Origin of the sequence: Zemynaea arenosa, from assembly GCF_004614185.1 — a bacterium.
Classification (GTDB): Bacteria; Pseudomonadota; Gammaproteobacteria; order Burkholderiales; family Burkholderiaceae_D; genus Telluria; species Telluria arenosa.
In genome coordinates, this window is record NZ_SPVF01000218.1 from 1 (window position 1) to 55,320 (window position 55,320).

The window sequence follows — 55,320 nt, forward strand, 5'->3', positions numbered from 1 at the left end:
GGCAGCATCCGGCGCGGCTGGCTGCGGGCGGCAGCGCGACGAATTCAGGTCAGGCATGGTGTGTTCCTCGATATCGTGTCCAGCCGGTGTGCGCATGGGCGCAGCGGGTGAAGCTGGAAAGTCAATCGGCGGTGCTTGGGGCCGAGGAAAGAAGGCGGCCGCAGGGAACAGGGCGGCAGGATGAGCGGCCCGACGTACGAGAGGTCAGGCCACGAAACGCGCAACGGGCGTCAGGAGGAAGTGTACCTGAACGTTGCGCGCAATGTGTTGCTTTATGGATAGAATTTTACAATCGGCCCGATTACTTCGTTGTTTTCAGGCGATTGTTGAAAGCGGAATGCAAGGCGTTGAGGGTCTCTTCCGCCGTCAGCAGCTGCTCCGCCACCTCATTGATCTTGCGGCGCGAAGAGCGGGCGTGGTCGCGCAGGACTTCGAAGGCGGTGTTGCGGTCGGTGTGGAACTTGCTCATCAGGAGGCCGACGGCGAGGCTGGTCTCGCGGCCCGCAGCCAGCGCGGCGTTGAGGTTCATCTCGGTGCGGCGCAGCTGGCGGATCTCGTCCGCGCGCGCCAGGGCCGCTTCAAAGGCCGGCATCAGGCGCTCGGCATCCACCGGCTTGACGATGAAGCCCACGGCACCGTGGGCCGCGGCCTGCTTGCTCGACTCGGCGGTGCCGCTCCCGGACAGGAACATGAAGGGTACGGAAGTCTTGCTGTGCAGGTGGCGCGCCAGCTCCAGGCCGGACATGCCGGGCATGGAAATGTCGAGCAGGGCGATGTCCGGCTCACGCACGGCGACGTGCTCCAGGGCTTCCTCGGCGGATTCGGCCTGGACCGTGTCGTAGCCATGATGACGCAGCACCTCGCCCAGGAAGGCGAGCAGCAGCTCATCGTCATCGACTATCAGGACCTGGCGCTTGGTGGCGGCGGTGGGCTGGTTCATGGCGCCGATTATACGGGGCAGTTGATCGATCGGCTACAGGGCACCGTTGTTGTTCGGCGTAGGTACGGGGAACAGCGCGGCCATCTCCGCGGCGGCCGCGCCGGGGTCGGCGGCGTCGTAGATGGCGGAGATGGCGGCGGCCATGTGGGCGCCTCTCTCTATCAGCGGAGCGGCGCGCTCCCTGGTCATGCCGCCGATGACCACCAGAGGGAGCGGGATGCTGTTTGCCGCTGCGCTGACGATGGCGGGGTCGGTGCGGAAGTCGTAGTGCTTTTTGGTGGACGGATAGAAGCCCCCGAAAGCCAGGTAGCTGGCGCCCTGCGCGTGGGCGTCGCGGGCACGCTGCAGGTCGCCGTAGCTGGACGCGCCGACGATCTTGTGCGGTCCCAGTTGTTGGCGGGCCTCGGCGACGCTGGCATCACGGCCACCGACGTGGACGCCGTCGGCGTCGAGCCGCTGGCAGAGGTCCATGTGGTCGTTGATGATCAAGGGGCACTGGTAGCCGCGGCACAGCGCCAGCAGGGCGGTGGCTTGTGCGAGCCGCAGATCCGCGGAAGCCGTCTTGTTGCGGTACTGGACCAAGGCGGCGCCATTTTGCAACGCGGCTGCGGTGGCGGCGAGCAGGCGGGCGGTGTCGGTCCAATCAGGGGTGACGAGGTAGAGGCCTTGCATGGGATGAGCTTTCATCATGTGTGAAGGGCGCGGCGTGGGATCAGCTGGCCGGCGCCGATGGCGTAGGCCTTGGACAGGGTGCGATGCGTGTAGGTTTGAGCCTGCATGAGAGCGTCCTCCAGCGGCAGTCCGCGCGCGAGGGCGGCGGCGATGCTGGCGGCGAGCGTGCATCCGCTGCCGTGAAAGCTCCCGGGCAGGCGCGGCCAGCTCCAGGTGCGCTTCGGCGCGCCCGGCGACGCAGGCACCGATGCCGGTACGCTGCCCAGCCTTGGCGCAGGCGCCCGCGCGGGCGCGTGGTCGCAGGCGTGCAAACGGGCGTGCCACTGGTTGAGAATTGTGGGGCCGTCGGAGTGGCCGCCGGTGACGAGCAGGTGCGGGACGGCGCTGTAATCGGCGGCCAGCGACTCGGGCTCGTTGGGCGTGGCGATGGTGGCCAGCGGGAGCAGAATATGCAACCATTTGGTTGCATATTCATCCTGCGAGAGTGCGTCGCCGGCGCCGCTGGCCAGCACCGGGTCCAGCACCACCGGCAGCTGCGGGTCGCGCTTGCGCAGGTGGGTGATCACACGCGCGATGGCGTGGGCGTTCGCGGCATTACCGGGAACGCCCAGCTTCACGGCGTGGATCGCAACGCCCCCATCGACCAGCGCGCGCGCCTGCCGTTCGATCAGCGCCGCGTCCACGCACTGCAGCCCGTGGACGCGATTCTGGTCCTGCACCGTCAGCGCCGTCACGATCGGCAGCGCATGCGCACCGTTGGCGGAAATAGCCTCGATATCCGCCGCGATGCCCGCGCCGCCCGACGGATCGAGCCCCGCAAACACCAGCACCGCCGGGCGCGCGTGGTGCGGGAACTGCCGCCCTGTGGGCGCGCCCATCCCGGCATTGTGGCGCGACTCGCCGCCACCCGCCGAGGCGCCGCCGCGCAGTGTCGCGGCACTGCTCACGTGGCGAGGCCCTCCAACGGGGACGAGGGACTGGCGGCGAAGCGGCGCGGCATGCGGCCGGCGAGAAAGGCCTGACGCCCGGCTGCCACGCCCAAGCGCATCGCATGCGCCATCCGCACCGGCTCGCGCGCCGCCGCGATGGCGGTGTTCATCAGTACCCCGTCGCAGCCCAGCTCCATCGCGATCGCCGCATCCGACGTCGTCCCCACACCGGCGTCCACGATCACCGGCACCCTCGCCTGCTCCACGATCAGCCGCAGATTCCACGGATTCAGAATCCCCATGCCGGACCCGATCAGCGACGCCAGCGGCATGATGGCGGCACACCCGATCTGCTCCAGCATGCGCGCCTGGATCGGATCGTCGCTGCAATAGACCATCACGTCGAACCCATCGCGCACCAGCCGCTCGGCCGCGGCCAAGGTCTCCGGCATGTTGGGGAACAGCGTGGTCTCATCCCCCAGCACCTCCAGCTTCACGAGCTTGTGCCCACCCAGCAGCTCGCGCGCCATCTGCAGCGTATAGACCGCGTCGTCCGCGCTGTAGCAGCCCGCCGTATTGGGCAGGATGGTGTAGCGCGATGGCGGCAGCACATCGAGCAGGTTGGGCTGGCCCAGATGCTGCCCCAGGTTCACGCGCCGGATCGCCACCGTGACGATTTGCGCACCAGACGCCTCCACTGCATCGCGCGTCTCGTTGAAGTCCTTGTACTTGCCGGTGCCGACCAGCAGCCGCGAGTCATATGCGCGCCCGGCGATGGTCAATTTGTCGTTCGTGTTATTCATCCTGATTCCCCTCAGCCGCCACCGATGGCGCGGACGATATCGACCCGGTCCCGATGGACCAGCGTATGTGCATGCCACTGCTGGCGCGGGACCACGTTGCGGTTGACCGCCAGCGCGATGCCCTGCTCCGCCAGCCCCAGCTCATGCACCAGTTCTGCCAGCGTCTGTGCGGCGGGCACGCGCCGCGTCTCGCCGTTGATCTCCACGTCGATCATGCGTGCTCCTTCATCATCACCACCGTCTTGGCGGACTCCGATGCCCGCACGTCCTGCGAGATCTTCATCGAACAGAAATGCGGCCCGCACATTGAGCAGAACTGCGCCACCTTGCTGGCCTCCTTCGGCAGGGTCTCGTCGTGATAGGCCCGCGCGCGGACCGGGTCCAGGCCCAGGTTGAACTGGTCCTCCCAGCGGAATTCGAAGCGCGCCTTGGACAGCGCGTTATCGCGGATCTGCGCACCCGGGTGGCCCTTGGCCAGGTCCGCCGCATGCGCCGCGATCTTGTAGGTAATGATGCCTTCCTTGACGTCGTCCTTGTTTGGCAGGCCGAGGTGCTCCTTGGGCGTCACGTAGCACAGCATAGCCGTGCCGTACCAGCCGATCTGCGCGGCGCCGATGCCGGAAGTGATGTGGTCATAGCCGGGCGCGATATCGGTCGTGAGCGGGCCGAGGGTGTAGAACGGCGCCTCGTCGCACTGGTCCAGCTGCAGGTCCATGTTCTCCTTGATGAGCTGCATGGGCACGTGGCCGGGGCCTTCGATCATGGTCTGCACGTCGTGCTTCCACGCGACCTGGGTGAGCTCGCCGAGGGTCTTGAGTTCCGCCAGCTGGGCCTCGTCGTTGGCGTCGTACACGCTGCCGGGACGCAGTCCGTCGCCAAGGCTGAACGACACATCGTAGGCCTTCATGATCGCGCAGATGTCCTCGAAGTGCGTGTAGAGGAAGGACTCGCGGTGATGCGCCAGGCACCACTTGGCCATGATGGAGCCGCCGCGCGAAACGATACCGGTCATGCGCTTGGCCGCCAGCGGCACATGGCGCAGCAGCACGCCCGCGTGGATGGTGAAGTAATCGACGCCCTGCTCCGCCTGTTCGATCAGGGTGTCGCGGTAGATTTCCCAGCTCAGGTCCTCGGCCTTGCCCCCGACTTTTTCCAGCGCCTGGTACAGCGGCACGGTGCCGATGGGGACGGGGCTGTTCCGCACGATCCATTCGCGCGTCTCGTGTATGTGCTTGCCGGTGGAGAGGTCCATCACCGTGTCCGCGCCCCAGCGGATGGCCCAGGTCATCTTTTCCACTTCCTCGCCGATGGACGAGGTCACTGCGGAGTTGCCGATGTTGGCGTTGACCTTGACCAGGAAATTGCGGCCGATGGCCATCGGCTCCACTTCCGGGTGGTTGATGTTGGCGGGGATGATCGCGCGGCCGCGCGCCACTTCGGCGCGCACGAATTCTGGCGTGATCTGCGCCGGCAGCGCGGCGCCGAACGCCTGGCCGCGGTGCTGGCGCAGCAGCAGTTCGCGGCCGCGCGCATCGAGCGAGTCCAGGTAGGCCTCGCGCTGCAGGTTCTCGCGCAGGGCCACGAACTCCATCTCGGGCGTGATGATGCCGCGGCGGGCGTAGTGCATCTGCGTGACGTTGGCACCGGCGCGCGCGCGGCGCGGCTGGCGCGTGAGCTGGAAGCGCAGCTGAGCAAGCGCCGGGTCCTCCAGCCGCGCGCGGCCGAAGGCGGAGGTGGGGCCGTCCAGCAGCTCCGTGTCCCCGCGTTCCGCGATCCATGGCGCGCGCGGTGTGGGCAGGCCGGCGCGGATGTCGATGCGGGCTTCGGGATCGGTGTACGGGCCCGAGGTGTCGTAGACGTAGATGGGCGGATTGGCCCCGCCGCCGAATGCGTCCGGCGTGTCGTGCTGCGCGATGGCGCGCATCGGCACGCGGATATCGGCGCGTGTACCGGGACCGGTGGCGTAGGTCTTGGTGGAGTGCGGGAATGGCGCGACTGCGGCGCTGTCCACCGTGGCGGTGGCGGAATCGAAGGTCATGTGGCTCCTTTGCGTGAGGAGCCAGCAAAGGAGGACGCGAACGAGGCGCGCACGCAGGGCGCGGGCGGCGGTGGTTCACAAGCTTCCCTTCGCTGGCATTATCCAGATCAGGTTCAGAGGGTGTTTCTCACCCGCGCCGCCCATCGCTGAGCATTGCAGGACCCCTAGCTGTGCCGCCTCGCGGCGACGGGCGCATTATACGCAGATTATGAAAAACGCAAAGGCCGGCGGCGCGGCGCGTCGAGATGAGTCAGGCCGCGCCGAGGCGGGACAGGGCGCGGTTGGCTTCGTCGATGCCGGGCCGGATGCCGCGCACTGCGTATAGATCCCGCGCTTCGCGCCAGGTGGCGATGCAGTCGGCGTCGCGGTGCAGAGCACCGTAGGCCAGCGCCAGCGGGCGCAGGGTATTGGCCAGTTCCAGCGGATCGACTGCGTCATCGGCGCGCCGCAGGTGCAGGGCTTCCTCCAGCGGCGCCAGCGCGGCTGCAGCGTCACCAGCGTCGAGCAGCACGTCGCCAAAATGGCGCAGCGTGTGTGCCAGCTGGTCCGCCTCGCCCGCGTGCCGGAGGCACTGCACGGCAGCACCATACAGCACCGCCGCCCGCGCCAAATCGCGCGCGGCGCGAGCGGCCTTGGCCTGCGCAATCAGCATGTCGCATTCGATCATGCGCCCCTCCCTAGCTGCGAGTCGTCCTGTTCGTTCGGCCCTTACTTTGGACCGAAACCGTTGATCTTGCCCTCCGCGTCCAGCCCAAAGTCCCAGGTCACCGCCTTCGACCCGTGCCGCGCGCGGTACTGGCGATGGATGCCACTCTCCTTCGGCTCGTCGATCACGAGCACGAACTCGTCAAAACCCTTGAGCGACCGGAAGAACGGCAGCAGGAAAGTCTTCATCGGCCCCACAAAGTCCTTGCGCCCACCCGCGCTGAAGCGGGACTCGTCCACCTTGCCCGCCAGTGCATCCGCGATCATCGCGCGCAGCTCCGCCGTCACCGCCGGACGCGTATCGGCAATCCCCGTCGGCATGACGATCGGCGGCGGCGGGAAGTACAGCTCGGACACGCCTTGCGCCAGGTACGGATACAGCGACTGCCCGTTGGTCAGCACGATGAAGGTCGCACGCTCCTTCGGAAAATGCAGGATGTCCGAGAGTGCCGGACCGCCCGAATGGCCGACCGTGCGGTGGCCGTTGATTTCGCGGACCGCCCAGCCGGCACCGAAATTGTTGACGCCTCCTTTGCCGAGCGGCTGCTGCCACCACATCGCATCCTTCGACTCCTGCCGCAGGAAGCGTGTGCCGTCCAGCGCCACCGCGACCTTGGCCAGGTCGGCGGCGGAGGTCAGCAGCCCGCCCGCGTCATAGCTCATCGGCCCGAAGAAGAAGCTGAAGTTCACGTGTCGCCCATCGCTCCAGTCGTACACGCTGGCGCGGCGTGGCAGCACGTCCACGCTGCGCCTGTTGGGTTCCCCGGTTGCGTTCTCGAAGGCGGTATCGCGCAGGCCGAGCGGCCCCACCACGTATTTCACTAGCGCCTCGGTGTACGGCATCCCCGCGGCTACTTCGATCACCTTGCTCAACACATTGTAGCCACCGATCCCGTATTCGGACGATTCGCCCGGCGCATGCGTCAACGGCAGCGCCGCCGCCGCGGCCACGTAGTCATCGAGCGTGGCCCCATCCTTGGTCTTGACCTGGTCCGGAATGCCGGACGAATGGTTGGCCAGTTCGCGCACCGTGACCGGCTTCCAGGCCTCCGGCGCGTCCTTGAGATAGAGCGCGATGCTGTCATCCAGCTTGAGCTTTCCCGCCTCGGCCAGCCGCGCCAGCAGCATGCCGGTGAACGGCTTGGTCGACGACGCGAGCTGGAAGCGCGTATCCGGCGTCACCTTCTGCTGCCACTCCAGGTTGGCCAGCCCGTAGGTCTGCAGCTTGACCACTTTCCCGTCCCGGACAATGGCCACCGCCGCTCCGGGAACGTGGTTGAGCGCCATCTGCGCGCGCAGATAGTCGTCCACCTTGTCGGCGTGCGCCGCCGCCGAAGCGGCAGCGGCCACGCAGGCCAGCAGCGTGCGAATCAACCGGTACTTCATGCATATCTCTCCTGGTGAGCCGGCCCCATTGGCAGGCAACGGCCCAAGTTAGCACGGAACCTGCGCGAAAACTTTCGCAAAGTTGTCAGCTCCCCCACCCGTGGGGACAGGCGTGCCGTCATCTATAATGTGCGATTCCGATATCACATACACTTCCCCCCAAGTCCCCGACCATGGAACTAGCCAAGTCTTTCGAGCCCGCCGACATAGAAGCGTTCTGGCGCACCGAGTGGGAAAAGCGCGGTTACTACACCGCCCACATCGACACCAACCGTCCCTCCTTCAGCATCCAGCTGCCGCCGCCGAACGTGACCGGCACCCTGCACATGGGCCACGCGTTCAACCAGACCATCATGGACGGCCTGACGCGCTACTACCGCATGCGCGGCTATAACACCGCCTGGGTGCCGGGCACCGACCACGCGGGCATCGCGACCCAGATCGTGGTCGAGCGCCAGTTGGACGCGCAGAAGATCTCGCGCCATGACCTCGGCCGCGAAGCCTTCGTCGAGAAGGTCTGGGAGTGGAAGGAAAAGTCGGGCAACACCATCACCGGCCAGATGCGCCGCCTTGGCACCTCGCCCGACTGGCAGCGCGAATACTTCACCATGGACGAGCCGCGCTCGAAGACCGTGACCGAAGTCTTCGTGCGCCTGTTCGAACAGGGCCTGATCTACCGCGGCAAGCGCCTGGTCAACTGGGACCCGAAACTGGGCACCGCCGTCTCCGACCTGGAAGTGGTGTCGGAAGAAGAAGACGGCTCGATGTGGTACATCCGCTATCCGCTGGCCGATGGCAGCGGCCACCTGACCGTGGCCACCACCCGCCCGGAAACCCTGCTGGGCGACGTGGCCGTGGCCGTGGACCCGACCGATGAGCGCTACCAGCACCTGGTCGGCAAAATGCTGGTGCTGCCGCTGGTCGGCCGCGAGATCCCCATCATCGCCGATTCCTATGTCGACAAGGCCTTCGGCACCGGCTGCGTGAAGATCACGCCCGCGCACGACTTCAACGACTACCAGGTGGGCCAGCGCCACAACCTGGCGATGCCGTCCATCCTCACGCTGGACGCGAAGATCAGCGACGAGGCGCCGGAAGCCTACCGCGGCATGGACCGTTTCGCGGCCCGCAAGCAGATCGTGGCGGACCTCGACACCGCCGGCCTGCTGCAGGAAGTGAAGCCGCACAAGCTGATGGTCCCGCGCGGCGACCGCACCGGCGTGGTGATCGAGCCGATGCTGACCGACCAGTGGTTCGTGGCCATGTCCAAGCCGGCGCCGGAAGGCACCTATAACCCGGGCAAGTCGATCGCCGACGTGGCGCTGGAAAAAGTGGCCAGCGGCGAGATCAAGTTCGTGCCGGAGAACTGGACCACCACCTACAACCAGTGGCTGAACAACATCCAGGACTGGTGCATCTCGCGCCAGCTGTGGTGGGGCCACCGCATCCCGGCGTGGTACGACGCCGCCGGCAACGTCTATGTCGCGCGCACCGAGGAAGAAGCGCAGGCGCAGGCCGCAGCCAAAGGCCAGGCAGGCCCGCTCACGCGCGACAACGACGTGCTGGACACCTGGTTCTCCTCCGCCCTGGTCCCCTTCTCGACCATGGGCTGGCCGGAGCAGACTCCGGACATGAGCGCCTTCCTGCCTTCGTCCGTGCTGGTGACAGGCTTCGACATCATCTTCTTCTGGGTGGCGCGGATGGTCATGATGACCGCTCACTTCACCGGCAAGATCCCGTTCCACACCGTGTACGTGCACGGGCTGGTGCGCGATGCGAATGGCCAGAAGATGTCCAAGTCCAAGGGCAACACGCTGGACCCGATCGACCTCATTGACGGCATCGCGGTGGAAGACCTGGTGGCCAAGCGCACCACGGGCCTCATGAACCCGCGCGACGCCGAGAAAATTGCCAAGGCCACCCGCAAGGAATTCGCGGCCGGCATTCCGGCCTTCGGCACGGACGCGGTGCGCTTCACGATGGCCAGCCTGGCTTCGCTCGGCCGCAACATCAACTTCGACCTGAATCGCTGCGAAGGCTACCGCAACTTCTGCAACAAGCTGTGGAACGCGACCCGCTTCGTGCTGATGAACACCGAAGGCCACGACTGCACCGCGAGCGAGGCCGACCTGTCGATGGCGGACAAGTGGATCATCTCGCTCCTGCAGCGCACCGAGGCCGCCGTGGCCGAAGGCTTCGAGGAATACCGCTTCGACAATATCGCCAACACGATCTACAAATTCGTGTGGGACGAGTACTGCGACTGGTACCTGGAGCTGGCCAAGGTGCAGATCCAGAATGGCACTCCAGGCCAGCAGAAGGCCACCCGCCACACGCTGCTGCGCGTGCTGGAAGTGGTGCTGCGCCTCGCGCACCCGGTGATCCCGTTCGTGACCGAAGCGCTGTGGCAGGCCGTCGCGCCGCTGGCCGGCAAGACACTCAACGCGGCGGGCGACTCCATCATGACCCAGCCCTACCCGATCGCGAACCTCTCCAAGATCGACGAACAGGCCGAGGGCTGGATGGCGCAGCTCAAGACCTTCATCGACTCCACCCGCAACCTGCGCGGCGAGATGAAACTGGCTCCGTCCCTGCGCGTGCCGCTGCTGATCGAAGCGGCGGGTACGGACAAGACGGCCGCCGGCGAATTCGCCCCGTACATCCAGGCGCTGGCCAAGCTGGCCGAAGTCCAGATCGTGGATGTGCTGCCGGAGTCCCCGGCCGCGGTCTCCGTGGTCGGCACCACGAAGCTGATGCTGAAAGTGGAGATCGACGTGGCTGCGGAGCGCGAGCGCCTGTCCAAGGAGATCGCGCGCCTGGAAGGCGAAGTCGCGAAGGCCAACGGCAAGCTGTCCAGCGAGAGCTTTGTCGCCCGTGCCCCGGCCGCCGTGGTGCAGCAGGAGCGCGAGCGCGTGGCCACCTTCTCCGCCACCCTGGAGAAGATGCGCGAGCAGTTTGCTAAGTTGCCGGTGGCCTGACCTGCGGGGCCGCCGAAATGGCCCCCAGGGACATGTGATTGACCCGTGCGCCCACCCTTTGCGGTGGGCGTTTTGCTACACTCGTCCCACCCAGCCTTAACCACATTCTTACGAACGGAGACACATCATGCGTACCTCGATCCTTGCCGCCTGCGCCGCCGCCGTGCTGGCCCTGCCCTCCGCCTGGGCGCAGGACACCCCGGTCGGCCTGTGGAAGAACATCGACGACCAGACCGGCCAGCCCAAGGCGCTGATCCGCATCAGCGATAACAACGGCGTGCTGGAAGGCCGCATCGAAAAGCTGTTCCGCCCCACGAACGAAGACCAGAACCCCAAGTGCGTGAAGTGCGAGGGCCAGCTCAAGGACCAGCCGATCATCGGCATGACCATCCTGAATAACCTGCGCAAGGACGGCAACGAGTACAACGGCGGCACCATTCTCGACCCGGGCAACGGCAAGACCTACAAGTCCAAGCTCAAGCTGGTCGACGGCGGCAAGAAGCTGGACGTGCGCGGCTACATCGGCATGCCGATGCTGGGCCGGACCCAGACGTGGGTGCGTCAGGAATAAGATTTGTGAAGGAAAACTGAAACAAACGATTGCTTGTTTCGCCAAAAAGCCGCCTGTTCATCAGGCGGTTTTTTTATTGGAAAAAGTGACGTAAAGATGCAACTTTTCCTTCGACTAAACATTTCATTTAGGAAAACGGTCGTTATACTTATTCCATCAGGCGGGTGATTTGACCTCACCCAATACACAGAGGTGCATACTGGATCAAAAGGGGCGCGCACACGTGTACTCACAACATCAGATCGATCCGGTCGTCAGTTTTCGGAACACGCAGGGCGAGGCCGTGCGCGGCACGATCGTCAACCTCCAGCGCACCTCGCTGGTCATGGAAATCTACAACCCCTACTCGATCGTCCAGGTCAGCGAAGTCCTGAACGAGCTGACCGTGCGCATGGGCGCGCGGCCGGCCTACGTCGGCAAGGCGGTCGTGATCAGCATGGTCAATACAGGGCTCACCGCAATCGTCTCGGTGACGCTGATCGACCAGTGGCGCGAGCTGGTCGAACTGCCGCTGGCGCCGGGCTCCGTGGGCAGCGAAGCGCGCACCTTCGTGAGCGGCTGGAGTGAGCGCTTCCGCATCCGCCGCGAATACCAGCTGCTGGTGAACGAGGCGCGCGCCTTCCTGGCCGACGTCTCGCGCTGGGTGGAGCAGGTGGACCTGTCGGACGCGCTGCCCAAAGCGGACGGGCGCCTGCGTTCGGACGTGTTCTACGAACTGGCCACGCCGCTGATGCAGAAGGCGCAGCACTACTTCGGCGCGCTGGAAGGCGAATGCGCGCACGTGGAGGACGAACTCGATTCGGCCCACCGCGCCTTCGCCCAGGCCGCGCTGCACCCGCTGATCATGCGCGCGCCCTTCGTGTTCCGCACCTTCACCAAGCCGCTCGGCTACGCGGGCGACTACCAGATGGTGAACCAGATGATCGACGACCCGCGCCAGGGGCCGACCACCTACTTCCAGATCGTGAATACGGCCTTCCTGCAGGCCGCCGCGGCGCAGGCGCACCGCAACCGCATCGACATCCTGGTCTCCTTCCTGAAGCGCCAGGCGGACCTCGCGCGCCAGCAGGGCCGCCCGTTCCGGGTACTGAACGTGGGCTGCGGGCCGGCGCTCGAGATCCAGCGCTTCATCCGCGACTACCCGGACCCGCAGTTCCTGTCCTTCGAGCTGGTGGACTTTTCGGAAGAGACGCTGGAGTACACCCGCCAGACCCTGACCGGCATCGCCGCCCGCCAGGGCAAGGAAGTGCACCTCAAGTTCACCCACGACTCGGTGCACAACCTGCTCAAGCGCCGCACCGGCACCGAAAGCGGCCCGCGCGACTTCGACGCGGCCTACTGCGCCGGCCTGTTCGACTATTTGAGCGACAAGGTGTGCAGCCGCCTGACCGAGCATTTCGCCAGCCGAACCCGCGCCGGAGGCACGGTGCTGGTCACGAATGTCCATGCGCGCAACCCGGAGCGCCTGTTCGTGATGGGCCACCTACTGGAGTGGTACCTGATCTACCGCGACGAGCAAGGGCTGGAACAGGTGCTGCCCAAGGAGTCCGCGGCCCGCCGCGTCTACGTGGACGACACCGGCGTGAATGTGTTTGCTGAAGCGACGGTGGCAGCATGACCGCGCGCGCGCTGCAGGCAGGCTACGAGGCGGAGATCGCCGAGCATCGCCTGGCCTTCAGCCGCGGCTGCGCCATCACGGCCATCGTCCTGATCCTGGCCGGCTGCCTGCTCGACTATGCACTCTACCCGTCCATGCAAAGCCTGTTCGGCATGGCGCGGCTGTTCTTCTCGGGCCTGATTTTGGCCATCATCCTGGTCATGCGCACGCCCTGGGGCGAGGCGCATGCGCGCGAGCTGACCTTCATCTGGCTGATGCTGCCGCAGGTGATGATCACCTGGATGATCGCGCGCACCGAGGGCGCCTCCTCGCTGTACTACGGCGGCCTGCACCTGGCGATCTTCGCCTCCGGCCTGGCGCTGCCCTTCACGGTGCTCGAGAACGCAGGCTTCGGCATCCTCACCTACACCGCCTACACCATCGCCTGCGTGGCGCATCCGGACGGGGTGCAACTGCGCGGGGCCTTCATGGTCAACTCGCTGTTTCTTCTGATGTCGACCACCATCGCCGCGGTCTGCACCTACTTCAACGAGCGCACCCGCTTCACGACCTTCAGGCTGAAGGAGGAGGTCGCGGCCAGCAACCAACAGCTGGAGCGCACCAACCGCGAACTCACCGAGATCAAGGGCCAGATGCTCCAGCAGGAGAAGATGGCCGCCCTCGGCACCCTGGCGGCGGGCCTGCTGCACGAGGTGAACAACCCGGTCAACTACAGCATGATGGCGATCGACATCGCCTTGGAGGAGCCGGCCGCGCAGGACAACGGCTCGCTGCGCGAATGCTTGCAGGACGCGCGCGGCGGCATGCAGCGCGTGCACCACATCGTCTCCGACCTCAAGACTTTCGCCTACCGCAAGAGCGGCACGGAGCTCACCACTTCGCACTTCCTGTTCGAAACCGCGCTCGATTCGGCGCTGCGGCTGGTGAGCCACGAAACGCGCGGCATGCGCATCAGCCGGGTGCTGCCGGAGGACACTTTGGTGCGGGGCGACGAAGCCGCGATCATCGGAGTCCTGATCAACCTCCTGAGCAATGCGGCCCACGCGGGCCGGGGCAGCGGCAGGACCGACCTGGCGATCGACATCGAAGCGCATTGGGAGCACGAGCGCCTGCGGGTGTCGGTGCGCGACAACGGGCCCGGCATCGCCCGCGAAAACCTGACCCGCGTGTTCGAGCCCTTCTTCACCACCCGCGAGGTGGGCAAGGGGCTCGGCCTGGGCCTGGCCATCAGCTACAGCGTGATCGAACGCCATGGCGGCGTTCTCACCGCCGACAGCGTCCTCGGAGAATGGACGCGCTTCCAGTTCGACCTCCCACGTGGAACTTGAGACGGAAAAACAGGACATGCCATGGTGACTGACAGCGCCCCGCCCACAGTGCTGTATGTGGACGATGAAGAGATGGCCCGCAAATACTTCGCCCGCTCCGCCGGCGAAGCCTTTCACGTGCTCACCGCCGCCAGTGTGGCGGACGCGGCGGAGCTGCTCGCGGACCCCGAGCATGAAATCCGCGTGGTGGTGTGCGACTACCGCATGCCGGGCGCGAATGGCACCGAACTGCTGCGGCGGATCTCGCTGAGCCATCCGCACATCGTGCGCATCGTGCTCACGGCGTATGCGGACAAGGACATGCTGATCGAGGCCGTGAACAGCGGCGAGGTATGGCGCATCCTGGAAAAGCCGCTCGACCAGCCTACCCTGCGCAGGACCCTGCAACTGGCCGCCCAGCGCGCGCGGGCCCGCATGGCACGGCGCGAGAGCTTCATCGCGATCGAGGAGACGCTGGCGTTCCTGGCGCACGAACTCACTACGCCGCTGGCCACCATCTCCAACTTCGCGCGCGGGTTGCGCCGCCGCGCCGACAGTGGCGGCATGCCGCCCGGGGAGCTGGCCAATGTAGCGACGACCATGCACGACAACGCGCGCTACAGCATGGGCGTGCTGTCCAGCTTCGTCGACTCGGTGCGACGCGCCAAGTCGGCGCCGCCGGGGCGCAGTGGCGAGCACACTACCACCGGCGCCAACCTGGTGCATGCGCTGGTCGATGCCTATCCGCTCACCCCAGGCCAGCGAGCCGGGATCTCGGTCGAGGTGCGCGGCGACTTTCCGGTCACCGCCCTGCCCCACTGCGTCAGCCTGGTGCTGTCCTCATTGCTGGGAAACGCCCTGCGTGCGCTGGCCGATCAGCCCAACCCGCAGCTGCGCTTCATCGTCGACGCCCAGCCGGAGCCCTCCATCGTCATCAGCGACAACGGCCCGGGCATCCCGGCCGAGGTCATGGAACGCCTGCTGATCGATCCCGTCAGCGCGCATGCCGATAAAGGCGGCACAGGCTGGGGCATGATCTTCTGTAACCGCGTCATGCAATCGTTCGGGGGCCGCATCTGCGTGCACTCGGAACAGGGCCGATCCACCACGATCGCACTTCACTTTCCCGTACTCGAAAAGGACTAAGCGATGACCGAGGCAACCGTAACCGCTCCCGCGATCCTGTTCGTCGATGACGAAGCGACCGCCATCAAATACTTCGAGCGCGCGATCGGATCGCTGGCGCCCGTCGCCACCGCCGGCTCGGTCGAGGAAGGCAAGCGTGTGCTGGACCGCCACGCGGACAGCCTGCTGGTGCTGGTGTCCGACCAGCGCATGCCGGGCGCCTACGGCAACGAGCTGCTGACCTATGCGCGCGAACGCTATCCGGAGGTGGTGCGCATCCTGACCACCGCCTACTCCGAGCTGGAACACACGGTGGAAGCGGTGAACCAGGGGCAGATCCACCGCTACATCCAGAAGCCGTGGGAGATCAGCTCGCTGCGCATGGAGCTCAAGCAGGCGCTGGACCTGGCGCGCCTGCGGCAGGAGCACGCGGCCCTCATGCGCGACAAGCTCACCGTGCGCCAGCGGCAGACGGCGGGCCAGCGCATCGCGGCCTGGTACGCCCTGTGCGCGGGGCTGCTGGAGGACGAGCAGCCGGTCCCGGTCGAAGCCTACCTGCGCGGGGCCGAACTGGCGGGCGTGCAGGTGCATGAGGAATCCTGGCTGCTGCTGGACTTTGCGGACCTGGAGGCGGCGGAGGCGGACCGCAACGCGGGCCTGGTACGGTCCGTGCGCGAGCAGCTGGCGGCGCTGGAGCAGCGCGCGCCGGGTGCCGCGCCCACCGCGATCGGCGAGCTGCTGGCGCAAGGGCCGTGCAGTGCGGCGCTGCAGCCGACGGCCGATGGCTGCGTGATCGTGGACCCGCGCCTGCTGGCCGAGCACCTGGAAGGATCGACGGGACGGCCGGCGTCCGCAGCGCACGCGGGGTGGATCGCGGGCCTGCTGTGGCTCACGCGGCGCGGGGCCACGCTGGAGATGTACAACCGGGAGAATGTGATCGGCGGGCGCCTGGTACAGGCCCCCGCCGCGACGGATGCGGCGCAGCTGGCCGCGTGGATCGAGAAGTTCTGAGCGGGACCGGGGTCAGATGACCTCGTGCCAGCCCGCGCTGGCCGAGTATTCGCCCTTGTACTCGCAGTACATCCCTTCGCGCTCGGCGGCCACGGCGCCGCTCTTGTTGTCCTTCAGCGTCCAGTGGAACTGCTTGCACGGGAAGCCGCCGACCGGGGCGCTGCCCGTCAGGACGATGTCGCCGCTGAACTTCTTGCCCTTCCAGGTCACGTGCTCGCCGGTCTTCAGCGCCAGCAGCTTCTCTTCGAATTTCTTGGAGTCGCCCGAGGTCACGTAGTGGTTGGCCCAGGCCTCGTAGTCCTTGCCGCCTTCGCAGTCGCTGCATGACACGGCGCTGGCGTCGACGAATTTCTGGCGCTGTTCTTTCGCCGCGTCGAACTTGAAATCGGAGAAGGCATAGGCCGGGCAGCTGCTTTCAGCGGGCCACAGGATCTCCGGCTTGAAATCGGCCGGGCGGGTGCCGACGGACGGCAGCGCAGTGGCGCGGCTCTTCGGGCAGCCCGGGGCGGCTTTTGCCACCGGGGCCGGGGCGGCGGCCAGCGGTGCGGCAGGGTCAGCGCCGGCCGGGGCTTCGTTGGAGCCACCCACCTTGCTGGTCACGGAACCGGGGTTGCGGATGATGTCACCCACCTTGTCGGCGGCGGCATTCACGGCGGCGTTGCTCATCGCCTGCTTGAACATGTCCATGAACTGCGCGTGCGCGGCAACCGGGGCGAGCGCGCCGGCGGCCAGGGCGGCGATCAGGGCGCGATGGATCGGCTTCATAACACTCTCCTCTGGGGATTCGTCTGCAAAGGCGACATTATGACAGTCGAGTCTCGCCAAATTGTCCTAAAAACTTCTTAATCCCCCTCGCGGGAGGGCGAAACTCCGGAGCGATTCGGGTACGATGGAGAGTTACCGTTTTCGCATTGCCAGTTTTGCATCCGAGCCCTATGCCTGTTATCGACACCGCCCGCCCTGCCGACACCGAACGCCTGTTCGAGATCTGGGAGTCCTCCGTGCGCGCCACGCACCACTTCCTCACCGAAGACGACATCGCCCAGCTGGTGCCTTTGGTGCGCGGCGCGCTGGCGGAGTTCACGCCGATCCACGTGCTGCGCGACGGCGAGGGCCAGCCCTACGCATTCATGGGCGTGCATGAAGGGATGATCGAGATGCTGTTCGTGCACGATGCCTTCCGCGGCCGCGGTGCGGGTGCACAGCTGGTGCGGCACGCCATCGCACACCTGGACGCGCGCAAGGTCGACGTCAACGAACAGAACCCGCAGGCGCGCGGCTTCTATGAGCACATGGGCTTTGCCGCCTACGCGCGTTCGCCGCTCGACGGGGCGGGCCAGCCCTTCCCCATCGTGCACATGGAACTAAAAGCGGGTTAAGGGTTGTCCCACAGGTCGCCCGTGGGATTGATGCGCGGGGCGGCGAGGCCGAAGTGGCGGTAGGCCAGCGGGGTGGCGATGCGGCCGCGCGGGGTGCGCTGCAGGTAGCCTTGCTGGATCAGGAAGGGTTCGAGCACGTCCTCGATGGTGTCGGCTTCCTCGCCGATGGCCGCCGCCAGGTTGCCGATGCCGACCGGGCCACCGGAGAACTTGTGCAGCACGGCTTCCAGCAGCTTGCGGTCCATGAGGTCGAAGCCAACCCGGTCCACGTCCAGCATGGCCAGCGCGCGGTCGGCGATGTCCTTGGTGATGTCGCCGTTGCCCTTCACTTCCGCGTAGTCGCGCACGCGGCGCAGCAGGCGGTTGGCGATCCGCGGCGTGCCGCGCGAACGGTTGGCGACTTCGCGCGCGCCGTCTTCATGGATCGGGGCATTGAGCAGCGCCGCGCTGCGCATCACGATGCGTGACAACTCCTCGGCGTTGTAGAACTCCAGCCGCGCCACGATGCCGAAACGGTCGCGCAGCGGGTTGGTCAGCATGCCCGCGCGCGTGGTCGCGCCGACCAGCGTGAACGGCTGCAGGTCCAGCTTGACGGAACGCGCCGCCGGGCCCTCGCCGATCATGATGTCGATCTGGTAGTCCTCCAGCGCCGGGTACAGGATTTCTTCGACCACCGGCGACAGGCGGTGGATCTCGTCGATGAACAGGACGTCGTTCGGTTCGAGATTGGTGAGCAGCGCCGCGAGGTCGCCCGGGCGCTCCAGCACCGGCCCGGAGGTCTGGCGCAGGTTCACGCCCATTTCGCGCGCAATGATGTGCGCCAGCGTGGTCTTGCCCAGGCCCGGTGGCCCGAACAGCAGCACGTGATCCAGCGCTTCCTGGCGCTTGCGGGCGGCGGAGATGAAGATCTCCAGCTGGTCGCGGATCTTCTCCTGGCCGACGTACTCGTCCAGCAGTTTGGGGCGCAGCGCGCGTTCGATCGCCTCTTCGTTCGGCGACGAAGGCGCGGCGCTGACCACGCGCTGTTCGTTGAAGTCGTCGGTTTGAATGCTCATGGCTTAGCCTTTGGAGAGGGCCTTCAGCGCGAACTTGATGCCGTCGGAGACGGACGACCCGGCCGGCAGGTTCTTGATGGCGGCCAGCGCCTCCTTGTCCGAGTAGCCCAGCGCGGCCAGCGCGTTGAGGATGTCGGTTTGGGTGTCGTCGCGCGGCGCGCCGCCGACCACGCCGATGTCCGCGCCCAGTTTACCCTTCAGCTCGAGCAGCAGGCGCTCCGCAGTCTTCTTGCCGATGCCGGGAATCTTGACCAGGCGGCCGGCTTCCTGCAGCGTCACCGCCTGCGACAGGTCGGCCACGGTCATGCCGGACAGGATGGCCAGCGCGGTGCGCGCGCCGATGCCGCTGATCTTGATGAGCTGCCGGAACAGCGCGCGTTCGGACGGCGTGCCGAAGCCGAACAGCAGGTGCGCGTCCTCGCGCACGATCAGGTGCGTGTACAGCACGACTTTTTCGTTCGTGTGAGGCAGGTTGTAGTAGGTGGACATGGGGACGTCGACTTCGTAGCCGACGCCATTGCAGTCCACCAGCAGCTGCGGGGGCGCTTTTTCGAGCAGGATTCCGGAGAGGCGGCCGATCATGGGATCACAGGAGATTTAAACGAGGCGCCCGCGCTTCATGCGCAGGCCTTGCAGCTGGGGCGACACGGTGCCGATCAGCGCCAGCGCATCATGGCTGTTCGCGTGGCAGATTGCAACCCCGAGGGCGTCCGCCGCATCGGTGCCGGGCAGGCCGGGGAGCAGGAGCAGGCGCGAGACCATGTCCTGCACCTGCGCCTTGGCCGCCTTGCCGGTGCCGACCACCGCCTGCTTGATCTGGGTGGGCGAGTATTCGGCCACGTGCAGGTCCTGCCCCACCAGCGCGGTAATGGCGGCGCCGCGCGCCTGGCCGAGCAGCAAGGTCGAATGCGGATTGACGTTGACGAAGACCTTCTCGATCGCCGCGACCGTCGGCTGGTAGGTGCGTACCAGCTCCGTCACGCCATCGAGGATGATGCGCAGGCGCGGCGGAAGTTCGGTTTCGCCGGCGGTGGTCTTGATGGTGCCGGAAGCGAGGTAGCGCAGCTTGCTGCCCTGCTTTTCGATGACGCCAAAGCCGGTGGTGCGCAGGCCGGGGTCGATGCCGAGGATGATCATGCTTCAGATTCTACGTCGTTCCTGCCTCGGCTGGAACGACGCAGTGGGTTCAAACAGGATTAGTGGCGGAAGTGGCGCGTGCCGGTGTACAGCATGACCACGCCACGTTCGTCCGCCGCGTCGATCACTTCCTGGTCGCGCATCGAGCCGCCCGGCTGGATCACGCAGGTGGCACCGGCATCGACCACCACATCCAGGCCATCGCGGAACGGGAAGAACGCGTCCGACGCCACTGCGGAACCGGCCAGGGTCAGGCCCGCGTTCTGCGCCTTGATGGAGGCGATGCGCGCCGAGTCGATGCGGCTCATCTGGCCCGCGCCGACGCCCAGCGTCATGCCGCCCGCGCAGAACACGATGGCGTTCGACTTCACAAACTTGGCCACGCGCCAGGCGAAGATCAGGTCCTGCAGCTGCTGCTGGGTGGGCTGCTGTTTCGACACCACGCGCAGTTCACCGAGGCCGACCAGCTTCGCGTCCGGCGCCTGCACCAGCACGCCGCCGCCCACGCGCTTGAGGTCCTGCGGATTCTGGCCGTCGCCGAGCGCGATCTCCAGCAGGCGCACGTTCTGCTTGGCGGACATGATGGTGCGCGCTTCCGCCGTGAAGGAAGGCGCGATCAGCACTTCCACGAACAGCTTGGCCAGCGCCTCGGCCGCGCGGCCGTCCACTTCCACGTTGAAGGCGATGATGCCGCCGAAGGCCGAGGTCGGATCGGTCTTCAAGGCGCGGCTGTAGGCATCCAGCGCGTCCGCGCCGATCGCCACGCCGCACGGATTGGCGTGCTTGACGATCACGCAGCCGGCCGGCTGGCCCAGGCCACCGAGGGTCTTGACGCATTCCCAGGCCGCATCCGCATCGGCGATGTTGTTGTAGGAGAGCTCCTTGCCCTGCAGCTGCCGGTAGTTGGCCAGCGCACCGGGCACCGCGTTCAGGTCGCGGTAGAACGCGGCCGACTGGTGCGGATTCTCGCCGTAGCGCATGTCCTGCACCTTCTCGAAGGTCAGGTTCAGGGTCTGCGGGTAGGCGGCGCGGGTGGCGTGCTGCTTGTCCTCACCGAGGCTGGTGAGATAGTTGGTGATGGCGCCGTCGTACTGCGCGGTGTGCGCGAACACCTTCTTGGCCAGCATGAAGCGGGTGTCGTAGCCCAGGGTCCCCTGCTTCATCTGGTCCAGCACCAGCGCGTAGTCGGCCGGGTCGCACACCACCACCACGTCGCGGTGGTTCTTGGCGGCGGAGCGCAGCATGGTTGGGCCGCCGATGTCGATGTTCTCGATCGCGTCTTCCAGCGAGCACTGGTCCTTGGCCACGGTCTGCTGGAACGGGTACAGGTTCACCACCACCATGTCGATGGTCGGGATGTTGTGCTCTTCCAGCTTGGAGACGTGCTCCGGCAGGTCGCGGCGCGCCAGGATGCCGCCGTGGACCTTCGGATGCAGCGTCTTCACGCGGCCATCGAGCATCTCGGGGAAGCCGGTGTAGTCCGCGACTTCCGTCACCTGCACGCCGTTGTCGGCGAGGAGCTTGGCGGTGCCGCCGGTGGACAGGATGTTCACGCCCTGCAGCGCCAGCGCGCGCGCGAATTCCAGCACGCCGGTCTTGTCGGAGACGGAGATGAGAGCTTGTTTGATCATGGGGAGTGGCCTGAGAGTGGAGAATTCTGTGAGCGCAGGCCGCGCTCACCGCACGGACCACTGCGCGATAAAGCGTCTTACAGCAGTCCGTGTTCTTGCAGTTTCTTGCGCAAGGTATTCCGGTTAATGCCCAGCATCTGGGCCGCGTGCGACTGGTTGCCTTCGGCGCGCGACATGACGACTTCCAGGATCGGCTTCTCGACCGTCATGACCATCATGTCGTAGATGTTCGACGGTTGCTGTTCGCCCAGGTCGTTGAAGTAGTCTTCAAGGCTTTTCTGGACGACTTCCTGGATACTTTCTTTGCTCATGCTTGCTTCATCCGGCTGTGTTGATCTGCGCCGCTAGGCTGCCAGGGGTTCCTGCTGTGATTCTTCTTGTGCGGCGGGCGCGTATTGTAACCGCTCGCCGTACTGTTCCTGCGACGCGAAGAAGGCGTCCACCGCGGCCAGCTGCTCCGCGGTCGATTCGAGACGGTTCATCCGCTGGCGGAATTCCTCGCCGCCCGGCAGGTCCTCGACGTACCAGCCGATATGCTTGCGCGCCGTGCGCACGCCCAGGAATTCGCCGTAGAACGCATAGTGCGCGGGCAGGTGCTCGTTCATCAGGGCGCGCACCTCGGCCACCGTGGGCGCAGGCAGCAGCTCGCCGGTGCGCAGGTAGTGGTCGATCTCGCGGCAGATCCAGGGGCGGCCTTGCGCCGCGCGGCCGATCATCACGGCATCGGCCCCGGTGTAATCGAGGACGAACTTCGCTTTCTCGGGCGTGGCGATGTCGCCATTGGCCACCACGGGGATGCCCACGGCCTGCTTGACCGCGCGGATGGTGTCGTATTCGGCCTCGCCCTTGTAGCCGTCGGCGCGGGTGCGGCCGTGCAGCGTGAGCATGGCGATGCCCGCATCTTCGGCCAGGCGCGCGATGCGCAGCGCGTTTTTGTTCTCGCGGTTCCAGCCGGTGCGAAATTTCAGCGTGACCGGCACGTCGACCGCGCCGACCACCGCGTCCAGGATGCGCTTGACCAGGTCTTCATCCTGCAGCAGCGCGGAACCGCACCAGTTGTTGCAGACCTTTTTGACCGGGCAGCCCATGTTGATGTCGATGATCTGGGCGCCGCGCTCCACGTTGAATTTCGCGCATTCAGCCAGTTCCTGCGGCACCGCGCCGGCGATCTGGACGGCCTTCGGTTCCATCTCGCCATCGTGGTTGATGCGGCGCGAGGACTTCTCGCTGGCCCACACGCGCGGGTTGGACGCGGCCATCTCGGACACCGCATAGCCGGCGCCGAGCTGCTTGCACAGCTGGCGGAACGGCCGGTCCGTGACGCCGGCCATGGGCGCGACGAACACGTTATTGCGGAGCTGGTACGGTCCGATTTGCACGTTTTTTCAACAAGGGGATGCCGGGGAAGGCGGCTATTGTAGCCGAAGACCTGCCCAAAAACTAAGCACTAATTTGTAATGATGTTGTGCGTCCTTGCACGGCCGGGTGGAGTAGGCTTGCGCAAGAAGGAGATCACACGATGAGAGTTCCCTACGATACGGCGCAGCCGCAGCGGGCGGATATCGATGCCGCCGCGGGTGTGGTGGCGCTGGATTTTGGCACCAACTGGTGCGGCTATTGCCAGGCCAGCGCGCGGCCCATTGAAGAGGCGCTGGCCGCGCACCCGCAGGTCAAGCACATGAAGGTGGAGGATGGTCCGGGGCGGCCGCTGGGGCGGTCCTTCCGCATCAAGCTGTGGCCCACGGTGGTCGTGCTCAAGGACGGCACCGAGGTCGGGCGCGTGACGCGGCCCGGCGATCCGGACGAGCTGACGGTGCTGCTCAACCAGGCCGGGGCCTGACCGCGCGCCGTGCTTACGGCAGCTCGTCGCGCGCGAGGTCGGCGAGATGATCGATCTCGCCCCAGCTGGTCATCTCCAGCTTCCCGTCCCGCACGCGGAAGCGGTTGATGCTCGCATTCTTGATGGGGAAGCTGCGCGGGGTGGCCAGCTCCATCTGCTGCGCCTCGCGGTAGGCGCATTCCAGCACGCCACCGTGGGCAACCAGTGCGAGGCGCGCATCGGGATGGCGCGCCGCCCAATCCAGGATCGCCTCGATGCTGCGGTGGTAGAACATGCGGAAGCTTTCGGCCACGCGGCCGCCGTGCGGCATCACCGCGTCCACATTGCGCGCCTGCCAGGAGGCGAAGTCCTGCGGGTAGCGCTCTTCGATATCGGCGTACAGCAGGCCCTCGAAGGCGCCGTAGCCGCGCTCGCGCAGGCGTGGGTCGGTGTGCACCGGCAGCTTGTGATGGCGGGCGACGGCGTGCGCGGTGGCGTGGGCGCGCTGCAGGTCGCTGGCGACGATCAGGTCGAAATGTTCAGCGGCGAGCGCGCGGCCAAGGGCGTCCGCCTGGCGCTGGCCCGCGTCGTTGAGGGCGATATCGAGGTGGCCTTGCAGGCGGCGTTCGGCGTTCCACGACGTTTCGCCGTGGCGGATCAAAAGGATGTCAGTCATTCAGGTCAGGGCTGCTGGGCGGCGCGGGCGCGCACGGCTTCCAGCGTCTTGGGCAAACTGCGCTTGCTCATGGCGTCCACGATCCAGCCGAAGCCGAAGGGGACGTGGCCGGGGTCGGCGTACACGTAGTACTCGACCACGGTTTTCTGGGGGTCGGCGGGCAGTGGAGTCAAGTGCCAGTAGCCGGTGGTGTCGGCGATGCTGTCGCCCGGGGCCACGCCTTCCCACGGGACCTGCTTCCAGGCCAGGTGGCAGGTGGGTGGAGTCGTGGTGATCGTGGGCTCGAGCTGCAGGCGATATTTTTTGGTCTGGCCGAGCGGCAGGTCCAGGATCATGTTGACGGTGGCGCTGTCCGGCGTGGTCCTCAGGATCTCGGTACGGCCGACGCTGGGCATGAAGGACGGATAGGCCGCGTAGTCCTGGATGATGGCGCAGACTTTCGCGACCGGCGCAGCGACCAGGGTGCCGGCCAGGAAGGTTTTGCCGCGGGCGGCCTGCGTGGGCACTTCTTCGACGTGCACGCGGTCGAGCGAGAGCCTGGCAGGGTCGAGGTGGGGCTGCGCGGGCGCGGAGGCCGCAGTTGCGGCAGGCAGCGCAGCCACCAGCACGAACGCAGTAGCAAGGACGCGGCCGCCAGCGGGCGTGCGGAACCACAGCGGCGCGGCAGGCGCCCGGCGACTCACAACGGCGCAAGCGCCGCCGGTGGCCCGGGCCGACTGCAGCAGGGCCCTCATCAGCGCGTCAGTGTCGGCGCGACGGCCGGGTTGAGCGAATACACGCCGACGATCTGAGCTTCGTCGAGGATGTGCCCGCGGATCGCCAGGCGCGCTTCCTTGCCGGTGAACGTCCCCTCCAGCGGCAGGCGCGGAATGTCCAGCGCGTACAGCCGGAAGATATAGTGGTGGATCCGCTCGTCGTTCCACGGCGGGCACGGGCCGTCGTAGCCATAATAATTACCGGCCATGTCCGCATCGGTGGCGAACCAGCCGGTGTAGTCGTTGAGGCCGTGGCGCAGCTGGTGCTCGGTGCCGTTCTTGACGAGGAAGGGCACCTCCGGCCCCGGCTTGCCGCGCGGGGTGACCATGTCCGAGAACTGGCCCTCGGCCAGCGACTTGAGCGCAACCGGGATATCGACCAGGCTCCAGTGAAAGAACTCGGTGCGCGGCAGATCCTCCGCCACGCTGTGACCGACACGGTTGACGTCGTTGCCAACGCTCGGCACGTCCACGTCGATGCAGAACAGCACCAGCGACTCGGTACCCGCAGGCACGTCGTCCCAAGCCAGGTGCGGATTGCGGTTGTCCGAAAAGCGCACGTGCGTGTCCGGATCAATGACGGCAAAGGCGTTCTCCGGCGGGAGCAGGCCGCCGTCGCGAAAAGAATCACTCCACAGCTTCATTGTTTCGGTCTCCCCTTCCGGTTCTTGGACCGGATGCTGTTCTATGAGTTCCGTGTCTCATTGCGGCCCGGAGGGACCTGCAGCCAGAAAGTCACCGGGCCGTCATTGGTGAGGGACACTTGCATGTCCGCGCCAAATATACCAGTCTCGACCGCGCTGTGGCGCGTCCGGGCCCGTTCGACAAAGTAGTCAAACAGGCGTTTCCCCTCGGCGGGCGGGGCTGCCGGTGAGAACGACGGGCGGGTGCCGCTGTTGGTGTCGGCTGCCAGGGTGAACTGGGGCACCAGCAGCAGGCCGCCCTGGACGTCGGTGACGCTGCGGTTCATCTTGCCCGCCTCGTCCGAGAAGACGCGGTAGGCCAGCAGCTTGGTGAGCAGGGCGTCGGCCTCCTTCTCAGTGTCGTTGCGCTCGGCGCAGAGCAGCACCATCAGGCCGGGGCCGATGGTGCCCACGGTCGCGCCCGCCACGACCACGCTGGCGCCGGTGACGCGCTGAATCAGCCCGATCATGCGGTCAGCGTGACGCGCGCGAACTTGCGCTTGCCGACCTGGACCACCACGGTGCCCGCCTCGACCTTGAGGCCCTTGTCGCTCACGACGTCGCCGTCAATACGCACCCCGCCCTGGTCGACCATGCGCATGCCTTCCGAGGTCGAGGCGACCAGGTTGGCCTGCTTCAGCAGATTGGCGATGGCCAGCGGGGCGCCGGACAGGGCCACTTCGGGGATGTCGTCCGGAATGCCGCCCTTGGAGCGGTTGACGAAGTCGGCCAGCGCGTCGTCGGCCGCCTGGGCCGAGTGGAAGCGCGCCACGATCTCCTTGCCGAGGGCGACCTTGGCATCGCGCGGGTTGGCGCCGCCTTCGACCGCAGCCTTCAGCTGGGCGACCTCGTCCAGCGAGCGCCAGGACAGCAGCTCGTAATAACGCCACATCATGACGTCCGAGATGCTCATCACCTTGGCGAACATCGTGTTGGCCGGTTCCGTGATGCCGATGTAGTTGTTCTTGGACTTGGACATCTTTTCGACGCCGTCCAGGCCCTCCAGCAGCGGCATGGTCAGGATGCACTGCGGTTCCTGGCCGTAATCCTTCTGCAGCTCGCGGCCGACCAGCAGGTTGAACTTCTGGTCGGTGCCCCCCAGTTCCAGGTCCGACTTCAGGGCGACCGAATCGTAGCCCTGCATCAAAGGATAAAGGAACTCATGGACACTGATCGGTGTCCCAGCCTTGTAGCGCTTGGTGAAATCGTCGCGTTCCATCATGCGGGCGACCGTGTAGCGCGAGGCCAGCTGGATCATGCCGCGCGCGCCGAGGGCGTCGCACCATTCGGAGTTGTAGCGGATTTCGGTCTTCGACGGGTCCAGCACCAGCGACGCCTGCTTGAAGTAGGTCATCGCATTGGTCTCGATCTGCTCGCGGGTGAGCGGCGGGCGGGTGGTGTTGCGGCCGGACGGGTCGCCGATCATGGACGTGAAGTCGCCGATCAGGAAGATGACCTGGTGGCCCAGGTTCTGCAGCTGGCGCATCTTGTTCAGCACCACGGTGTGGCCCAGGTGCAGGTCGGGCGCGGTCGGGTCCAGGCCGAGTTTGATGCGCAGCGGAGTGCCCGTCTGCTCGGAACGGGCCAGTTTCTGGGCGAATTCGGCTTCGATCAGCAGCTCCTCGGCTCCGCGCTTGGCAATGGCCAGCGCCTCCCGCACGCGGTCGGACAGGGGGAGCTGAGGGGGAACCGCGGAATTGGAGGTCATAAGTTGCGCTTATCGGGTAATAACAGGGGAAAAGAAATTGTAGGACTAATCCGAGAGTGCGGTATAATTCTCGATCTCGTCAATATTGCCTAATGAAAACAAGTACTTAGAAGAATAAGAACACGAAAAAGAACACGACTCGTTGGATGTTCAAGCGGCAAATTTTAACTGATTGCATGAACCCTACCAAACAAAACACAGGCGTTAGCTGGTTCAGCCTGCTGGGGTCGACGCGCAAGGCACGGATCGTTTCCGCCTCTGCGATCGCTCTCGCGGCCTGTGCGTTCGGGGCGGCCGGGGTTGCGCCACTCGCACCCGACCCGGCTGATCTGCCTGTCAGATCCATCGCCCAGGAACTCCAGCTTCCCGACATCGCCGACCAGATCACGGCGCTCCAGAATACCGACCAGAGCTTCATTCACGAAGAACGCGTCCGCCCGGGCGACTCGCTGGCCTCCCTGCTCAACCGTCTCGACGTGGACGACCCGGACGCGGTCGCCTTTATCAAGGCGGACAAGCTGGCCCGCGGCGTGATGCAGCTGAAGACCGGCAAGCGCGTGCAGGCCCAGACCGATGCCGACGGCACCCTGCAGTGGCTGCGCGCCACCGTGGTCGAAGGCAAGGACACGCTCAAGAACATCACCATCACCCGCCAGAACGGCAAGTTGGTCGCGCAGGAAGCGCCAGTGCAGCTGGAACGCCGCATCGAGATGCGGGCGCGCGAGATCAGCTCGTCGCTGTACGCGGCGACCGATGCGGATGTCGACGGCGGCCGGATGCCGGACCAGATCACGGCCCAGCTGATCGAGATGTTCTCGACCAACATCGACTTCCGTTCCGACCTCAAGCGCGGCGACCATTTCAACGTGGTGTACGAGACCTTCTGGCAAGACGGCGAGCTGGTGAAGACCGGCCGCATCCTGGCGGGCGAGTTCACGAACCGCGGCGTGACCTACCAGTCGGTGTGGTTCGACGACCCGGTCACGCACCAGGGCGGCTACTACAGCTTCGACGGCAAGGCGCTCAAGAAGGCCTTCCTGAAGTCGCCGCTGGAGTTCTCGCGGATTTCGTCGGGCTTCTCGATGCGCGTGCACCCGGTGCTCGGCGAATGGAAGCAGCATAAGGGCATCGACTTCGCCGCGGCGCTCGGAACGCCGATCCGCGCCTCGGGCGATGGCACGGTGGATTTCCAGGGGGTGTCCAGCGGCTACGGCAACATGGTCGTGCTCAAGCACTGGAACAACTACTCGACCGCCTATGCGCACATGAGCCGGTTTGCGCCGGGCGTGCGGCGCGGCACCAAGGTGCACCAGGGCGACATCATCGGCTATGTCGGCGCGACCGGCTGGGCGACGGGTCCGCACCTGCACTACGAGTTCCGCATTGGCGGGACGGCGGTCAACCCGGCCACCGTCAACGTGGCCCAGCAGGCGCCGCTGTCGCCGGCCGAGCTGCAGCGCTTCCGCATGGTGTCCGCCGACATGCTGCACCGCTTCGACCTGCTGCGCCCGATCAACGCCCCGCGTGTCGCGCTGCGCTGAGCCGCAGAGCTGTCCCGAAAAGCCGCCTCCGGGCGGCTTTTTCTTTGCCTCCACCCGGGGACGTACCCCGCCCCCACACCAGGGACGTACCCCGGACTAGAGCTGTAGGAATGCGCTCAACAAATAAGATCCGGAAGACGGCGACATAATCGATTCCGCCGCTGATTCAATGAGTTAGCCGGAGCATGATAATCCGCGCCATTTCGCGAAAATGGGGACGTACCCCGCTCTGGGAGAAGGGTACGTCCCCGGTGGGGGAGGCGGGCTGAGCGGGGCGGTTGCGGGTATGATGGCGGAATGGACTCGACTCTCTATATCGGACTGATGTCCGGCACCAGCATGGATGGCGTGGATGGCGTGCTGGCGGATTTCGCCAACGGACAGATCCGCACGATCGCGTCGGCCTTCGTGCCCTTTGCGCCCGACCTGCGGCAGGATTTGATGCTGCTGCAGGCCGCCAGCCCGAACGAAATCGAACGCGAGGCGCTGGCGGCGAACGCGCTGGCGCGGGTGTACGCGCAGTGCGTGGATGAGCTGCGGCCGCATGCGGGCGGACCGATTGCGGCGGTCTGCGCGCACGGGCAGACCATCCGGCATCGCCCGGAACTGGGCTTCACGCGCCAGACCAACAACCCGGCCCTGCTGGCCGAGCTCACCGGCATCGATGTGATCGCTGACTTCCGCACCCGCGACGTGGCCGCCGGCGGCCAGGGCGCGCCGCTGGTGCCGGCCTTCCACCAGGCCCAGTTCGGCAAGCCGGGCGCGACGCGGGTGGTGGTGAACATCGGCGGGATCGGCAACATCAGCGTGCTGCGCCCGGACGGCCGCGTGACAGGCTTTGACACCGGCCCCGGCAACGTGCTGATGGACTTGTGGATCGCCCGCCACCTGGGCAAGGCGTACGATGAGGACGGCGCCTGGGGCGCCACCGGCACCGCGGACGCGCAGCTCCTCAACATCCTGCTGGACGAACCCTACTTCCAGCAGCCGCCTCCGAAGAGCACCGGCCGCGACCTGTTCCACGCCGACTGGCTGGATGCGCGCCTGGCCCGCCGCCCCGGCCTGGCGCCGGCGGACGTGCAAGCCACCCTCACCCGCCTGACGGCCGTGACGATCGCGCGTGCTATCGAACAGGAAACAATCGAACAGGACAGAAAAGAAGCGCAGGCGGTCTACGTCTGCGGCGGCGGCGCCTACAACGGACTGCTGCTAAAAGAGATGGCGCAAGCGCTCGGCGGCAAGATTCCGGTCGGCTCCACGCAGGACCTGGGCGTGGCGCCCCACCGCGTCGAAGCCCTCGCCTTCGCCTGGCTCGGCCACCAGTTCCACAAACGACAAGCGGGCAATCTGCCCGCTGTCACTGGTGCGCAGGGCCCCAGGATCCTGGGCGCCCTGTATCCGGCCTGAGCGGCCGGCCCTACCGAATTACGCCGAGAACGACGACCCGCAGCCGCACGTCGACTGCGCGTTCGGGTTCTTGATCACGAACTGCGCGCCTTCGAGGTCGTCCTTGTAGTCGATCTCCGCGCCGACCAGGTACTGGTAGCTCATGGAGTCGATCAGCAGCTGGACGCCGTTCTTGACCATGGTGGTGTCATCTTCGTTGACGATCTCGTCGAAGGTGAACCCGTACTGGAAGCCCGAGCAGCCGCCGCCCTGCACGAACACGCGCAGCTTCAGGTCCGGATTGCCTTCTTCGTCGATCAGCTGGGCCACTTTGTCGGCCGCGGCATCGGTAAAGTTGATCGGTGCCGGCATTTCAGCGACTGCATTCATGGGGTAACTCCTGGAGAATTCGGTTTGACCGTGATTATAGACTGTTGGCGCGAAACACGCTCTGGCGGACGCTCTGCGGGTCGCCCGGCTTGTCGCCGGATGCCACAGACAGGTGAAACTCCGGCTCGCCCGGCTCCTCATGGGTCAGCTTGCCGGTGACCGTGGCGCCGCCGTGCATTTCCAGCGTGTGGTAGTGCACGTCTCCCATGATGCGGCCATGCGGCTGCAATTCAAGAATATCCGTACAGAAAACAGGGCCTTCGATCACGCCGCTGACCACCAGGTTGGCGCAGCGGACCTCGCCCACGATGCGCGCCTGCTCCGACACGATCAGCACGTTGTCCGCCCCCTGCTGGGCCAGCACATTGCCGAGCACTTCGCCATCGACCCGCAAGCCGCCCGTGAACACCACATCGCCGCGGACCCGCGCCGTAGGACCGACCAGGCTGTCTATTTCGTTTTTTGCACTCCGACCAAACATGATGGGCACCCCTTCACAGTAACCGTGCGTTCGACGCGCGCGGCACCGGGCGAGGGCCCGGTCACGCGCACGGCCAAGGACTTGAGGGTGACGCCAGCGGGCAGCGCCAGCACGGTCTCGACGTGACGGGCGCCTTGCACTGGGCCTTGCGGAAACGGCAGGGCGACCGGCTTGCCGCCCTGCTCGCCATGGGCCAGCAGTTCGAGCACACCGGCCGCGTCCGCTTTGGCGGCCACCAGCAAGCTGACGTGGACGCGGTCCGGCGCGGCCAGCTCGGCCTCGGCGTGGGGAATGTACGGTCCCTTGCCGGGAAGCTGGCTCACCAGTGCGGCCATGTCTTCAAGCAATTTACCGTTTTGATCCTGCAGGGATTTGATCTGGATCGACTGTTGCTGTGTGGTTTTTGCATCAGTCGCCAACTGATCGCGCTCAAGCTGAACACGATGCAGGTCAGTTTGCAGCGCGGTGAGCTGAACTTTCGGGTCGGCGGTGGTGTCGGACGGGCGCGTCAGCTGGAGGATGCGCCCGCCCAGGTCGATGCCCCACACCAGCAGGCAGCCGGCCAGAATGAACGCCAAGGTGATCAGGCCCGAGCGGACCGCGATCGACAGCAGCCGCCCCTGGCCGACCCAGCGGATCTTCATGTGTCAAGGCAGGAGCGCAATCTGCTGCAGGCCGGTGGTTTCGTCGAGTCCGAACATCAGGTTCATACACTGCACGGCCTGGCCGGAGGCGCCCTTCACCAGGTTGTCCTGCACCACCAGGATCACCAGCATATTGCCGTTGCCCGGACGGTGCAGCGCCAGGCGCAGCATGTTGGAGCCGCGCGTGGAGCGGGTTTCCGGGTGCGAGCCGAACGGCATCACGTCGACGAAGGCCGAGCCCGCGTATTCCTTTTCGAACAGGGCCTGCAGGTCTTCGTTCGCGATGTCGCTGGTCAGGCGCGCGTACAGGGTCGAGTGCATGCCGCGGATCATCGGCACCAGGTGCGGGGTGAACACCAGGCTGACCGGGCTGTCGGTGTAGCGCTGCAGCTGGGCGCTGGTTTCCGGGGTGTGGCGGTGGCCGGACACGCCGTAGGCCTTGAAGTTGTCGCTCGCTTCCGAGAACAGGGTGCCGATCTCCGCCTTGCGGCCGGCGCCGGACACGCCGGACTTGCTGTCGGCGATCAGGGACGTGGTGTCGATGAGTTTGGCCTTCAGCAGCGGATAGAAGCCCAGCTGCATCGTGGTCGGGTAACAGCCCGGATTGGCGATCAGGCGCGCGCCCTTGATCTGCTCACGGTTGAGTTCGACGAGGCCGTAGACGGCTTCGTCCAGCAGTTCCGGGCAGGTGTGCGGGATCTTGTACCACTTCTCGAACACGTCCTTGTCCTTGATGCGGAAGTCGGCCGCCAGGTCGATCACCTTGACGCCGGCCGCCAGCAGCGCGGGCGCCTGGGCCATGGCCACGCCGTGCGGGGTAGCAAAGAACACCACGTCGCACTTGGTCAGGTCGACATTGTCGGGCGCCGAAAACGCCAAGTTCACGCGGCCGCGCAGCGAAGGGAACATGTCCGCGACGGGCAGGCCGTCTTCCTTGCGGGAGGTGATCGCGGTGAGCTGCACGTCCGGATGCACTGCCAGCAAGCGCAGCAACTCCACGCCTGTGTAACCCGTCCCGCCGACGATGCCAACCTTGATCATGTCCTGTGTTCCTTAGTGAAAGATGAGAAGGGCGGGACAAGCCCGCTGCCCGAGGGGCGTATTTTAGACAAATTGCCCAACCTCTGCCGGACGATGTCCGCTGAACAAATAAAAAAGCCGCCCGAAGGCGGCTTTTGCTGGCAGCAGGAAACGATTAACGCTTCGAGAACTGCTTCGCGCGGCGGGCTTTACGCAGGCCGACCTTCTTACGCTCGACTTCACGTGCGTCGCGGGTGACGAAACCGGCACGTGCCAGGTCGCCCTTGAGGCCTGCGTCATAGTCGATCAGCGCACGGGTGATGCCGTGGCGCACTGCACCTGCCTGGCCGGACTCGCCGCCGCCGTGCACGTTGACCTTGATGTCGAAACGCTCGACGTTGCCGGTCAGTTCCAGCGGTTGACGGATGACCATCAGGCCGGTTTCGCGGGAGAAGTATTCCGCGGCCGGTTTGCCGTTCACGATGATCTGGCCGGTGCCGGCCTTGATGAACACGCGAGCCACTGCGCTCTTGCGGCGGCCGGTGCCGTAGTTGTAGTTACCGATCATGTTCGCCCCTTACAGTTCGAGTGCTTTAGGTTGCTGCGCGGAGTGCGGATGGGTACCGTCTGCGTACACCTTCAGCTTCTTGATCATCGCGTAGCCCAGCGGACCCTTCGGCAGCATGCCTTTGACGGCCTTTTCCAGGGCACGGCCCGGGAAGCGCTGCTGCATCTTCGTGAAGTTGGTCTCGTAGATGCCGCCCGGATAGCCGGAGTGACGGTAGTAGGTCTTGTTCAGAGCCTTGGTGCCGGTCACGCGCAGCTTGCCTGCGTTGACGACGATGATGAAATCGCCGGTATCGACGTGCGGAGTGAACTCGGGTTTGTGCTTGCCGCGAAGACGGAGTGCCACTTCGCTGGCGACACGCCCGAGGACTTTGTCCGTCGCGTCAATCACGTACCATTCGCGCTGGACTTCATGTCCCTTGGCGGAAAAAGTTTTCATGATGACTTCCAAATAAGTTATCGCTCACATGGCGGTTCCGCAGCCGTTACCTGCGGACTCAACCTTATTGTCTTTCCCTGAGCGCACGGAAAGCCGACAATCATAACCCACGGCCGAGCCTTGCGTCAACCCGCACCGTGAGTCGCCCGCCACACGAAAAGTTCCCGCGCACGACTGAGGCGCCTCAATCGCGCCGCCCTGCACCCTCCTACGCTCGCTGGATCGTCCAACACGAAGGGAGGGTGTCATGAAAGGTTTTCCCCGCGAAGTCCCCCACAGCACCGGCGTGCCGATGATCATCGACGAGAGCCGCCTGCTGCTGGTGTTCAACCAGTCCCCCAACCAGGATGCGCTGCAAAAAACCCTCAGCGGCCTCGGCTTGGCGCTGGAAAGCGACATCATCGAGCGCGCCGTCCCTGGCGAGTCGATCAACCACACGCCAACCCGCTTCTGGGTGCAATCGCGCCAGCCGATCGACGATGCCCAGTTCGAGCGCATCGACGCCTCCCTGCGCGAACTCGGGCTGGCCTACCTGGGCCCGGTCTACCGCATGGCGGGCGAACGCGGCCGCCGTGCCCTGCAGTCGCTGCTGCCGTCCACCGTGCTGGTGCGGCTGCGCCTGCGCCAGCCGGGCGTGGCCGAGCTGCCGCCGGCACTCACCGCCCTGCCCGCCAACGGCTCGGCCACCCCGCAGCTGCAGGAGGATCCGGAAAAATCGCGCTACCTGAACGGCCTGCGCTACTTCAACATCATGAACGTGCGCGAAGTGAACGCCTTCCAAGCGCGCCCCCAGATCGAGCAGGTGCCGGGCGTGGCGGGGGTCGAGTTTGAAACCATGCCGCTGGTGCGTCCGACCGCCGTCGCGCCGACCGACACCCTGTTCCCGCAGCAGTGGGACATGGCGCGCATCGGCGCGGGCGGCGCGGGCACCACCGGCTGGGACCTGTCCAGCGGCGCCGGCGTCACCGTCTGCGTGCTCGATGAAGGCTGCGACCTGACCCACCCGGACCTGGCCTTCGCCGGCAACGGCATCAACCTGGGCTCGATGGGCGGCGACGGTTCGCCCACCGGCAACCACGGCACCGCCTGCGCGGGCATCGTGGCCGCCACCTTCAACAATGGGCTGGGCGTGTCCGGCGTGGCCGGCGGCGCGCGCATCCTGCCGGTGGCGTTCCAGAACTGGACCGACGTGGAAGTGGCCGCGGGCATCAACTGGGCCAGCAGCCACGGCGCCCAGATCATCAGCATGAGCTTCGGGAACAACGGCTGGAACCATAACATCATCGACCCGGCCATCACCAATGCCTTCAACAACAATGTCCTGATGTGCGCGGCCACGCACAACTTCAACAGCAGCATCACCTATCCGGCCACCAACCCGAACATCATGGCGATCGGCGCGTCGGACGAGATCGACAACCGCAAGTCGCCCACCAGCCCGGACGGCGAAACCTGGTGGGGTTCGGACTTCGGCCCCGAGATCTCCGTGGTGGCGCCGGGCGTGCACATCCCGACCACCGACCGCCAGGGCAGCGCCGGCTACAACACCAGCACCGCAGGCGACTACTTCCTGACCTTCAACGGCACCTCCGCGGCCACACCGCACGTGGCCGGGATGGCGGCGCTGATCCTCAGCCTGTACCCGGGCATGACCGCCACGCAGGTGCGCAACCTGATCGAGCGCACCGCGCAGAAGGTCGGTACCACCGCATATGCCCTGACCGCGGGCCGCAACAACGGCAGCTGGAACCAGGAGATGGGCTACGGCCGCATCAACGTGTTCCGCGCGCTGGACCAGGCTGACATCATGGTGCGCGATGCGCCCGGCGACACTGGCCTGGAGCCGTTCACCGGCGGCGACTTCTGGGACTTCTCGGACGTGGTGGTGCGCATCTTCGACGACAACGTGTTCGTGCCGAGCGACCCGCTGCAGTCGAAGAACGTGGAGCGCGGCCAAGCCAACACCATCTACGTGCGCGTGACCAACAACGGCCCGCGCGAGGCACGCAATGTGACCGTCAACGCGCGCATCACGCCGTACGTGGGCCTGCAGTTCATCTATCCGCAGGACTGGAACACCGTGGACGCCAACCACGTGATGCCCACGCCCCTGACAGCCACCTTCGCCAGCATCGCCCCCGGCACCACGGCGATGGCCAAGTTCCGCATCGAGGCGACCCAGACCGAAAGCCTGTACGGCTGGGTGAGCGGCCACAACTGGCACCCCTGCCTGCTGGTGGCGGTCAACGCGGACAACGACTACGCCTTCTCCACCGCGCTGCTGGGCGCCGGCGACGCCACGCCCCAGCGCAACAATCTGGCCCAGCGCAACCTGTCGGTGATCGACGTGCTGGCCGGTGCCGCGGTCGCCTTCCCGTTCGTGGCGGGCAGCCGCTACAGCGCGGACCGGCTGATCGGCCTGACCATCGACCGCTCGCGGCTGCCGGCGCACATGCCGCTGCTGCTGTCGCTCGATGAAGACGGCAGCGCCTTCCCGCTGGTCGACTTCACGCCGACCGAGGCGCAAACCCAGGACACCCAGCAAAGCTGCGGCGACCGCTCGGTCACCTTCCTTGAAAAAACCAAGGTGCGCATGCCCTTCGGCTGCTGCATGGGGACCATGACGTTCGAAAAAGGCTCCAAGTTCGAATGCCATACGGCCGGGCAGCTGGGCAAGGTGACGGTGATGGGTGGCGATGTGATCGTGCGGGATGGGAAGCGCTACGTCGACATCAAGGAGCCGCTGGTGCGGATGACGATCGAGAAGGCGCCGAACGCCATCTACCCGCTGGCGCTGCGCACCACGGTGCCGGGCACGGCGCAAAGCGGTGACCAGTTCATGGTCAGCGCCTCGCAGCAGAACGCGCAGGGCGACACGGTAGGGGGCGCCGGGACGGTCTGGGTCGTCCATTGACGGTCGCCGATTGCCAACAAAGTTCCCCCGCTGCGGCGTTGATGCCGCAGCGGGGGAATTTGCGCGCGCCCGAGATTGACGTTTAAGCAAGAGGAGCCTTACTATTCCCCGACACATTTCGTGGGGAACATTCTTGAAGATCCGCTCCTTGCCGCTGCTCCTGCTGCCCGCCCTGCTGTGGCTCGCGCCGCCGGCCACGGCAGCCTCGCTGGCCCGCGCCGGCCAGACCTGCCACTTGCCGGGCATGGAAGAAGGCCTGCGCTGCCTCACCGTCGCCGTCCCGTCCAGCTACGCCGCGCCCGGTGGCGCGCAGATCAAGCTGCACGTCACCATCGCGCCCGCGTTCCGCGAAACACCCAAGGCCGACCCGCTGTTCGTGCTGGCCGGCGGTCCCGGCGAGGGCGGCTCCGACCTGCTGCCCCTGCTGGACCGGGTGTTCTCCCGCGTGCGCGCCACCCGCGACATCGTGCTGATCGACCAGCGCGGCACCGGCCTGTCCGGCAAGCTCGATTGCCCCAGCAAGCCGAACGAAGAAATCATGTCCGAAGAGCAGGCCGAGGCCGACCTCATGGACTGCATCGCCCGCCTGAACAAGCCGCTGGGCGACTACACCACCGCCAACGCCGTGCAGGACATCGAACGGGTGCGCACCACGCTCAAGCTCGGCCCGATCAACCTGTGGGGCGGCTCCTACGGCACCCGCCTGGGCCAGGCCTATCTCCGCGCCTTCCCCGCAAACGTCCGCGCCGCGGTGCTGGACGGCGTGGCCGCGCCGGACCAGGTAATCCCGGCCGGCGGCAAGGACGCGCAAGCGGCGCTGGACGCCCTGTTCACCCAGTGCGCCGCCGACCAGGCCTGTCACGGCGCCTACCCCAATCTGCGCCAGGAATTCGCGGCGCTGCTGGAGAAGGTCGGCCACGGCAACCTGGAACTGGATGTGGCAGACCCGCGCACCGCCCAGCAGCGCAAGCTGAAGATGACCAACACGCGCTTCCTTGGCACCGTCCACTCGATCCTGTACAACCCGGTCACCAGCCGCAGCCTGCCGTTCCTGCTGCACAGCGCCTACACGGGCCGCTGGGAGCCGTTCGTCACGCGCAGCAATGCGATGAGCGACTTCTCCACCGACACCTCGATCGCCACGGTCATGCACCTGGCCGTGGTGTGCGCGGAGGACGTGCCGCGCCTGACGCCGGAACTGGCCAATGAAGACGCCAAGGGCTCTTTCATGAGCACCGGCCTGCTGAAGGACCGCGCGCGGATGTGCGAGGCGATGAAGGTGCCCGCCGCGCGCTGGAGCCCGCCCACCCGCATCGACGCGCCGGTGCTGATGTTCTCCGGCGGCCTCGATCCGGTCACGCCGCCGCGCCGCGCGCAGGCAGCCGCAAAGGACATGAGCCACGTCCAGCACTTCGTGGTCGCCAACGCGGGCCACGGCATCTCGACGCTCGGCTGCGCGCCGCGCCTGATCCGCGAATTCCTGGACCAGCCCACGCGCACCCTGAACGGCGCCTGCCTCAAGGACATCCCGACCGCCAGCTTCCAGATCGGCCCCGCCGGTCCCCAACCTTAATTAGGTCCCAAGACTCCATGATTGAAGTCCGAGACGTACGCAAATCCTTCGGGGATGTCAAAGCCCTCAAAGGCGTGAGCTTCACCGCACGCGACGCGCAGATCACCGCCCTGCTGGGCCCCAACGGCGCCGGCAAGACCACCCTCCTCCGCACCTTGGTCGGCCTGCTGCGCCGGGACGCCGGCAGCATCGCCATCGACGGCGTCGACCCACAGCAGGACCCGATGAGCGTCCGCCGCAACATCGGCTTCCTCACCGACCAGTTCGGGCTGTACGAGCGCCTGTCCACGCGCGAGTACCTGGCCTACTTCGGCCAGTTGAACGGCATGTCCAAGCCCGACATCGCCCGCCGCATCGACCAAGTGACCGAGCTGCTCGGGATGGAGGACATCGTCAACCGCCGCTCGAAGGGCTTCTCGCAGGGCCAGCGCATCAAGGTCGCGCTGGCGCGCACGCTGCTGCACAAGCCGCGCCACCTGCTGCTCGATGAACCGAGCCGCGGCCTGGACGTGATGAGCACCCGCGCCCTGCGCCGCGCCTTGGTGCTGCTGCGCGAGCAGGGCTGCTGCGTGATCATGGCCACTCATGTGATGCAGGAAGTGACCCACCTGTGCGACGACGTGATCGTGATCGCGCAGGGCCAGTCCGTGGCCCAGGGCACTCCGCAACAGCTGTGCGAGCGCACCGGCATCGCCAGCCTGGAAGACGCATTTGTGAGCCTCGTCGGCGAAGAAGGGATTGTGGCATGACATCGCGCGCACTGGTGGTCCTGTTCAAGGAACTGAGAGAGGCTCTGCGCGACAAGCGCGCCCTGTCGCTGCTGGCCCTGTTCGTGGTGATGTACCCGGCGATCATCGGCTTCACCCTCAACCGCATCATCGACAAGGCGGGCAGCCCGGAACGCGAAGGCATCCAGTTGACGGTGGTCGGCAGCGAGTACGCGCCCACTCTGATGGCGCAGCTGAAGCAGAAGAACGTGATCGTCACCCCGCACGCGCCGCTGGACGAGCAGGCCACCACGGACCTGCTGCGCACCGCGAAGACGGTCGCGGTGCTGAAGATCGATGCAAAGTTCGTCGAGAACTACGCCGCCATGCGTCCTGCGCGCGTGGAGCTGTGGTACGACTCCGCCATCGACAACGGCCGCAAGATCGACGAGGTGGAGAACGTCCTGCGCGAGTACACCTCGCGCATCGCCCAGGCGCGCCTGTTGGCGCACGGCGTGTCGCCGGTGACGCTGGTCCCGGTCACGGTGCAGAAGTACGACACCGGCACCAGCGCCTCGCGCTCCGCCATGATCATCGGCGCCATGCTGGGCAGCTTCTTTATCCCCGCCTTCATCTTCTGCCTGTCTACCGCGGTCGACACCACCGCCGGTGAGCGCGAGCGCCGCTCGCTGGAAGTGCTGATGGCGCAGCCGGTGTCGCCGGCCCAGCTGGTGTTCGGCAAACTGGGCGCGGCCACCGTGCTGTCCGCGGTCGGCCTGACGCTGGAACTGGTGATCGCGCACGCCATCCTCAAGTGGCTGCCGCTGGAGGAAATCGGCCTGTCCTGGCGCCTGACCACCGCGGACCTCACTTTCGCGATCCTCGCCAGCCTGCCTTTGTGCCTGTTCGCGGCGGCCTTCGAGATCGCGCTGGCGATGAACGCCAAGTCCTTCAAGGAAGCGCAGAGCACCCTGAGCTTCGCGATTCTGGTGCCGATGCTGCCGCTGATCCTGATCCCGATGCTGGACCTGCAGACCGCGACCTGGATGTACGCCGTGCCGGTGCTGTCCAATATGACGCTGCTGCGCGAGCTGTCCAAGGGCGCGGACATCGGCCTGCTGCATTACACCCTCACCGCCGCCGGTTCGCTGGTGGTCGCCCTGCTCTGCTACGCCTTTGCGGCGGTGCGCATGAAGAGCGAAAAATACGTCCTCGCCGTTTAAGAAAGCCGCAATGTCCGATCCAGTCAACACCCCGTCCCTGCTCTCCAAGCACCGCATCGAAGCGCTGGTGGACGGCATCTTTGCCATCACCATGACGCTGCTGGTGATCGAATTGCGCCTGCCCGAGCACGGCGAACTGGCGCGCACCGAGGTGCCGCATGCGGTGGCTGCGCTGATCCCGACCATCATCGCGTGGATCATCAGCTTCTTCGTGCTGGCGATTTTCTGGGTCGGCAACCACCGCCTGCTGGCCCTCGCGCGCCATTCGGACCTGGGACTGGTGTGGATCACCATCCTGATGCTGGCCGGGGCGACGCTGATGCCGTTCGCGACTTCGCTCAACAGCCAGCATGCGAGCCCGTTCTCGCAGTCGGTGTATGCATTCGTGATGATCTGGCTGGCCCTCTCCACCATGCTGACCGCACGCCACCTGCACCGCCACCCGGAGCTGTGCGCCCACCCGGTCTCGCGTGGCGCCTACTACGCGGCGCAGGTGCGCAGCGGCGTGGTGGTGGCCGTGGCCCTCGGGACGGTGTTGATCAGCTATGTGGTCTACCCGGGCATGGCCAACATGGCGTTCGCGCTGCTGTTCTTCGTGCGCCCGCTGGGCAACCGGGTGCAGGCCAAGTACGACCGGCTGGATCGAGCCGCCGCCAGCGAGCCCGCGCCCGCGCCAGTACAATAGTCCGATCGATTCACTACGATACGACGTTCGGAGAACTGCAATGGAAGTCAAGGTCAGCTGGAACGGCCCTTCGGGGATGAGCTTTCGCGCCCAGACCGGGTCGGGCCACCTGGTGGCCATGGACGGCGCGCCCGAGGGCGGTGGCCACAACCTGGCGCCGCGCCCGATGGAGATGGTGCTGGTGGGGACCGGCGGCTGCACCGCCTACGATGTGGTACTGATCCTCAAGCGCGGCCGCGAGGACGTGCGCGGCTGCGACGTGACGCTGCAGGCGGAACGGGCGGAAACCGATCCGAAGGTCTTCACGCGGATTAACTTCCACTTCGTGGTGACGGGGAAGAACCTGAAGCACGCCGCTGTCGAACGCGCGATCCATCTCTCGCACGACAAGTACTGCTCGGCGACCATCATGATGGCCAAGACGGCCACCATCACCACATCCTTCGAGATTGTGGAAGCCTAAATGTAGTAGGCGGTGGTCGTCATCACCTTGGACGCCGCCTGCATCGCCAGCCGCACCGGAAACGGCAGGTCGACCCCGCCCATGTCGCGTGCCGCCTGCCCGTGCTCGATCTCGTCATCCCGCATCTGCCGCACGATGGCGCGCGACTTGTCGTCCTGCGGCGGCAGCTTGTCGAGATGCCCGTTCAAGTGGGTCTCCACCTGCCGCTCCGTCTCGGACACAAAGCCCAAGCTTTTGGCATCGCCGAGCAGCGCCGCCGCCGTGCCGATCGCATAAGCGCCTGCATACCACAGCGGATTCAATAAGCTGGTGCGCGACCCGAGTTCTTCCACGCGCTGCGCGGTCCAGGCCAGATGGTCTTCTTCTTCGCGGCTGGCGCGCTCCAGCTGCTGCTTGATCTCCGGCGAGCGCGCGAAGCGGCCCTGCGAGTCGTACAGCGCCTGGGCACACACCTCGCCCACATGGTTCACGCGCATCAGGCCTGCCGCGTGGCGCTTTTCGTCGTCGGTCAATTCCGCATCGGCCGCATGCGCCGCCGGGTTGGGACGCGACGCGGTATGCACGCCCGCGATCACGCGCACGGCTTTGTCGATGTTGCAGATCAGGGTATCGAAGGGGTTGAAGTGTCGATTCGTCATGATGGAAGGATTATAAGTCCCCGGCCGCGGGCGCCGCGCCCTTCTGGTCCTTCTGTTCTTTCTGCTCTTTCTGCCGCTCGATCCAGTCGTGCAGCGGACCTTCGGCCGGAATCCCCGAGATGTTCTTGGCCACGCCAAGATTGAGGGACAGCAGGAAGGGGATGGTCTCCGCCGGCACCTCCGGGCAGTGCGCATGGAAGGCCTCCTGGAAGCGCGGCGCCTGCAGCACCGGCAGCACCTTCTCGCCGCTCATGAACTGCAGCACGCTGGTGATGCTGTGGCCCTTGCCGACCGACTGGTAGATGAAGCGGTTGTATTCGCGATCGAGCTTCTTGAAGTCGAGCGCCTCCTCGGTCATGAGGCCCTTCAGGTAATACAGACCGAGAGCCACGCGGAAGTAGCCCAGCGATTCATCCACCGTGCGGCCCAGCCGCGTCACCGTCAGTACATTGGCCTTGATACGCTCGTCCATGGGGACATTATCCAACAAATATCACGCTTTATCACCCTGATGGGTGCGCACGGGCCGCCGCGCCTTGCATGGCGGGAGGCCCGCTGCTACGCTTGCAGTTTTGCCAAGCGGCACCAGAATCCTCGCGGACTGGGACCGCGATTGTGCAGTCTGGGGCACGGAATCGGCGGCGCATCGCACAAGGACAGTGTGCCTGCGCCCGGTCCCCTACAATGCCACCATCCAAAGAAGTCCGACTGGAGCCAGAATGGAATTACGCATCCGCAACCTGTCCAAGACCTACGCCAACGGCGTGGTCGCGCTGGACAAGGTGTCCCTGACCATCCCCACCGGGATGTTCGGCTTGCTCGGCCCAAACGGTGCCGGTAAGTCCACGCTGATGCGCACTCTGGCCACCTTGCAGGAATGCGATTCCGGGTCCGTCTTTTTAGGCGACATCGACGTCCTCGATGAAAAGGACGAGGTGCGTAAGATCCTCGGCTACCTGCCGCAGGACTTCGGCGTCTACCCCAAGGTCACCGCCTACGAGCTACTGGACCACTTCGCGGTCCTGAAGGGCATCTCGCACCGCGCCCGCCGCCGCGAGGTGGTGGACGGCCTGCTCCAGCAAACCAACCTGTTTGAAGTGCGCCATCAGCGCCTCGGTGGCTTCTCGGGCGGCATGAAGCAGCGCTTCGGCATCGCCCAGGCCCTGCTGGGCGACCCGCAGCTGATCATCGTGGACGAACCCACCGCGGGCCTGGACCCGATGGAACGGGTGCGCTTCCATAACCTCCTTTCCGATATCTCGGCCGAGAAGACGGTGCTGCTGTCCACCCACATCGTGAGCGACGTGGCGGACCTGTGCTCCAACATGGCCATCATCAACAAGGGCAAGGTCCTGCTGTGCGGCGAGCCGCAGCAGCTGGTGTTCGACATCGACGGCAAGATCTGGGCGCGCTTCGTCTCCAAGCAGGAACTGCCGATCTTCCAGAAGAACCATGCGGTGATCTCGACCCGCCTGCTGGCCGGCCGCACCCTGATCCACGTGTACGCGGACGAAGACCCGGGCGACGGCTTCGAGGACATCGCCGGCGACCTGGAAGACGTCTACTTCGCCACCATCACCGGCCGCAATACCTCGGCACTCGCCGGCGCCGTCTGTTAAGGCAAGGACCGCACGCATGTTCGAGATTGCACGGTTCGAGGCGCGGCAGCGGTTCAAGCTCCTGTCCACCTGGGTCTACTTCGGGATGTTCCTGGCGCTGTCCATGCTGTGGATGGCGGCGGCGGGTGGCGTGTTCAAGGACGCCATCGTCACCTTTGGCGGCAAAGTCTTCATCAACGCCCCGCGCTCGATCGAGCTGACCGCGGCCTTCCTCGGCAGCCTCGGTGTGATCGTGGTGGCGGCCATGATGGGGCGCGCGGTCCAGCAGGACTTCGAGTACGACATGCACCACTTCTTCTTCAGTGCGCCGATCCCGAAGTCCGCCTACATGTTCGGGCGCCTGCTGGGCGCGTGGCTGGTGCTGTGCGTGGTGTTCTCCTCCATCGTGCTGGGTTCCTGGCTGGGCGCCTTCATCCCGGGCATCGACCCGGAGCGGGTCGGCCGCATGGACCTGGGCATGTACGCCCTGCCCTACCTGCGCGTGCTGCTGCCCAATCTCTTCATCTTCGGTTCCATCTTCTTCGTGCTGGCCGCGCTCACGCGGCGCATGCTGCCGGTGTACGTGGCCAGCGTCGTCATGCTGGTCGGGTACATCGTGGCGCCCTCGCTGGCGCGCGACCTGGATTACAAGACCCTGGCCGCATTGATCGACCCCTTCGGCACCACGGCCCTGATCCGCATGACGGAGTACTGGACGATCGCCGAAAAGAACGCACGCATGATCCCGTTCGAAGGCGTGTTCCTGCTGAACCGCGCGATCTGGATGGGCTTCTCGGCCGTGGTCCTGATGCTGGGCTACTGGCGCTTCCATTTCGTGGGCAACGTCGATACCCGCGGGCGCGCGGTCGGCAACGAATCGGATCTCCCGGTCCACCTGACCCGCACGGCCCTCAACATCCACACCCGCCCGGACTTCGCGGCGCGCAGCCTGGGCATGATCTTCCTGCAGTCCACCTGGCTCAATCTGCGCGAAGCGGTCAAGAACGTCTACTTCGTGGTGATCGCGCTGGCTGGGGCGCTGACGGTGCTGGCCCTGTCGGTCAACATGGGTTCCCTGTACGGCGTGAACACCTACCCGGTGACCTACCAGGTACTGGAGGCGATCAGCGGCCCGTTCTCGCTGTTCATGCTGGTCATCACCACGTTCTACGCGGGCGAGATGGTGTGGCGCGAACGCGAGGCCCGCCTGGCGCAGCTGCTGGACGCACTCCCCATCCCGAGCTGGCTGCCGCTGCTGTCCAAGACCCTCGCGCTGGTCGGCCTGCAGGCGGTGATGCTGGCGATCCTGATGGTGTGCGGCCTGCTGATCCAGCTGTTCAAGGGCTGGTTCCACTTCGAATTCGGACTGTACCTGCAGGACCTGTTCCTCATCATGCTGCCGCAGTACGCGCTGACGGCGGTGCTGGCGGTGACGCTGCAGGTCATCGTCAACAACAAGTACATGGCCTACTTCGTGATGATCCTGTACTACGTGGCGACCATCACTTTCAGCTCGCTGGGCCTGGACCATCCGCTGATCCTGTACGGTAGCATCCCCGAGATCACCTATTCGGACATGAACAAGTGGGGCCACTTCCTGGTGCGCGAGCGCTGGTTCCTGTTGTACTGGGCGGGTGCCGCGGCGCTGCTGCTGGTGGTCTCGCTGGTGCTGTGGCCGCGCGGGCTGAATGAAGGCTTCCGCGCCCGCCTCCAGGAGGCGCGCCACAGCCTGACCCCGGGCGTGATGGCCAGCTTCGCCGCCGCGCTGGCGGTGTTCCTCGGTGTCGGTGGCCTGATCTTCTACAACCTGCACGTGAGCGACTACCAGACCGCCTGGCGCAAGGACGAACTGCGGGCCGAGTACGAGCGCCTGTACAAGCGCTACGCGGTTGCCGCACAGCCGCGCATCACGGATGTGAAGATCGCGGCGGACATCTATCCGCAGCAGCGCACCCTGGGCATCCGCGGCACCTATCAGCTGGAGAACAAGACCGCGCAGCCGGTCACGCAGATCTACCTGTCGCAGGACCGGGATGCCGACATCAAGGCCATCTCCTTCGGCCAGCCGGTGCAGCGCGCGATCATGGACCGCCAGCGCGGCTTCTATGCCTACACGCTGTCCAAACCCCTGCAGCCGGGCGCGCGCATGCAGCTCGACTTCACCCTGCGCTACGAGCCCAAGGGCATCCTCGGCCTGGGGCTCGATACGCCGGTGGTGGAGAATGGCACCTTCTTCAACAGCTTCGTGATGCCGCACATCGGGTACCAGCAGGCTGCGGAACTGGTGGATGACCGCGACCGCAAGCGCCATGGCTTGACGCCCAAGGAGCGCTCGCTCCCACGCGACGATCCCAAAGGCCTGGCCGACAACTACATCGGCAACGACGCGGACTGGGTGAGTTTCGATGCGGTGGTGAGCACCAGCGCCGACCAGATCGCGGTGGCGCCGGGCACGCTGGAGCAGGAATGGACCGAGAAGGGCCGGCGCTATTTCCACTACAAGATGGACAAGCCGATCCTGAACTTCTACGCCTTCCAGTCCGCGCGCTACGAGGTGCGCCACGACCGCTGGCAGGACGTGGCCATCGACGTCTACTACCACAAGGCCCACGACTACAACGTGGACCGCATGATCCGCAGCGTGAAGGCCTCGCTCGAGTACTACACGGCCAACTTCAGCCCCTACCAGCACAAGGTGGTGCGGATCGTGGAGTTCCCGCGCTATGCGACTTTCGCGCAGTCCTTCCCGAACACGATCCCCTATTCGGAAGCGATCGGCTTCATCGCGGACGTCAACGACAAGGACCCGAAGAGCATCGACTTCCCGTTCTACGTGACGGCACACGAGGTGGCGCACCAGTGGTGGGCGCATCAGATCGTGGGCGGGAACACGCGCGGCTCGACGGTGCTGTCCGAAACGCTGGCCGAATACTCGGCGCTGATGGTCATGAAGCGCACCTACGGCGGAGCCAAGATGCGCCGCTTCCTGCGCTATGACCTGGACAAGTACCTGATGGGCCGCGCGGTGGAGAACAAGAAGGAGCTGCCGCTGGCGCAGAATGAGAACCAGGACTACATCCACTACCGCAAGGGCAGCCTGGCGATGTACCTGCTGCAGGACCTGATCGGCGAGGACACCGTCAACAAGGTGCTGCACGACCTGCTGGCGCAGCACGCCTTCAAGGCTGCGCCCTATCCGAGCGTGTCGGCGCTGGTGGACGCACTGCGCATGGCCACGCCGGCGGACAAGCAGTACCTGATCGACGACCTGTTCGAGAACATCGTCCTGTACGAGAACCGCGCCGAGACGGCGGTCGCCAAGAAGCGCGCGGACGGCAAGTACGACGTCACCATCAGCGCGGTGGCGGGCAAGCTGCGCGCCGACGAACTTGGAGCCGAGAAGGAGATGCCGCTCAAGGACTACATCGAGTTCGGCGTGGACGACCGCGATGGCAATCCGCTCACCCGCGAGCGGCGGCTGGTGGACCGCAAGGCCGTCACCGTCACGCTGACCGTCAGCGGGCGCCCGGCCAAGGCGGGCATCGACCCCGACAACAAGCTCATCGACCGCAAGCCGCGCGACAACATGGTGGACGTGGAAGTCCGCTGACCGGATCGCCGCAGGACCGCTGACGGGACCGCTGAGCTCGCTCAGCGGTCTTGGATTGCAGGCAGGAAACGCTGAACTGCGTGCCCCACCCCACAGACACCCCAGCAGTGTCCGCCCGACAATGGCGGAGCCGCCCCCGCGCGGCTCTGTCCAACCTAACCGGGAGACGCGCCATGAACTTCGAGATCAAGATCCGTGAACGCCGGACCGACAGGCAAGCCGAGGCGCTGGTCCAGCACGCGCTCGCGCTGCGCTCGATCACGGGGCCCGTGGATGCCATCGAACACATGGTGAAGGGAGGCATCCCGCGCGCAGTGATCGAGCGGATCATCTCGGCCGGGGCCAGAAACCGGCGCCCGTCCGCGCTGTCGATGGTGCAGCTGCTGTGGAAGCTGGAACGCAGCCAGAGCATCGTGCGCTGGAAGGACGTGGAGGAGGACTAAAACAAAAGGCCGGCGCACAGGCCGGCCTTCATGGTCACGCTGCCGCGCTGCCGCGACGCCCCCAACTCAGGCCTTCTTCGCGGCGGCCTTCTTCGCGGCAGGCTTCTTGGCTGCCGCCTTGGCGGCCGGCTTCTTCGCCGCGGCCTTGGCGGCCGGCTTGGCCGCTACCGCGGTATCGCCGCCTTCCGCACCTTCCTCCGGCGCCGCGGCAGCCGCCTTGCCCTTGGCCGCCGGCTTGGCCTTGCGCTCCTCGAACTCGAAGCTGATCTTGCCGTCCTTGCCGCGCACCAGGAAAGCCTTGAACGGCCGGCGCGTGCGCTGCGAGATGAAGCCCGGCAGCAAGTCGGTCTTGCCGTCATTGAGCAGCTTGGCCATCTGCTCCGGCAGGATCTCCTGCTGCAGGATGATGCGGCCGCTGCGGAAGTCGCAGGTCTTGGGCTTGGCGACACTGTGTTCGCACACATAGGCCAGACCCATTTCGTACACGCCCGCCTGGCACTTAGGGCAGGCGCCCAGCGGGGTCTGGCCGGTGAAGTCCACGCCCTCGCCGCCTTCGCCTTCTTCGTCGTTCTGGCCGAAGTCGAATTCCAGCTTGTAGTTCTTGACGTCTTCGTCCTTCACGATGCGCAAGATGGCCGCGAATGGACGGCCCATCTTGGAGCGGAAGCCCTGCAGCGGACCGATGGTGCGGTTGGTCAGCAGTTCTTCCACTTCGGCGATCTCGAACTGGCGGCCACCCGGCACCTTGGTCATCGAGAATTCGCAGCGGGTGCAGGCGAACCGACGGTAGTTTTCCTTGACCACGCCACCGCAGTTCGGGCACGGCGACGTCAAAGTCGCGTAGTCGCCCGGGATGGTGTCGTTGTTATATTCCTTGGCGCGCTTGACGATAATCTGCGTCATCTGCGCGATCTCGCGCATGAATTCCTCGCGCGAGATCTTCCCGCGTTCCATCTGCGAGAGCTTGTATTCCCATTCGCCGGTCAGTTCCGGCGCGGTGAGTTCGTCCACGCCCAGGCCGCGCAAGAGCGTCATCAGCTGGAAGGCTTTCGCGGTCGGCATCAGCTCGCGGCCTTCGCGCAGCAGGTACTTCTCGCCCAGCAGGCCTTCGATGATGGCCGCGCGCGTGGCCGGGGTACCCAGACCCTTGCCCGCCATCGCGTCGCGCAGCTCGTCGTCTTCCACCAGCTTGCCCGCGCCTTCCATCGCCGACAGCAGCGTCGCTTCGGTGTAGCGCGCGGGCGGCTTGGTGACCAGGCCATTCGCGCTGACCTTCTCGGTCAAGACCTTCTCGCCTTTCTGTACCGGCACCAGAGTGCCCGCGTTGTCCTTGTCGTCGCTGACCGCGTCCTTGCCGTAGATGGCCATCCAGCCGGCGTTGGTCATCACCTTGCCCTCGGTCTTGAACTTGTGGCCCGAGACTTCGGTGTAGCGCGTGGTGACCTGGAATTCCGCGGCCGGGAAGAACACGGCCATGAAGCGGCGCGTCACCAGGTCGTACAGCTTCTGCTCCGGCTCCGACAGGTTCTTCGGCACGATGCCGGTCGGGATGATCGCGAAGTGGTCCGAGATCTTGGCGTTGTCGAAGATACGCTTGTTCGGCTTGACCCAGCCTTTGTCGAGGATCTGCTTGGCGAACTGGTGGTAGTTCGCGTTCTCCTTCAGCACCTCCATGGTCTGCATCACGGTGCTGATGTAGTCCTCCGGCAGGTGGCGCGAATCGGTACGCGGGTAAGTCAGCACCTTGTGCTTCTCGTACAGCGCCTGGGCCAGGCCCAGCGTGTTCTTGGCCGAGAAGCCGAAGCGGCCATTGGCCTCGCGCTGCAGCGTGGTCAGGTCGAACAGGCCCGGCGACATCGAGGTGGTCGGCTTCGATTCCTCGGTGACGTTGCCCGGCTTGCCCTTGCAGGCCATGGCGATGGTGTCGGCGGCGGCCTTGCTCCACAGGCGCTCGGCGCGCTTCTCGGGATCGGTCTCGTCCTTCTTGAATTTGTCGTCCAGCCAGCGGCCTTCGTACACGCCGGCAGCGCACACGAATTCCGCCCGCACTTCCCAGTAGTCGCGCGGGACGAACTTCTTGATCTTCTCTTCGCGCTCGACCACGATCGACAGGGTCGGCGTCTGCACGCGGCCCACGGTGGTCAGGTAGAAGCCACCCTCTTTCGAATTGAAGGCGGTCATGGCGCGGGTGCCGTTAATGCCGATCAGCCAATCGGCCTCGGAGCGGCAGCGCGCGGCGTCGGCCAGCGGGAGCATCTCTTCGTCGGTGCGCAGGTGGCCAAAGGCGTCGCGGATCGCGGCCGGCGTCATCGACTGCAGCCATAGGCGCTTGACCGGCTTCTTCACGTTCGCGTTCTGCGCGATCAGGCGGAAGATCAGCTCCCCCTCGCGCCCCGCGTCGCAGGCGTTGATCAGGGAGGTGACGTCCTTGCGCTTGATGAGTTTATTGAGGACCTTGAGGCGCGACTCGGTCTTGGCGATCGGGTTCAGCGCAAAGTACGGCGGAATCATCGGCAGGTGGGTGAAGGTCCACTTGCCGCGCTTGACGTCGTGCTCTTCCGGGACCGCGATCTCCAGCAGGTGGCCGATCGCGGACGAGAGCACGTACTCGTCCGACTCGAAGTACTCATCGTACTTGGTGAAGCCGCCAAGGGTCTTTGCGATGTCGTTCGCGACCGAGGGCTTCTCCGCGATGATGAGGGCTTTGGTCATAAAATTTCCGTTGTACTTTGTGTAACGTTCGATTTGGGAGCGGCCAATGATAAGCGGGTTGGGATGAAATCCGCAAGTCGGCCCCGTTTGGGATGGCGGTTCGGGAAATCCGGAAAAACAAAGCGCGCCTCGGAGGGCGCGCTCTATATATTAGGCAGAGACCGGTCAGTGCAGCAGGCGGGGCGCCTGCTCGTCGTCCGCGCCGAACAGGTCGTCGAACATCAGCGCATCCGGCTCGCGGCCCTGGGACCAGAGCAGCATCAGCACGATGATCTTGAGCTTGGAGAGGCCGACCGGCGATTCGTCCAGCGCCAGTGCACGTTCGACTACGATCTCGCGCTGGCTGGAGGACAGCACGCCCGCGCTTTCGAGGAACTGGATGAAGCCGACCGCGTCGTTGCCGAGCGCGTCGTACTCCTGCTGGACGTAGAAGCGGGTGCCGGTGGACAGGACGTCCGCGGTGCTGGCGCCGGCCATTTCGGCCAGGTCCGTCAGCCACACGAGCGCCTCGGAAATCTCCACGTCGTCGAAACCGACCGCGGACAATTTGCGTGCCAAGGCAGCCGGCTCGGGGCATGCGTCCGGACGGTAGTACGTCTCGTAGAGATAAACCAGAATATCGAACATGGCTCTACTCTAGCAGCATAGCTCGCGCGAATACAAGTCCCACACTGTCACGCGCCCAGACGCACCGTTCTAAAGATTCCACCCGGTAAACGCTCGATCAGCCCCTCCAGCTCCAAGCTCAATAACTGGGTGTTCACAAAAGCGGGGTCCAGGCCGGTATGCAGGGCGATGTCGTAGGCATTCGATGCCGCCCCGTCTAGCAGCTCCAGCAATTGATTGTGCGTCTGAGCATGCTGGAACATCTGTGGCGCATTCGGTACAGCGCCGGGGCGGTGCAGTTCTTCCAGGACATCGGCGGCGCAGTCGACCAGTTTGGCGCCCTGCTTGATCAGGCGGTGGCAGCCTTTGGACAGGGCGGCGTGGATCGAGCCGGGGATGGCGAGCACATCCCGTCCCTGGTCGGCCGCCATGCGGGCGGTGATCAGCGAGCCCGATTGCGCGGCGGCCTCCACCACCAGCACCGCCTTCGACATCCCGCTGATGATCCGGTTGCGGCGCGGGAAGTTGCTGCTGTCCACCCGCGTGCCGAGGCGGAACTCGCTGACGATGCAGCCCTGCTCGGCGATCAGGTGGGCCAGCCCCCGGTTCCGCGCGGGGTAGACCACGTCCACGCCGGTCCCGACCACCGCGATGGTGGACCCGAGCCCTTGCAGGGCGCCCGCGTGAGCGGCGGCATCGATGCCCAGCGCGAGGCCGGACACGATGGTGACCCCGCATTCGCTCAGCGCCTGTGCGAAGGCCTGCGCGGTGCGCACGCCCTGCACGCTGGCATTGCGGCTGCCGACGATGGCCAGGCAATCGCGCGCGTTCAGGCGGGCCGCGTCGCCGCGTGCATACAGCACGGCGGGCGGATCGGGAATCTGCTTGAGGACGGCGGGATAGGCCGGGTCGGCCAGCGTGAGCACCTGCTGGCCGGGCTGGCCATGCCAGGCCAGTGCCTGCTCGACCGCGCGCTCGGCCTCGGACGGTAGCGGCTCCAGCAGTGCGCGCGCGGCCCGCTCCTGCGTGACGACAGGCCGCAGCTCGGCATAGCTGGCGGACAGGATGCGCTCAGGAGTGTCGAAGCGTTCCAGCAGGCGCTGGAGCGTGAGGGCGCCGACGCCCGGCGTTTCCGCCAGGCGCAGCCAGAGCGCCAGATCGGCGCCCGGAGTGTCAACGATGTTGGGGTCCGTGTCCTGCACGGCATGGCCTCACTCAGGTGATTTGGCCATGTCCCCTATTTCGACGGGCTGGTTGACTTCCATGATCAAGCCGTACGAGACGTTCTTGAACACACGGAAGACGAACAAGGTGCCGTAGCGTTCTTCCGGCAGCGTCATCTTCTCGCCACCGAAGCCCAGCAGGCCCTTGCGGGTCGGATCGGTCATGGTCTTCGCAGCATGGTACAGATGCAAAACGGAGCCGATGTCGAGTCCATCAATCGTGCCCCGGTTGACAAGTACGATCTGGTTCTGCGAAGCGTAGTTGATGCCGCCGTGGATCTGCACCACGCGCGCCTCGCCGCGCAGCTCGGCCGGGTGCGGCACGTAGTTGATGATGGGCGACGGCGGCGCCGGCAGCAGCAGGTCGCCGACACCGATCTCTTCCTTGGCGTTGCTGACGGTGAAGATGCTGGCTTCGCTGGCGTTCTTGGCCGGCGTGCTCAGGGTGACGGTGCCCAGGTAATACGCCTCGTAGGCCACCAGCTTTTTGGCCACCGGATCGATCACCGGTTCCTTCTGGCGGAACACCTGGAAGGTCGTCCCGCCTTTCAAGTCGCCCCGCACGTAGAGCTTGTCGCCGGAGCCGACGAAGTAGCGGTTGTCCGGCATCGCCACCACGCGCGGCGCGCTGTTCATCTCGTTCTCGCCCACCACCAGGTGCTGGGCCAGGAAGGGTTCGATCATGTCGGCGCGGATGGACGGGATGGCGTCACGGCCCAGGCCTTCAGTGCGGATCTGCGGCGCCAGGCGGACCACCGGCGGATCGCCCGCGCGGCCGCCGGCCCCGGCACCAGCGCCACTGCCCGGCGGGGTCAGCGACAGGCGCTTGTTGGCGCGGTCGAAATAGATAATCTGGCCCGGGTAGATCCAGTGGGGGTTGCGGATCTCGTCCTTGTTCATGCCCCACACGGTCGGCCAGCACCACGGGTGTTCGAGGAAAGTGCCGGAAATATCCCACAGGGTGTCGCCGCGCACGACCTTGTGCTGGTCCGGAGCATTCGGTTTGAACTCGCAGCTGGCCGCTTGTGCCGGGCTCGCGGCGGCTACGGCCGCGAACAGCGCGCCGGCCAGCCAGCCAGCGGGTATGCTAAAATTTTTCATTGAGATGTCCGCGCTGACCGCAGAAAAGATTGCCATACTGGATCAAATTCTGCCCCTAAATCCTTGAATGAGCAAGGTAAAGCGCACTTCGGCGGTCCTTGGGACTGTTGCGTTTTTGTTGATTCACGGCATCTTTTACCTCTGAACACATGGCATTCCTGAATATCCTTCGCTATCCCGATCCCCGCCTGCACAAGGTGGCCAAGCCGGTCACGGCCTTTGACGCCCGCCTGGAGCAGCTCGCCGCCGACATGGCCGAGACCATGTACGAGGCGCCCGGCATCGGCCTGGCCGCGACCCAGGTGGACGTGCACGAGCGCGTGATCGTGATCGACATCACGGAAACGAAGGATGACTTGACCGTGTTCGTCAATCCCGAGATCGTCTGGGCCAGCGAAGAGAAGCAGGTCTACGACGAAGGCTGCCTGTCGGTGCCCGGCATCTACGACGGTGTCGAGCGCCCGGCGCGCGTCAAGGTGCGCGCCCAGGACGTGAAGGGCCAGCCGTTCGAACGCGAGTGCGACGGCCTGCTGGCCGTGTGCATCCAGCACGAGATGGATCACCTGATGGGCAAGGTGTTCGTGGAATACCTGTCGCCCCTGAAGCGCAACCGCATCAAGAACAAGCTGCTCAAGGAAGAGCGCGCGCAGGACAAGAGTGCGCAGCGCCGTGCCGCGGGTGGCCGCTGACGCTACCTCGGCCGCTCACCGCGCGGCCTCTCGTGGGGGTTCCCGATGAAAGTTGTGTTCGCCGGTACGCCGGAGTTTGCTGCTGTCGCGCTCGACGCGCTGCTCGCGGCCGGCTTCCAGATTCCCCTGGTGCTGACCCAGCCGGACCGTCCGGCCGGCCGCGGCATGCAGTTGCACGCGTCGGCGGTCAAGCAGCTGGCCCTGCAGCATGGGATCGAGGTACTGCAGCCGCTGTCGCTGCGCATGGACGCCAAGGACCCGCAGCGCGCCGCCGAAGCCAGTGCCGCCCACGAGCGGCTGCTGGCGACCGACTATGACGTGATGGTGGTCGCCGCCTACGGCCTGATCCTGCCGCGCTCCACCCTCGACATCAAGCCCTGCATCAACATCCACGGGTCCCTGCTGCCGCGCTGGCGCGGCGCCGCGCCGATCCACCGCGCCATCGAGGCCGGGGACGAGCAGACTGGCGTCACCATCATGGAGATGGAGGAAGGGCTGGACACCGGCCCGATGCTGCTGATCGAACGGATCGCCATCGAACCGGCCGATACCACGGCGAGCCTGCATGACAAGCTGGCCGCGCTCGGCGGCGACATGATCGTGCGCGCCCTGCGCCGCATCGAGGAAGGCCGGCTGGAAGCTGTGCCCCAGCCCGCCACCGGCGTGACTTACGCCGCCAAGATCAGCAAGGAAGAAGCGGCGCTCGATTTCGACCTCTCCGCTGTCGAGCTGTGCCGCAAAATCCGCGCCTTCAACCCCTTCCCCGGCGCCCACGGCCTGGTCAACGACGTCCCGATCAAGATCTGGCAGGCCGAAGCGCTGGACGCCGACAGCGACAGCCTGCCCGGCACCGTGCTCGCGGCTGATGCCACCCACGGCATCATCATTGCCTGCGGCAAAGGCACGCTGCGCCTGCACGAACTGCAAAAGCCCGGCGGCAAGCGCCTCCCCGCCCTCGAATTCCTCAAGGGCTTCCCGCTCGAAGAGCAGATCTTCGACTGACCTGCCCGCCCGCTGACGGACCGTATGGACGTGCGAAAGCGCGCGTGACGCTGAGGCGTCCGCGCGCGTCAGCCGAGGTGGCTGGTCAGCGGTGGGCTTAGTTGGTGGCGGCCGCGGCGGCTGCCTTGCGGGTCTCCATGTGCTCGCGCAGCACCTGGTTGATGCGGGTCTGGTAACCCGGCCCTTCGGACTTGAACCACTCCAGCATGTCCACGTCGAGGCGGATCGTCACGATCTGCTTGACTGCATTGCCGCTCGATTTGCTGGGAGCAGTGGTGGTTTCGTGGCGGACGGTCACTGGGGCGTCCCAGCTTGTTTCAAAATCTTTGTTCATTTCGGATTTCCCCTAGGCTTCGTTGCGCCCCTCCCCGTAACGTTGGTTGGGTTAGCGAGGTGGTGCCAACATTGCAAAATGCTGTCGTTGGCTGGCGACAAGATGTATTGTCGTCCTTCCTTGTATCAACGTGATTGCCAAAACGCCGGGTTTTTGTAACGTAATGTATCAACTGGATGGATAAATACATTGCGATACAAACTGGCCGCCCAAACCGGTTCCAGCCGGTTCCGCGGCCAGAATTGGCCGGCCGAAACCGCTCGCCCTTGGGCACGGTATAATTTCCCTCTTCCCCCCAGCACACTTGGCCTCCCATGACCACCGTCCGCCCCGCCCCCAAGACCGAACAGCAGCTGCGCGAGATCCTGTCCCGCCGCATCATGATCCTGGATGGCGCCATGGGCA

General features: G+C 65.8%; 55 protein-coding genes and 1 riboswitch (1 of these 56 only partly in view). Of the genes, 22 read left to right on the top strand and 33 right to left on the bottom strand.

Annotation, left to right across the window (positions count from 1 at the left end):
- Window positions 1-301: 301 nt before the first annotated feature.
- From E4L96_RS16670 to E4L96_RS16705, 8 genes are all read right to left on the bottom strand, one after another.
- On the bottom strand, window positions 302-940 hold the full coding sequence (locus tag E4L96_RS16670; protein WP_135208339.1) for an ANTAR domain-containing response regulator: 639 nt from the start codon (window positions 938-940) through the stop codon (window positions 302-304).
- A gap of 33 nt (window positions 941-973) precedes the next feature.
- Entirely contained in the window at window positions 974-1,612 is a 639-nt protein-coding gene (thiE, locus tag E4L96_RS16675; protein ID WP_229414574.1) for a thiamine phosphate synthase, read from the bottom strand.
- Window positions 1,613-1,626: 14 nt separating this feature from the next.
- On the bottom strand, window positions 1,627-2,559 hold the full coding sequence (thiD, locus tag E4L96_RS16680; protein ID WP_307721651.1) for a bifunctional hydroxymethylpyrimidine kinase/phosphomethylpyrimidine kinase: 933 nt from the start codon (window positions 2,557-2,559) through the stop codon (window positions 1,627-1,629).
- Complete coding sequence (locus E4L96_RS16685) at window positions 2,556-3,344, bottom strand: thiazole synthase (RefSeq protein WP_135208341.1); 789 nt, start codon at window positions 3,342-3,344, stop codon at window positions 2,556-2,558. The genes thiD and E4L96_RS16685 overlap by 4 nt, the downstream gene beginning before the upstream one ends.
- An 11-nt stretch (window positions 3,345-3,355) precedes the next feature.
- Window positions 3,356-3,559, bottom strand: coding sequence for a sulfur carrier protein ThiS (thiS, locus tag E4L96_RS16690; protein ID WP_135208342.1), 204 nt, complete (start codon window positions 3,557-3,559; stop codon window positions 3,356-3,358).
- Window positions 3,556-5,382 carry a phosphomethylpyrimidine synthase ThiC gene (gene thiC, locus E4L96_RS16695; RefSeq protein ID WP_135208343.1) on the bottom strand — a complete coding sequence of 609 codons (1,827 nt, stop codon included), beginning with the start codon at window positions 5,380-5,382 and terminating at the stop codon, window positions 3,556-3,558. The genes thiS and thiC overlap by 4 nt, the downstream gene beginning before the upstream one ends.
- Before the next feature lie 67 nt (window positions 5,383-5,449).
- Window positions 5,450-5,558: riboswitch (TPP riboswitch) on the bottom strand.
- A gap of 74 nt (window positions 5,559-5,632) precedes the next feature.
- On the bottom strand, window positions 5,633-6,049 hold the full coding sequence (locus E4L96_RS16700) for a hypothetical protein (RefSeq protein WP_135208344.1): 417 nt from the start codon (window positions 6,047-6,049) through the stop codon (window positions 5,633-5,635).
- Between the two features lie 41 nt (window positions 6,050-6,090).
- A complete protein-coding gene (locus E4L96_RS16705; RefSeq protein ID WP_135208345.1) occupies window positions 6,091-7,473 on the bottom strand; it encodes a serine hydrolase domain-containing protein in 1,383 nt (460 codons plus the stop codon).
- 173 nt (window positions 7,474-7,646) lie between these two features.
- Between E4L96_RS16705 and E4L96_RS16710 the strand changes: the two genes are divergently transcribed.
- The 6 genes from E4L96_RS16710 (at window position 7,647) to E4L96_RS16735 (ending at window position 16,083) form a co-directional block, all read left to right on the top strand.
- The gene (locus tag E4L96_RS16710; RefSeq protein ID WP_135208346.1) at window positions 7,647-10,451 is read left to right on the top strand and encodes a valine--tRNA ligase; all 2,805 of its coding nucleotides are present in this window, start codon (window positions 7,647-7,649) and stop codon (window positions 10,449-10,451) included.
- A 127-nt stretch (window positions 10,452-10,578) separates the two neighbouring features.
- A complete protein-coding gene (locus E4L96_RS16715) occupies window positions 10,579-11,022 on the top strand; it encodes a DUF2147 domain-containing protein (protein ID WP_135208347.1) in 444 nt (147 codons plus the stop codon).
- Between the two features lie 223 nt (window positions 11,023-11,245).
- Window positions 11,246-12,640, top strand: a complete 1,395-nt coding sequence (locus tag E4L96_RS16720; protein WP_135208348.1) for a class I SAM-dependent methyltransferase — start codon at window positions 11,246-11,248, stop codon at window positions 12,638-12,640.
- Entirely contained in the window at window positions 12,637-13,968 is a 1,332-nt protein-coding gene (locus E4L96_RS16725; protein ID WP_135208349.1) for a sensor histidine kinase, read from the top strand. The genes E4L96_RS16720 and E4L96_RS16725 overlap by 4 nt, the downstream gene beginning before the upstream one ends.
- Before the next feature lie 21 nt (window positions 13,969-13,989).
- Window positions 13,990-15,093: a hybrid sensor histidine kinase/response regulator gene (locus E4L96_RS16730; protein WP_135208350.1), complete on the top strand. Its 1,104-nt coding sequence runs from the start codon at window positions 13,990-13,992 to the stop codon at window positions 15,091-15,093.
- A gap of 3 nt (window positions 15,094-15,096) precedes the next feature.
- Window positions 15,097-16,083 carry a response regulator gene (locus E4L96_RS16735; protein WP_135208351.1) on the top strand — a complete coding sequence of 329 codons (987 nt, stop codon included), beginning with the start codon at window positions 15,097-15,099 and terminating at the stop codon, window positions 16,081-16,083.
- Between the two features lie 12 nt (window positions 16,084-16,095).
- Here E4L96_RS16735 and E4L96_RS16740 read toward each other — a convergent pair whose 3' ends face one another.
- Window positions 16,096-16,848 (bottom strand): hypothetical protein, encoded by a 753-nt coding sequence (locus E4L96_RS16740; RefSeq protein WP_135208352.1) that lies wholly within the window; start codon window positions 16,846-16,848, stop codon window positions 16,096-16,098.
- Between the two features lie 170 nt (window positions 16,849-17,018).
- Here E4L96_RS16740 and E4L96_RS16745 point away from each other — a divergent pair, with 170 nt between their 5' ends.
- Window positions 17,019-17,462: an acetyltransferase gene (locus tag E4L96_RS16745; protein WP_135208353.1), complete on the top strand. Its 444-nt coding sequence runs from the start codon at window positions 17,019-17,021 to the stop codon at window positions 17,460-17,462.
- Here E4L96_RS16745 and ruvB read toward each other — a convergent pair.
- From ruvB to dusB, 6 genes are all read right to left on the bottom strand, one after another.
- Complete coding sequence (ruvB, locus tag E4L96_RS16750) at window positions 17,459-18,517, bottom strand: Holliday junction branch migration DNA helicase RuvB (protein WP_135208354.1); 1,059 nt, start codon at window positions 18,515-18,517, stop codon at window positions 17,459-17,461. The two genes, E4L96_RS16745 and ruvB, sit on opposite strands and share 4 nt — an antisense overlap.
- Window positions 18,518-18,520: 3 nt before the next feature.
- Window positions 18,521-19,099: a Holliday junction branch migration protein RuvA gene (gene ruvA, locus E4L96_RS16755; protein ID WP_135208355.1), complete on the bottom strand. Its 579-nt coding sequence runs from the start codon at window positions 19,097-19,099 to the stop codon at window positions 18,521-18,523.
- Window positions 19,100-19,114: 15 nt separating this feature from the next.
- Window positions 19,115-19,654 carry a crossover junction endodeoxyribonuclease RuvC gene (ruvC, locus tag E4L96_RS16760; RefSeq protein WP_135208356.1) on the bottom strand — a complete coding sequence of 180 codons (540 nt, stop codon included), beginning with the start codon at window positions 19,652-19,654 and terminating at the stop codon, window positions 19,115-19,117.
- Window positions 19,655-19,713: 59 nt separating this feature from the next.
- On the bottom strand, window positions 19,714-21,285 hold the full coding sequence (gene purH / locus E4L96_RS16765; protein ID WP_135208357.1) for a bifunctional phosphoribosylaminoimidazolecarboxamide formyltransferase/IMP cyclohydrolase: 1,572 nt from the start codon (window positions 21,283-21,285) through the stop codon (window positions 19,714-19,716).
- A gap of 77 nt (window positions 21,286-21,362) precedes the next feature.
- Complete coding sequence (locus E4L96_RS16770; RefSeq protein ID WP_135208358.1) at window positions 21,363-21,596, bottom strand: helix-turn-helix domain-containing protein; 234 nt, start codon at window positions 21,594-21,596, stop codon at window positions 21,363-21,365.
- Window positions 21,597-21,629: 33 nt separating this feature from the next.
- Window positions 21,630-22,664, bottom strand: a complete 1,035-nt coding sequence (gene dusB, locus E4L96_RS16775) for a tRNA dihydrouridine synthase DusB (RefSeq protein ID WP_135208359.1) — start codon at window positions 22,662-22,664, stop codon at window positions 21,630-21,632.
- Between the two features lie 140 nt (window positions 22,665-22,804).
- Between dusB and E4L96_RS16780 the strand changes: the two genes are divergently transcribed.
- Window positions 22,805-23,125 carry a thioredoxin family protein gene (locus E4L96_RS16780; protein WP_135208360.1) on the top strand — a complete coding sequence of 107 codons (321 nt, stop codon included), beginning with the start codon at window positions 22,805-22,807 and terminating at the stop codon, window positions 23,123-23,125.
- 13 nt (window positions 23,126-23,138) lie between these two features.
- Here E4L96_RS16780 and E4L96_RS16785 read toward each other — a convergent pair whose 3' ends face one another.
- From E4L96_RS16785 to tyrS, 5 genes are read right to left on the bottom strand one after another with little or no spacing between them, the layout of a single operon-like run.
- The gene (locus E4L96_RS16785; protein WP_135208361.1) at window positions 23,139-23,780 is read right to left on the bottom strand and encodes a histidine phosphatase family protein; all 642 of its coding nucleotides are present in this window, start codon (window positions 23,778-23,780) and stop codon (window positions 23,139-23,141) included.
- 5 nt (window positions 23,781-23,785) lie between these two features.
- Window positions 23,786-24,514 (bottom strand): SRPBCC family protein, encoded by a 729-nt coding sequence (locus E4L96_RS16790; protein WP_135208362.1) that lies wholly within the window; start codon window positions 24,512-24,514, stop codon window positions 23,786-23,788.
- A complete protein-coding gene (locus E4L96_RS16795; RefSeq protein WP_135208363.1) occupies window positions 24,514-25,179 on the bottom strand; it encodes a YbhB/YbcL family Raf kinase inhibitor-like protein in 666 nt (221 codons plus the stop codon). Before E4L96_RS16795 ends, E4L96_RS16790 begins: the two co-directional genes overlap by 1 nt.
- A 41-nt stretch (window positions 25,180-25,220) precedes the next feature.
- Window positions 25,221-25,688: a D-aminoacyl-tRNA deacylase gene (gene dtd / locus E4L96_RS16800; RefSeq protein WP_135208364.1), complete on the bottom strand. Its 468-nt coding sequence runs from the start codon at window positions 25,686-25,688 to the stop codon at window positions 25,221-25,223.
- The gene (gene tyrS, locus E4L96_RS16805) at window positions 25,685-26,926 is read right to left on the bottom strand and encodes a tyrosine--tRNA ligase (RefSeq protein WP_135208365.1); all 1,242 of its coding nucleotides are present in this window, start codon (window positions 26,924-26,926) and stop codon (window positions 25,685-25,687) included. The genes dtd and tyrS overlap by 4 nt, the downstream gene beginning before the upstream one ends.
- 176 nt (window positions 26,927-27,102) lie before the next feature.
- Here tyrS and E4L96_RS16810 point away from each other — a divergent pair, with 176 nt between their 5' ends.
- Window positions 27,103-28,467, top strand: coding sequence for a M23 family metallopeptidase (locus tag E4L96_RS16810; protein ID WP_135208366.1), 1,365 nt, complete (start codon window positions 27,103-27,105; stop codon window positions 28,465-28,467).
- 297 nt (window positions 28,468-28,764) lie between these two features.
- Complete coding sequence (locus tag E4L96_RS16815) at window positions 28,765-29,874, top strand: anhydro-N-acetylmuramic acid kinase (protein WP_135208367.1); 1,110 nt, start codon at window positions 28,765-28,767, stop codon at window positions 29,872-29,874.
- Between the two features lie 18 nt (window positions 29,875-29,892).
- Here the strand turns inward: E4L96_RS16815 and erpA are convergent, their stop codons facing one another.
- The 6 genes from erpA to rplM form a co-directional block, all read right to left on the bottom strand.
- Window positions 29,893-30,243, bottom strand: a complete 351-nt coding sequence (gene erpA / locus E4L96_RS16820; protein ID WP_135208368.1) for an iron-sulfur cluster insertion protein ErpA — start codon at window positions 30,241-30,243, stop codon at window positions 29,893-29,895.
- Between the two features lie 34 nt (window positions 30,244-30,277).
- On the bottom strand, window positions 30,278-30,724 hold the full coding sequence (locus E4L96_RS16825; RefSeq protein ID WP_135208369.1) for a bactofilin family protein: 447 nt from the start codon (window positions 30,722-30,724) through the stop codon (window positions 30,278-30,280).
- The gene (locus E4L96_RS16830; RefSeq protein WP_135208370.1) at window positions 30,694-31,368 is read right to left on the bottom strand and encodes a hypothetical protein; all 675 of its coding nucleotides are present in this window, start codon (window positions 31,366-31,368) and stop codon (window positions 30,694-30,696) included. Before E4L96_RS16830 ends, E4L96_RS16825 begins: the two co-directional genes overlap by 31 nt.
- A 3-nt stretch (window positions 31,369-31,371) precedes the next feature.
- Window positions 31,372-32,409: an N-acetyl-gamma-glutamyl-phosphate reductase gene (gene argC, locus E4L96_RS16835; RefSeq protein WP_135208371.1), complete on the bottom strand. Its 1,038-nt coding sequence runs from the start codon at window positions 32,407-32,409 to the stop codon at window positions 31,372-31,374.
- A 154-nt stretch (window positions 32,410-32,563) separates the two neighbouring features.
- Entirely contained in the window at window positions 32,564-32,956 is a 393-nt protein-coding gene (rpsI, locus tag E4L96_RS16840) for a 30S ribosomal protein S9 (RefSeq protein WP_028102305.1), read from the bottom strand.
- Window positions 32,957-32,965: 9 nt separating this feature from the next.
- Window positions 32,966-33,394, bottom strand: coding sequence for a 50S ribosomal protein L13 (rplM, locus tag E4L96_RS16845; protein ID WP_135208372.1), 429 nt, complete (start codon window positions 33,392-33,394; stop codon window positions 32,966-32,968).
- 247 nt (window positions 33,395-33,641) lie between these two features.
- On the opposite strand from rplM, the gene E4L96_RS16850 reads away from it, so the two are divergent.
- The 6 genes from E4L96_RS16850 (at window position 33,642) to E4L96_RS16875 (ending at window position 40,959) form a co-directional block, all read left to right on the top strand.
- Window positions 33,642-36,308, top strand: coding sequence for a S8 family peptidase (locus E4L96_RS16850; RefSeq protein ID WP_135208373.1), 2,667 nt, complete (start codon window positions 33,642-33,644; stop codon window positions 36,306-36,308).
- A gap of 133 nt (window positions 36,309-36,441) precedes the next feature.
- A complete protein-coding gene (locus tag E4L96_RS16855; protein WP_229414575.1) occupies window positions 36,442-37,881 on the top strand; it encodes an alpha/beta fold hydrolase in 1,440 nt (479 codons plus the stop codon).
- A 17-nt stretch (window positions 37,882-37,898) separates the two neighbouring features.
- The gene (locus E4L96_RS16860; protein ID WP_135208374.1) at window positions 37,899-38,630 is read left to right on the top strand and encodes an ABC transporter ATP-binding protein; all 732 of its coding nucleotides are present in this window, start codon (window positions 37,899-37,901) and stop codon (window positions 38,628-38,630) included.
- On the top strand, window positions 38,627-39,811 hold the full coding sequence (locus E4L96_RS16865) for an ABC transporter permease (protein WP_135208375.1): 1,185 nt from the start codon (window positions 38,627-38,629) through the stop codon (window positions 39,809-39,811). The genes E4L96_RS16860 and E4L96_RS16865 overlap by 4 nt, the downstream gene beginning before the upstream one ends.
- 10 nt (window positions 39,812-39,821) lie before the next feature.
- The gene (locus E4L96_RS16870; RefSeq protein ID WP_135208376.1) at window positions 39,822-40,496 is read left to right on the top strand and encodes a TMEM175 family protein; all 675 of its coding nucleotides are present in this window, start codon (window positions 39,822-39,824) and stop codon (window positions 40,494-40,496) included.
- A gap of 40 nt (window positions 40,497-40,536) precedes the next feature.
- The gene (locus E4L96_RS16875; RefSeq protein WP_135208377.1) at window positions 40,537-40,959 is read left to right on the top strand and encodes an OsmC family protein; all 423 of its coding nucleotides are present in this window, start codon (window positions 40,537-40,539) and stop codon (window positions 40,957-40,959) included.
- Here E4L96_RS16875 and coq7 read toward each other — a convergent pair.
- Window positions 40,956-41,597 carry a 2-polyprenyl-3-methyl-6-methoxy-1,4-benzoquinone monooxygenase gene (gene coq7, locus E4L96_RS16880; RefSeq protein WP_135208378.1) on the bottom strand — a complete coding sequence of 214 codons (642 nt, stop codon included), beginning with the start codon at window positions 41,595-41,597 and terminating at the stop codon, window positions 40,956-40,958. The two genes, E4L96_RS16875 and coq7, sit on opposite strands and share 4 nt — an antisense overlap.
- Before the next feature lie 10 nt (window positions 41,598-41,607).
- Complete coding sequence (locus tag E4L96_RS16885) at window positions 41,608-42,069, bottom strand: hypothetical protein (protein ID WP_135208379.1); 462 nt, start codon at window positions 42,067-42,069, stop codon at window positions 41,608-41,610.
- Between the two features lie 247 nt (window positions 42,070-42,316).
- Here E4L96_RS16885 and E4L96_RS16890 point away from each other — a divergent pair, with 247 nt between their 5' ends.
- The 3 genes from E4L96_RS16890 (at window position 42,317) to E4L96_RS16900 (ending at window position 47,248) form a co-directional block, all read left to right on the top strand.
- Window positions 42,317-43,216 (top strand): ABC transporter ATP-binding protein, encoded by a 900-nt coding sequence (locus E4L96_RS16890; RefSeq protein ID WP_135208380.1) that lies wholly within the window; start codon window positions 42,317-42,319, stop codon window positions 43,214-43,216.
- Window positions 43,217-43,232: 16 nt separating this feature from the next.
- Window positions 43,233-46,805 carry an ABC transporter permease/M1 family aminopeptidase gene (locus E4L96_RS16895; RefSeq protein ID WP_135208381.1) on the top strand — a complete coding sequence of 1,191 codons (3,573 nt, stop codon included), beginning with the start codon at window positions 43,233-43,235 and terminating at the stop codon, window positions 46,803-46,805.
- 173 nt (window positions 46,806-46,978) lie between these two features.
- Window positions 46,979-47,248 carry a hypothetical protein gene (locus E4L96_RS16900; protein ID WP_135208382.1) on the top strand — a complete coding sequence of 90 codons (270 nt, stop codon included), beginning with the start codon at window positions 46,979-46,981 and terminating at the stop codon, window positions 47,246-47,248.
- A gap of 66 nt (window positions 47,249-47,314) precedes the next feature.
- On the opposite strand, the gene E4L96_RS16905 is transcribed toward E4L96_RS16900, so the two are convergent.
- The 4 genes from E4L96_RS16905 to E4L96_RS16920 all read right to left on the bottom strand — a co-directional run bounded on the left by E4L96_RS16905 (window position 47,315) and on the right by E4L96_RS16920 (window position 52,890).
- Window positions 47,315-49,960, bottom strand: coding sequence for a DNA topoisomerase III (locus tag E4L96_RS16905; RefSeq protein WP_135208383.1), 2,646 nt, complete (start codon window positions 49,958-49,960; stop codon window positions 47,315-47,317).
- Between the two features lie 165 nt (window positions 49,961-50,125).
- Entirely contained in the window at window positions 50,126-50,587 is a 462-nt protein-coding gene (locus E4L96_RS16910) for a Smg family protein (protein ID WP_135208384.1), read from the bottom strand.
- Window positions 50,588-50,634: 47 nt separating this feature from the next.
- Window positions 50,635-51,768, bottom strand: a complete 1,134-nt coding sequence (dprA, locus tag E4L96_RS16915; RefSeq protein ID WP_135208385.1) for a DNA-processing protein DprA — start codon at window positions 51,766-51,768, stop codon at window positions 50,635-50,637.
- 9 nt (window positions 51,769-51,777) lie between these two features.
- Window positions 51,778-52,890, bottom strand: a complete 1,113-nt coding sequence (locus tag E4L96_RS16920; RefSeq protein WP_135208386.1) for a LysM peptidoglycan-binding domain-containing protein — start codon at window positions 52,888-52,890, stop codon at window positions 51,778-51,780.
- 149 nt (window positions 52,891-53,039) lie between these two features.
- Between E4L96_RS16920 and def the strand changes: the two genes are divergently transcribed.
- Complete coding sequence (gene def, locus E4L96_RS16925) at window positions 53,040-53,579, top strand: peptide deformylase (protein WP_135208387.1); 540 nt, start codon at window positions 53,040-53,042, stop codon at window positions 53,577-53,579.
- Window positions 53,580-53,624: 45 nt separating this feature from the next.
- The gene (gene fmt / locus E4L96_RS16930) at window positions 53,625-54,581 is read left to right on the top strand and encodes a methionyl-tRNA formyltransferase (RefSeq protein WP_135208388.1); all 957 of its coding nucleotides are present in this window, start codon (window positions 53,625-53,627) and stop codon (window positions 54,579-54,581) included.
- 97 nt (window positions 54,582-54,678) lie between these two features.
- Here the strand turns inward: fmt and E4L96_RS16935 are convergent, their stop codons facing one another.
- The gene (locus E4L96_RS16935; RefSeq protein WP_135208389.1) at window positions 54,679-54,915 is read right to left on the bottom strand and encodes a BrnA antitoxin family protein; all 237 of its coding nucleotides are present in this window, start codon (window positions 54,913-54,915) and stop codon (window positions 54,679-54,681) included.
- A 314-nt stretch (window positions 54,916-55,229) separates the two neighbouring features.
- Here E4L96_RS16935 and metH point away from each other — a divergent pair, with 314 nt between their 5' ends.
- A protein-coding gene (gene metH / locus E4L96_RS16940) for a methionine synthase (protein WP_135208390.1) crosses the window boundary here: on the top strand, window positions 55,230-55,320 show its beginning. 3,674 nt of this gene lie beyond the right edge of the window; only the first 91 of its 3,765 coding nucleotides appear in the window; it begins with the start codon at window positions 55,230-55,232; its stop codon lies off the right edge, out of view.

What these genes read in the sequence shown, in the direction of transcription:
- thiE (WP_229414574.1), bottom strand. Translation starts at nt 1,612, where the DNA reads ATGCAAGGCCTCTACCTCGTCACCCCTGATTGGACCGACACCGCCCGC.
- ruvC (WP_135208356.1), bottom strand. Translation starts at nt 19,654, where the DNA reads ATGATCATCCTCGGCATCGACCCCGGCCTGCGCACCACCGGCTTTGGC.
- E4L96_RS16860 (WP_135208374.1), top strand. Translation starts at nt 37,899, where the DNA reads ATGATTGAAGTCCGAGACGTACGCAAATCCTTCGGGGATGTCAAAGCC.
- E4L96_RS16900 (WP_135208382.1), top strand. Translation starts at nt 46,979, where the DNA reads ATGAACTTCGAGATCAAGATCCGTGAACGCCGGACCGACAGGCAAGCC.
- E4L96_RS16850 (WP_135208373.1), top strand. Translation starts at nt 33,642, where the DNA reads ATGAAAGGTTTTCCCCGCGAAGTCCCCCACAGCACCGGCGTGCCGATG.
- E4L96_RS16770 (WP_135208358.1), bottom strand. Translation starts at nt 21,596, where the DNA reads ATGAGCAAAGAAAGTATCCAGGAAGTCGTCCAGAAAAGCCTTGAAGAC.
- tyrS (WP_135208365.1), bottom strand. Translation starts at nt 26,926, where the DNA reads ATGACCTCCAATTCCGCGGTTCCCCCTCAGCTCCCCCTGTCCGACCGC.
- E4L96_RS16780 (WP_135208360.1), top strand. Translation starts at nt 22,805, where the DNA reads ATGAGAGTTCCCTACGATACGGCGCAGCCGCAGCGGGCGGATATCGAT.
- E4L96_RS16705 (WP_135208345.1), bottom strand. Translation starts at nt 7,473, where the DNA reads ATGAAGTACCGGTTGATTCGCACGCTGCTGGCCTGCGTGGCCGCTGCC.
- coq7 (WP_135208378.1), bottom strand. Translation starts at nt 41,597, where the DNA reads ATGACGAATCGACACTTCAACCCCTTCGATACCCTGATCTGCAACATC.
- E4L96_RS16890 (WP_135208380.1), top strand. Translation starts at nt 42,317, where the DNA reads ATGGAATTACGCATCCGCAACCTGTCCAAGACCTACGCCAACGGCGTG.
- E4L96_RS16735 (WP_135208351.1), top strand. Translation starts at nt 15,097, where the DNA reads ATGACCGAGGCAACCGTAACCGCTCCCGCGATCCTGTTCGTCGATGAC.
- fmt (WP_135208388.1), top strand. Translation starts at nt 53,625, where the DNA reads ATGAAAGTTGTGTTCGCCGGTACGCCGGAGTTTGCTGCTGTCGCGCTC.
- E4L96_RS16885 (WP_135208379.1), bottom strand. Translation starts at nt 42,069, where the DNA reads ATGGACGAGCGTATCAAGGCCAATGTACTGACGGTGACGCGGCTGGGC.
- E4L96_RS16740 (WP_135208352.1), bottom strand. Translation starts at nt 16,848, where the DNA reads ATGAAGCCGATCCATCGCGCCCTGATCGCCGCCCTGGCCGCCGGCGCG.
- E4L96_RS16815 (WP_135208367.1), top strand. Translation starts at nt 28,765, where the DNA reads ATGGACTCGACTCTCTATATCGGACTGATGTCCGGCACCAGCATGGAT.
- E4L96_RS16825 (WP_135208369.1), bottom strand. Translation starts at nt 30,724, where the DNA reads ATGTTTGGTCGGAGTGCAAAAAACGAAATAGACAGCCTGGTCGGTCCT.
- E4L96_RS16700 (WP_135208344.1), bottom strand. Translation starts at nt 6,049, where the DNA reads ATGATCGAATGCGACATGCTGATTGCGCAGGCCAAGGCCGCTCGCGCC.
- E4L96_RS16710 (WP_135208346.1), top strand. Translation starts at nt 7,647, where the DNA reads ATGGAACTAGCCAAGTCTTTCGAGCCCGCCGACATAGAAGCGTTCTGG.
- rpsI (WP_028102305.1), bottom strand. Translation starts at nt 32,956, where the DNA reads ATGATCGGTAACTACAACTACGGCACCGGCCGCCGCAAGAGCGCAGTG.
- def (WP_135208387.1), top strand. Translation starts at nt 53,040, where the DNA reads ATGGCATTCCTGAATATCCTTCGCTATCCCGATCCCCGCCTGCACAAG.
- E4L96_RS16790 (WP_135208362.1), bottom strand. Translation starts at nt 24,514, where the DNA reads ATGAGGGCCCTGCTGCAGTCGGCCCGGGCCACCGGCGGCGCTTGCGCC.
- ruvA (WP_135208355.1), bottom strand. Translation starts at nt 19,099, where the DNA reads ATGATCGGCCGCCTCTCCGGAATCCTGCTCGAAAAAGCGCCCCCGCAG.
- E4L96_RS16670 (WP_135208339.1), bottom strand. Translation starts at nt 940, where the DNA reads ATGAACCAGCCCACCGCCGCCACCAAGCGCCAGGTCCTGATAGTCGAT.
- E4L96_RS16795 (WP_135208363.1), bottom strand. Translation starts at nt 25,179, where the DNA reads ATGAAGCTGTGGAGTGATTCTTTTCGCGACGGCGGCCTGCTCCCGCCG.
- E4L96_RS16715 (WP_135208347.1), top strand. Translation starts at nt 10,579, where the DNA reads ATGCGTACCTCGATCCTTGCCGCCTGCGCCGCCGCCGTGCTGGCCCTG.
- E4L96_RS16920 (WP_135208386.1), bottom strand. Translation starts at nt 52,890, where the DNA reads ATGAAAAATTTTAGCATACCCGCTGGCTGGCTGGCCGGCGCGCTGTTC.
- erpA (WP_135208368.1), bottom strand. Translation starts at nt 30,243, where the DNA reads ATGAATGCAGTCGCTGAAATGCCGGCACCGATCAACTTTACCGATGCC.
- ruvB (WP_135208354.1), bottom strand. Translation starts at nt 18,517, where the DNA reads ATGAGCATTCAAACCGACGACTTCAACGAACAGCGCGTGGTCAGCGCC.
- E4L96_RS16895 (WP_135208381.1), top strand. Translation starts at nt 43,233, where the DNA reads ATGTTCGAGATTGCACGGTTCGAGGCGCGGCAGCGGTTCAAGCTCCTG.
- argC (WP_135208371.1), bottom strand. Translation starts at nt 32,409, where the DNA reads ATGATCAAGGTTGGCATCGTCGGCGGGACGGGTTACACAGGCGTGGAG.
- dtd (WP_135208364.1), bottom strand. Translation starts at nt 25,688, where the DNA reads ATGATCGGGCTGATTCAGCGCGTCACCGGCGCCAGCGTGGTCGTGGCG.
- E4L96_RS16685 (WP_135208341.1), bottom strand. Translation starts at nt 3,344, where the DNA reads ATGAATAACACGAACGACAAATTGACCATCGCCGGGCGCGCATATGAC.
- purH (WP_135208357.1), bottom strand. Translation starts at nt 21,285, where the DNA reads ATGATCAAACAAGCTCTCATCTCCGTCTCCGACAAGACCGGCGTGCTG.
- E4L96_RS16905 (WP_135208383.1), bottom strand. Translation starts at nt 49,960, where the DNA reads ATGACCAAAGCCCTCATCATCGCGGAGAAGCCCTCGGTCGCGAACGAC.
- E4L96_RS16870 (WP_135208376.1), top strand. Translation starts at nt 39,822, where the DNA reads ATGTCCGATCCAGTCAACACCCCGTCCCTGCTCTCCAAGCACCGCATC.
- thiC (WP_135208343.1), bottom strand. Translation starts at nt 5,382, where the DNA reads ATGACCTTCGATTCCGCCACCGCCACGGTGGACAGCGCCGCAGTCGCG.
- E4L96_RS16810 (WP_135208366.1), top strand. Translation starts at nt 27,103, where the DNA reads ATGAACCCTACCAAACAAAACACAGGCGTTAGCTGGTTCAGCCTGCTG.
- thiS (WP_135208342.1), bottom strand. Translation starts at nt 3,559, where the DNA reads ATGATCGACGTGGAGATCAACGGCGAGACGCGGCGCGTGCCCGCCGCA.
- E4L96_RS16830 (WP_135208370.1), bottom strand. Translation starts at nt 31,368, where the DNA reads ATGAAGATCCGCTGGGTCGGCCAGGGGCGGCTGCTGTCGATCGCGGTC.
- E4L96_RS16730 (WP_135208350.1), top strand. Translation starts at nt 13,990, where the DNA reads ATGGTGACTGACAGCGCCCCGCCCACAGTGCTGTATGTGGACGATGAA.
- E4L96_RS16725 (WP_135208349.1), top strand. Translation starts at nt 12,637, where the DNA reads ATGACCGCGCGCGCGCTGCAGGCAGGCTACGAGGCGGAGATCGCCGAG.
- E4L96_RS16935 (WP_135208389.1), bottom strand. Translation starts at nt 54,915, where the DNA reads ATGAACAAAGATTTTGAAACAAGCTGGGACGCCCCAGTGACCGTCCGC.
- E4L96_RS16785 (WP_135208361.1), bottom strand. Translation starts at nt 23,780, where the DNA reads ATGACTGACATCCTTTTGATCCGCCACGGCGAAACGTCGTGGAACGCC.
- E4L96_RS16865 (WP_135208375.1), top strand. Translation starts at nt 38,627, where the DNA reads ATGACATCGCGCGCACTGGTGGTCCTGTTCAAGGAACTGAGAGAGGCT.
- E4L96_RS16875 (WP_135208377.1), top strand. Translation starts at nt 40,537, where the DNA reads ATGGAAGTCAAGGTCAGCTGGAACGGCCCTTCGGGGATGAGCTTTCGC.
- E4L96_RS16745 (WP_135208353.1), top strand. Translation starts at nt 17,019, where the DNA reads ATGCCTGTTATCGACACCGCCCGCCCTGCCGACACCGAACGCCTGTTC.
- rplM (WP_135208372.1), bottom strand. Translation starts at nt 33,394, where the DNA reads ATGAAAACTTTTTCCGCCAAGGGACATGAAGTCCAGCGCGAATGGTAC.
- E4L96_RS16910 (WP_135208384.1), bottom strand. Translation starts at nt 50,587, where the DNA reads ATGTTCGATATTCTGGTTTATCTCTACGAGACGTACTACCGTCCGGAC.